The sequence below is a fragment of the Flavobacterium fryxellicola genome (assembly GCF_900143245.1).
Taxonomy (GTDB): Bacteria; Bacteroidota; Bacteroidia; order Flavobacteriales; family Flavobacteriaceae; genus Flavobacterium; species Flavobacterium fryxellicola.
The window spans coordinates 749,729-807,399 of record NZ_FRDK01000001.1; the positions used below are offsets into that span (position 1 = coordinate 749,729).

The window sequence follows — 57,671 nt, forward strand, 5'->3', positions numbered from 1 at the left end:
AAGCCAGAAAATGTGCCATTACAGGAAGCTCGGTCATACAGGAAAACGGGAATTTTTACAATCGATTGGTCTTCGTATTTCCATCAGGTGAAATTCAATTTTATGATAAAAGGCATTTATTTACCTTAGCTGGAGAAGACAAAGTCTATACCAGTGGAAACCAAAAAATAGTGATTGACTACTTGGGTTGGAGAATTTGCCCGTTAATTTGCTACGATTTGCGTTTTCCCGCTTTTTCCAGAAATTTCGAGGATTACGACTTATTAATTTATGTGGCAAGTTGGCCAAAAATAAGAACCAATGCATGGGATGCTTTGCTAAAGGCCCGTGCGATAGAAAACATGAGTTATACGATTGGTGTTAATAGAGTAGGGACGGATGCAAATGGTTATGAATACATAGGACACTCGCAAGCGATCGATTTTCTAGGGAATTATGTTATGGAACCTGTTACAGCCGAAGGTAATTTTTCGGTGCTAGTTGACAAAGAAATTATGTTAGCAACTAGACACAAACTAGGGTTCCTAAACGATAGAGATGATTTTGAAATAAATAGATAGGTACTTCTAGTTTTTCTTTTCGGTTTTCTTTTTTGGTTCGGGAATATAGGGAAGGCTTAAATCGAATATCTGATTTACATCCCAATTAGCACGAACATCAATTTCTTTTGAAAAATAAAGGACCTCCTCAGCCTGTCGTTTCTCAAGGTAATTACCAGTGTCCCATTCTTTATTTTTATTGGTATCATAAACAATACGCAGGGTGTACAGCGCAGGTTCAATTAAATTAAAATCTATCGTGGTGTTGTTTTCTGTGTATTCCGAGTTTAGGACGTCTCCTTTGAGGTTAGTAAGTTCGATAATAAGCGGAAATTGTTTGACATTTTGTAGCGTTACGGTTAGGTTGCCGTAATCGGAAGTGGTTTTGGTTGCTATTTTGTAGTTTAAGGTGTCATTTGTCTTTTCGAAAAAATCAGTTAACGCTCCCGGTAAAATTTCAAAAGTGTAATTTTCAGAAGGTTCTTTTTTAAAATCAATATAGAGTTTCTGATTAAACTCATCGTACTCTGTCGTAAATGGCACCGTAGTTTTTGAATTATTAATTAGCTTCATTTTAGAATTTTCGAAACGAATTAAAGGCGTATTACTTTCTAAGGTAAAGCGTTCTCTGAATTTTAAAGTATTGGTTTGCAAAGCGATAATACTCAGTGTGTCCTTCTTTTGGTCTTTTATTTTAAAATTGAAGTTAGCTTGGTAATTTTCTTTGGCTGCAGCCAAGGTTAGCGAATCTACTTTAATGGGCTTGTACCATATTTGTAGGGAATCTTTTTTGGGGAATTTAGTAATGACCGTCGATAGGATTTCAGTGTTGTTTTTCAGGATTATTTTGGGTTTAGAAATACCTGAATTTATTTTGCCTTCATATCCAAGTAATAATCGGTTTCCAGAAGCTTGAATGGGTTTAAAAGTTTTGAAAGGAAGTGTTTCCTTGAATACTTCTAATTCGTACACCGTATCGTTAGGAATCGTGATGAAGTCCTTGCTAAATCCAATTTTATCTGTTTTTGGGTTGTATTTGTTGTTGCTATTATAGTCTTTCATGGCTACAAGAAGATACTTTCCAGCTTTTAAATTTTCAAGGCGAAACGTTTTTAAGCTATCCAAGGTATTTGTTACATACCTAGGTACATCCTTGTAAACTATAGAATCTTTAAAACTATCATTTACTTCGTATAGCATTACTGATACAAAGGATTCTACTTCTCTATCGAAAGCGCTTTTGATGCTGCCTCCAAGGCTTAAAGAGTCAATAAATGCGCCAGTAGAAAACACATATTTGAATTGACTGTATGGGTTTCCTTCATTATTATCAGCGATACTTTGGCCAAAATTAAAGCTATAGGTCGTGTTGGGTTGCAGGGTGTCTTTTATTTTTATCGAAATCGTTTTGCTTGCGGTTGTTGGAAGAATTAAGGGTTCGTTTTTCATTGGTGGTGAAATAATCAATTGCTTGCTCAGGTTTTTCAATTTAACATTTTCATCAAATATTAATTTAATTTCATTGCCTTTAAAGTTAGTACTGAAGTTTTCTGGAAAACTCATTTTCAATACCGGAGCAATAGTGTCTTTCAGCCCGCCGGTTATTGAGCCTCTTTTGGCGCAACCTACAACTATTAAAAGCAATAACAAGAAAGCGTATTTTAAATTGTTTTTCAACATATCAAATCAAAATTAGAATATACAAAATAACAATTATAATTAATGTGATTGCTGTTTTTTATAAAATTATTATGAAGGATTTTGCGCAACTTACCGCATAAGCCTGTTGTTTTATATAGATAATGTTTAAATTTACAGCATTAAACATTCAGAACTATAAATTGTAGTGGATTTGCATTTTTTAAACTTAAAGTGCCAAAACGTTCAAAACATAAATAATGAGAAAAATAGAACACATAGGGATTGCGGTCAAGGATTTAGAAGTGTCTAATTTAGTATTTGAAAAACTCTTTGGTGCTCCTGCCTATAAGTTTGAAGCAGTTGAAAGTGAAGGTGTAACCACTTCTTTCTTCAGGAATGGGCCTAATAAAATTGAGCTTTTGGCTGCAACCACGCCTGAAAGTCCGATCGCTAAATTTTTAGAGAAAAAAGGAGAAGGAATTCATCACATTGCATTTGATGTTGAGGACATTACCGCAGAGATTGCCCGCTTGAAAGAAGAGGGATTTGTTGTCCTTAATGACGTTCCTAAAAAAGGAGCTGATAACAAGTTAGTTGCGTTTTTACATCCTAAAAGCACTAACGGAGTCTTGATAGAATTGTGTCAAGAAATAAAATAATTTCAGATATTTAGAACGAGTAGTATTCTAATTTTCAGGTGTTTTGTGTAAATTAAATAGTTTTACGAAAAGAATAAGTAAATCTATTTCTAAAAATATTTGGAGCAAACCAAAAATAGTAGTAATATTGCAAACTCTAAACCGGTCCTATAGCTCAGCTGGTTAGAGCACCTGACTCATAATCAGGTGGTCCCTGGTTCGAGCCCAGGTGGGACCACAATAAAAAAAATCTTTCAATTTTTTGAAAGATTTTTTTTGTTTATAACAACTTTAAGTATGTTTTTTGTCTAAAAATGTTCTTTTCTCGAGTGCGATGTTGTTTTTGTTAAAACTAAGTGCTTATTTTACAAAAAATTATAGCTTTCTGAAAATTACACGTTAAGAATGATTTTTTTATTTTATAAATTTTATGAAATTTTTTAAGAGCGTTTTTTTTATTTTAATGATTTTAGTGCTAAGTATTTTTAATGCATTTGCTAGCGGTCCCAATCCACCTAGCCCCGTGGGAAGGAGGAGGCCGCCTCCACCTCCTGGGTTAGCTATTGATGAGAATATTTATACAATGATGTTGATTGCTTTACTTTTTGGAATTTACATCATTTATAGTTTTAAAATAAAACAAAAAACTCCAATGTAAAATTGGAGTTTTTTTGGTAATATGTGTTTTTTATTTGTTAGCGTACAATCGGGAAACGTATTTACCGATAACGTCAAATTCAAGGTTTATTTTTGTGCCTACTTCAAAGTTTTTGAAATTAGTGTGTTCGTAAGTATAAGGGATAATAGCTACACTGAATTGATTTTTCTTAGAGTTTATAACAGTTAAACTAACCCCATTTACGGTTATTGAACCTTTTTCTATTGTTATGTTGTGCAGGTTTTCGTCGTATTCAAAGGTATAAAGCCAGCTTCCATTCGTTTCGGTTGCTGATGTGCAAGTTCCAATTTGATCAACGTGGCCTTGAACAATATGTCCGTCAAGTCGGTCGCCTAGTTTCATGGCTCTTTCCAGATTGATCAGGTCTCCTGTTTTCCAATTTATTAAGTTTGTTTTTTTTATGGTTTCATCAATCGCAGTTACAGAGTAGGTGGTGTCTGTTAGGGCAATAACCGTAAGGCACACGCCATTGTGAGCGACACTTTGATCAATTTTTAGCTCAGCTGTTATGGATGAATTAATGGTGATCTGCAGATTGGTGTTCTCTTTTTTTATTTCTTGGATGGTTCCAAGGGTTTCTATGATTCCTGTAAACATTTCTTGTTTTATTTTACTAAATTTGCACTTCAAAATTAGCAATAAATAACGGTATGTCATGATGAAAAAAGCAGAAAATATAATCGTAGGAATTTCTATAGGAGATTTAAACGGTATTGGAAGCGAAGTTGTTTTAAAAACATTTGAGGATTCTCGTATGTTAGAGTTGTGTACGCCTGTAATTTTTGCCAATGTTAAACTGATGTCCTTTGTGAAAAAAAGTTTTCAATCGACTTCTGTGCTGCATGGTATTGATAAACTTGATCAAATTATTCCGGGAAAAATTAATGTTTTAAATCTGTGGAAAGAAGGATTGGATTTGAATCTAGGCAAAAGCGACCCAAAAGCAGGAGAGTACGCTATAAAATCATTTGTTGCTGCAACAAAAGCTTTGAAGGAAGGACTTGTTGATGTGTTAGTAACGGCGCCGATAAATAAATACAATATCCAATCAGACGAATTTAAGTTTCCAGGACATACGGATTATTTGAATCAAGAACTAGAAGGGAATGCCCTTATGTTGATGGTTCAGGATACGTTGAGGGTAGGATTGTTGACGGATCATATTCCTTTAAATGAAGTGGCTTCTCATCTTACAGAGGAATTGATTAAGAAAAAGATTGAAACCGTTAAGCAGTCATTAATCCAGGATTTTAGTATAAATAAACCTAAAATCGCAGTGTTGGGACTAAATCCTCATTGTGGTGATGGTGGTGTTATTGGTACAGAGGATGATTTGATATTAAAACCTGCTTTGAAAAAAATATTTGATAAAGGAACTTTAGTTTTTGGACCTTTTGCGGCAGATGGTTTTTTTGGTAGTAACCAATACGAAAAATACGATGCCGTACTAGCAACGTACCACGATCAAGGGTTGATTCCTTTTAAGACATTGTCTTTTGGTAAAGGGGTAAATTATACTGCTGGTTTAAGTAAGGTTAGAACGTCGCCGGATCACGGTACGGCCTATGATATAGCGGGTAAGGGTATAGCGGATTTTAACTCCTTTAAAGAGGCGGTATATCTAGCTATAGATATTTACCATTCGCGAAATCAATATGCCGAAATCAGTAAAAAACCACTGAAAACAAAAGAAAAGCAGTTGTGAACAAAAAAAAGTGAATAACATTATTAGATTTGCAATAATTTTATATCTTTGCACTCCCGAAGTTTAGGGGCAAATTGTTGTTGAAATGAAGAACACAAAAGAATATTTAATTCCTTTCATAGGATTAAAGCTAGGGAAACATCATTTTGAATATCAAATCAGTAATGCGTTCTTTGAAATCTTTGATTATAATGAATATCAAGATTCAAATATCAAAGTAAATGTAGTTTTAGAGAAAAAAAGTACGCTATTAGAATTGAGTTTTAAACATAAGGGTGTTGTAAATGTACCTTGTGATCTCACAAGCGAAGATTTTGATTTGCCTGTTAAAGGTGGAATGAAGTTAATCGTTCGTTTTGGAGAAGAATTTAACAATGAAAATGAGGAGTTGTTGATTCTGCCACATGGAGAATTTGAGATGGATATTGCGCAATATATTTATGAAATGATTGTATTGTCAGTCCCTCTAAGACGCGTTCATCCAGGCGTAAAAGACGGGAGTTTAAAAACGGAAGCCTTGACGAAACTCAATGAGCTTATCGTAAAGGAAGAAAAAGAAGAAAATAAAGAAGAAGAAAATATAGACCCACGTTGGGACAAATTAAAGCAACTATTAACGGATAAATAATATAGTAAAATGGCGCATCCTAAGAGAAAAATCTCCAAAACAAGAAGAGATAAAAGAAGAACACATTACAAAGCAACTGTAGCACAAATCGCTACTTGTCCTATCACTGGAGAAGCGCATTTATACCACAGAGCGTATTGGCATGAAGGTAAAATGTACTACAGAGGGCAAGTTGTTATAGATAAATCTGTAGCTGTTGCTTAATACATTTTGGAAATGATATTCGAACTCTCACATCGTGAGAGTTTTTTTGTTGTTTGTAATTTTCGTTAAATAAGAAGTTCCAAATCGAAGAGAATGGAATTTTTTTTGTAATTTTCAAGTCTTTTAAAAAATTTCAAATGGCAACATTTGACTAGAAATAAATGCATACAATGAATACAATCACAGCCGCAATAACCGCTGTTGGAGCCTATGTTCCTGACTTTGTACTAACGAACAAAGCTCTTGAAGCTATGGTTGATACCAATGACGAGTGGATTACCTCTCGCACAGGAATAAAAGAAAGAAGGATTCTCAAAGATGAGGATAAAGGAACTTCTTTTTTGGCTGTAAAAGCGGCACAAGATTTATTGGCTAAAGCTAATATTGATCCTTTGGAAATAGATTTATTGATAATGGCAACTGCAACACCAGATATGCCAGTAGCAGCAACGGGCGTATATGTTGCCACTCAAATTGGAGCTACAAATGCATTTGCTTATGATTTGCAGGCAGCCTGTTCCAGCTTCTTATTTGGTATGTCCACAGCAGCAGCTTACATAGAATCAGGAAGATACAAAAAAGTACTAGTAATAGGCGCAGATAAAATGTCCTCTATCGTAGATTATACGGATCGGTCGACCTGCATTATTTTTGGTGATGGCGCCGGTGCAGTATTATTTGAACCTAATTATGAAGGATTAGGACTGCAAGACGAATACCTGCGTAGTGATGGAATAGGAAGAGATTTTTTGAAAATTGATGCCGGTGGTTCTCTTAATCCAACGACTATTCAAACGGTTAAAGATAATAAACACAATATTATCCAAGATGGAAAAACGGTTTTTAAGTATGCGGTTACTAATATGGCAGATTCAAGTGAATTAATTCTTAAAAGAAATAATTTGACAAATGAAGATGTAGATTGGTTGGTTCCTCATCAGGCCAATAAACGTATTATAGATGCTACGGCCAACAGAATGAATCTCGAAGATGCTAAGGTGCTAATGAACATAGATAAATACGGGAACACCACTTCGGCTACTTTGCCACTAGTGCTAAATGATTTTGAACATTTATTCAAAAAAGGCGATGTCATAATTTTGGCTGCTTTTGGAGGTGGATTCACTTGGGGATCTATTTATCTAAAATGGGCATACGACAAAAAATAAATTTAAACTAAAAACAAATAATTATGGATTTAAAAGAAATTCAAAATCTAATCAAGTTTGTAGCAAATTCAGGGGTTGCAGAAGTTAAGTTAGAGATGGATGATGTCAAAATCACCATCAGAACAACTTTGGAAGGAAATGTAACAGAGACCACGTATGTACAACAAATGCCTGCTCAAGTTGCGCCTCAGCAAGTAGCAGCTGCACCACAGATGGCGCCTGTAGCCGCTGTTCCTGAAGCTCCTGTAGTTGAAAACTCGCATTATATCACTATAAAATCTCCAATCATTGGAACTTTTTATAGAAAACCATCTCCTGATAAGCCAATGTTTGTGGAAGTAGGTAAAACTATTTCTAAAGGGGACGTTCTTTGTGTAATCGAAGCAATGAAATTATTTAACGAAATCGAATCTGAAATTTCTGGTAAAATTGTAAAAATTTTAGTGGATGATATGTCACCAGTTGAATTTGACCAACCATTATTCCTAGTAGATCCATCATAATATCTTTAAATTCCAATAGCCAAAATTTCAGTTCTAAATTGAATTTTGGCTATTGGAATTTTAAATTTAAAATATAAAATAAGATGTTTAAAAAAATATTAATTGCAAATAGAGGGGAAATTGCGCTTCGCGTAATTAGAACGTGCAAGGAGATGGGTATTAAAACGGTAGCTGTTTATTCTACTGCTGATGCTGAAAGTTTACATGTAAAGTTTGCTGACGAAGCAGTTTGTATTGGGCCGCCTCCAAGCAACTTGTCCTATTTGAAGATGTCAAACATAATTGCAGCTGCCGAAATTACAAATGCAGATGCAATACATCCAGGGTATGGATTCCTTTCTGAAAATTCGAAGTTTTCTAAAATTTGTCAGGAACATGGTATCAAATTCATTGGAGCTTCTCCTGAAATGATTGATAGAATGGGAGATAAAGCGTCTGCAAAATCGACGATGATTGAAGCAGGTGTTCCTTGTGTACCTGGTTCAGTGGGGATTTTAGAATCGTACGACCAGGCCTTGCAATTATCAAGAGATTTTGGTTATCCAGTAATGCTTAAAGCTACCGCTGGTGGTGGTGGCAAAGGAATGCGTGCCGTTTGGAAAGAGGAGGATTTATTGAAAGCTTGGGAAAGTGCACGTCAAGAATCTGCAGCTGCTTTTGGTAACGACGGAATGTATTTGGAAAAATTAATTGAAGAGCCTCGTCACATTGAAATTCAGGTAATTGGCGATTCTTATGGAAAAGCATGTCACCTTTCTGAGAGAGACTGTTCCGTACAAAGACGGCACCAAAAATTGACGGAAGAAACACCTTCGCCATTTATGACCGATAAATTGCGGACTGAAATGGGTGCTGCGGCAGTCAAAGCAGCAGAATACATTAAGTATGAAGGAGCAGGAACTGTAGAGTTCTTAGTAGATAAACATCGTAATTTCTACTTTATGGAGATGAATACGCGTATTCAAGTAGAGCATCCTATTACAGAACAAGTTATTGATTATGATCTAATTCGTGAACAAATTCTTGTTGCTGCTGGCGTAGCGATATCAGGAAAGAATTATCTACCGCAATTGCATGCTATAGAATGTCGTATCAATGCGGAAGATCCTTATAATGATTTTCGTCCATCTCCAGGGAAAATCACTACGCTTCACATGCCAGGAGGACACGGTGTTCGTTTAGATACGCACGTGTATTCAGGATATACCATCCCTCCTAATTATGATTCTATGATTGCTAAATTGATTACAACTGCGCAAACGCGCGAAGAAGCAATTAGTAAAATGAGAAGAGCCTTAGATGAATTTGTTATCGAGGGTATTAAAACAACTATTCCTTTTCACAGACAGTTAATGGATGATCCGCGTTATATTGCGGGTGATTATACAACCGCATTTATGGATACTTTCAAAATGAATGATCCAGAATAAAAATACTAGACTGTCTCGTCCTGAATAATCGATACAGATTATCAGACAAGAATAATTAATTAAACACTTGCAAGAACGTTCTTGCAAGTGTTTTTTGTTTTGTAGGTTCGCATTATTATTATATTCTGTTGATGCATTTGGTTTGGTGTTAGCATATAATTAGAGCAATGAGGCCTTTTTTCATTGTCCATGTTTCAAAGATAAAAATAAGAGTAGGCTTTAAAGTTAAGATATTCAAAAAAGTGGGATCTGTGCAAAAAAAAACCGCACTAGAAAGTGCGGTTTGAAGTTATCGTAAAAGAGGTGTTACAAGGTCTCTTTCAGCCATTTGAAAAATTCACCTTGCCAAACTTGAGCATTTTGCGGTTTTAACACCCAGTGATTTTCTTCTGGAAAATACAAAAATCGGCTTTTTAAGCCACGCAGCTGAGCCGCTTGGAACGCTTCTTGTCCTTGTCCTATTGGCACCCGAAAATCTTTGCCACCTTGAATAATTAAAATAGGCTTATTCCACTTTTCTACTAAAGTCATTGGGTTGAACGTGGTGTAGGTTTTCTGCGCCGCCGCATTGTCTTTCTCCCAATACGCGCCACCAAAATCCCAATTACTAAAGAAAACTTCTTCGGTTGTCCCAAACATACTTTGGATGTTAAATACACCATCATGAGCAATAAAGGTTTTGAAGCGGTTGTTGTGGATTCCGGCTAGGTAGAAAACAGAATATCCACCATAGCTAGCGCCAATACAGCCCAAACGGCTTGTATCCACATATTTTTCTTTCGCCACCGCATCAATTGCTGAGAGGTAATCATCCATAACTTGTCCGCCCCAATCTTTACTAATCTGTTCGTTCCATTCCACACCATGACCTGGCATTCCGCGACGGTTTGGAGCTACAACAATATATCCATTAGCGGCCATCAATTGTAAATTCCATCGGTAGGAATAAAATTGTGTTAAGGCAGATTGTGGTCCACCTTGACAATATAAAAGGGTTGGATATTTTTTTGTAGCATCAAAATTTGGCGGAAGAACCACCCAAACCAACATTTTTTTACCATCGGTTGTCGTTACATAGCGTTTTTCGGTTTTGCTTAACGCCAAAGAATTGTACGTTGCTGTATTGACATTAGATAGTTGTTTCCAAGAATTTTTCTTTAGATTATAAGAAAAAATTTCTGCAGCATGATTCATGTCGGTTCTTGTTACGATGATGTTATCGCCGGAAAAACCAATTAAATCATTGACGTCAAACGCGCCATTAGAGATTTGTCTAACGGTACTGGCTCCCGAAGCTTCGGGATTGGTTAGGCTTGGAAAATTAACTTCAAATAGCTGTTTTGTACCATCGATTGGTGCCACAAAATATATTTTATTTCCATCTTTACTCCAAATGAAACTGTCTACCGTTCCGTCCCAAGTAGCCGTCAGGTTCATTTGTAATCCTCGAAAACGTACCATTAGATCGTTTTTGTCCGCTTCGAAACCGTCGCGTTTCATTTGCAACCAAGTCAAATTTCCTGTGGAAGAAAATTGTGGTGCGGTATCGTATCCTAGATTTTCTTCGGTTCTATTGGTGGTTTTTCCTGTTTGTAAATTGTATTCGTAGATATTGGTGTTTGTAGAAATCGCATAATCCGTTCCTGTTTTTTTCTTGCTTATGTAAAGGATACTTTTACTGTCTGGTGACCAAATATAATCTTCATCTCCACCAAAAGGTTTTTGTGGACTGTCAAAATTTTCGCCTTTTAGAATGTCAATTCCCACAGCGCCTTCTTTGTTTTCTTTGTAAAAAACATGATTGAATTTCCCTTCATTCCAAGTGTCCCAATGGCGGTAATTCAATCCGTCATAGATTTTAACATCTGATTTTTCCAGTTCCGGATAGAAGTCTTTTCCTAAAACTTTTTCCAGTTTCACCTCTTCATTGTAAACCAAGTATTTCCCGTCAGGTGAAGTATTTTTATCCTTGAGTAGGTCTTTAGTATCTTTTACTTCGGTTGGGTTTCCTCCAATTACGGGTAAAGTGTAAAATTTAGTTTCCGATGTATTTGCCGCAACAGAAGGGGTGGTTACTTTATAAACTACATTTTTGCCATCCTTAGAAATGCCTAAAGGAGTCACTCTTCCTAGTTTCCAAAGCAGTTCTGAGGTCATTACATTTTGTGCCATAGCGGTTAAACTCATCATTAATAAGGGTATAAATAGTATTTTTTTCATTTTAATAATTGATTTTTTACGAGCGATAAAATTAGCCAATTTAATCTGATGTTGTGTCGGTTTTAACACTTGCTTTTTAGCCCCGATAGCAGTGGAAATCCTTTTATTTTTTTTCTTTAAAAAATAAAAGATTGCAACGGATAGCGGGATTAGCTCCAAAAAATTATTATTTTTATAAAAAATATTCAACCATGGATTTGAGTTATTGGGAGTTAAAAAACTGGTTTACTGATGTAGACTATACTATTGTAGGAAGCGGTATTGTGGGCTTGCATGCTGCATTACGCTTGCGCGAAAGATTCCCGGACAGCAAAATCCTAGTCTTGGAAAAAGGAATGTTGCCACAAGGTGCGAGTACTAAAAATGCCGGATTCGCTTGTTTTGGAAGTCTGTCGGAAATTATGGATGACTTAAAATCCCATTCGGAGGAGGAAGTGTTGAATCTGGTTCAGAAACGATGGAAAGGTTTGCAATTGCTGCGAAAAAGGCTTGGTGATGACACTATAGATTTTAAGCCGTATGGCGGATATGAGTTATTTTTAAGAGACAATACAAGCAACTACGATGATTGTCTTCGAAAATTACCCTTTATCAATGAAATTTTAAGACCCCTTTTCAAAGCGGCTGTTTTTGCTAAGGAAATCGATCGTTTTGGGTTTAACGGAGTACAAGAATATTTAGTTTTCAATCCTTTTGAAGCGCAGATTGATACTGGAAATATGATGCAGGCGTTGTTAAAAGCAGCAGTTGCTGAAAATATCTTAATTTTAAATCAGCAAACAGTTACCTCCTATGTAGACAAAGGCAATCGTGTTGAAGTAGCGCTGGGTGATTTTAGTTACATTTCCAAGAAAATATTTTTTGCGACGAATGGCTTTGCAAATGAATTAACTAATGGTGCAGTTAAGCCAGCAAGAGCGCAGGTTTTGATTACAGAGCCCATTAAGAATTTAGATGTACGTGGAACATTTCATTTGGATCGAGGGTATTATTATTTTAGAAATATTGGGGATCGGATTTTATTGGGTGGAGGAAGAAACCTAGACTTTGAGACGGAAAACACGACCGCATTTGGACAAACAGAAATCGTCCAAAAAAAATTGGAACAGTTATTAAAAGAAGTAATTTTGCCGAATCAGGATTTTCAAATTGCACACCGTTGGAGCGGAATCATGGGTATTGGCAACAGTAAAAACCCCATTGTTTTACAAGTATCTGATACGGTATATTGTGGTGTGCGATTGGGCGGAATGGGCGTGGCAATAGGTAGTTTAATTGGAACAGAATTAGCAGATTTAGTATAATGGCAACAAAAATAATAGCAAAAAAAGCAAGACAACCCGTTAAAAAAGACACTACTTCTTTTATGAGCAAACTAACCCGTTTTTTATTCAAAGTCTTGTTATGGTTCTTTGGACTTTCTTTGTTTTTCGTGGTGTTTTTTAAATTTGTTCCAGTTCTATTTACACCATTAATGGTGATTCGGGCAATCGAAAATAAGGTTGCTGGAAAAGAAGTTTTTTTTAGCCACGACTGGGAACCAATTGACAATATTTCCATGAACCTTCAAAAAGCAGTAATCGCCAGTGAAGATGGGACTTTCTTGAAACACAATGGCTTTGATTTTGTTGCAATGCAAAAAGCGTACAAAAGCAACGAACGAGGGCGAAGAATAAAGGGAGGAAGTACCATATCGCAGCAAACCGCTAAGAATGTATTTCTTTGGCAAGGCCGAAGCTATTTGAGAAAAGGTCTTGAAGCCTATTTCACTGTTTTGATTGAAATCATTTGGGGTAAAGAGCGCATTATGGAGGTGTATTTAAACAGTATCGAAATGGGAAATGGCGTGTATGGAGCGCAAGCGGCTGCAGAACATTGGTATCGTAAAGGAGCCACCAGTCTTACTCCGATGCAAGCAGCAGGAATTGCGTCGATTTTACCCAATCCACGAAAATATTCGGCGACTAGTTCTTCCTCCTACATCAACCGACGAAAAGATAAAATTGTTCGTGTAATGCGTCAAGTTGGTAAAATTGAATATTAAAACACATCAAAAAATCAGATTGGACTGCTATTTATAGCAACTGCTTTGGCTATTAAACAAGAAGAAAAGGTGTCGTAATACATAGTAATTTTTGCACTTTATTTTATAGCGCTCCTTCTTATGGAATTGGTCAAGATTCTTTTATGATTTTATGTAAATATTTTTTTCTAAACAGAAAGGCTATTCACGCGGAGCTTTTTTTTGGTTAGAAATAGAGTGATGAGACTACAGACGGTAGCAATTGTCAGTTCATTTAGCAAAATACAAGTTACTATAGTTTAATAATCCTTTTGAGAAGTATCAAATGCCAATAGCAAACATACCCGAAATTTATAGTCAAGAGAAGGAAGTTAGCGGGGATCTATTGGTTTATGATTTTAAAATGACTAATGATGTTGTAAAAAGCAAGGTCAATTTAAGTATGAACATGTTTAGCTTTTTGCAGGTGGGTAAAAAACAGGTTCACTTTGCGGATACGTCAATTGCTGTAAACAGTAAACAGTCTTTGCTTCTTAAAAAAGGAAATTGGCTTTGGACCGAATTATTGGACACGGAAGCTATTTATTATTGCAAGCTCTTCTTTTTTTCGGAGGAAAAGCTGCTTGAATTTCTACAAAAACACACTAAAAGTGGTTCTCCTCATAGAGACGAAATTCCTTATTTCGTAATTGAAAATGATGACTACATCATAACATTCTTAAATTCACTATCAGTTTTAAATACGGCGCCCTCTGATTATACGGAACGGTTGCTTCTCGTAAAATTTGAAGAAATCATGCTGTATCTTTTATCTAAATATGAACAAAAATTTGAATTCTATTTGTATTCATTAATTTCAAAAGAGGTTTCTCCCTTTAAAAAAGTGGTGGAAAGCAATGTGCATTCGAACCTAAAACTGGAAGAAATCGCTTTTTTGTGCAACATGAGTTTGTCTACTTTTAAACGTCATTTTACATTAGAATACAATGAGGCGCCAGGGAAATGGTTGCAAGACAAGCGCTTGCAAAGAGCAAAAGACTTGTTGCAAGAAGGCCTGCTAAAACCCTCTGATATTTATGTAGAGGTAGGCTATAATAATCTTTCCAACTTTAGTATCGCCTTTAAAAACAAATTCGGAATTAGTCCAAAGGAAATTTATTGAAACGGATTTAATTTTTAATTATCTATAAAACAATTAATTATATAGTTTTTGTTTAACGTATTATAATTTTAAAATAAAAACTGAGCTTTTTTCATAAGTTTTTGAACCGTATCAATAACCTGTTACGTTTACCTCCACCGTACATTTGTAGTGTAATTAAAACAAAGCGTTTTTAAAAAAAATAATTACACCTTGATAATTTAAATAATAAAAAATGGCAAATGTAACTAAACCTGTTTTCAAAGAAAGATACAATAATTTTATTGACGGTAAATTTGTTGCTCCAGTTAAAGGGCAATATTTTGACAACCCTTCTCCAGTTGATGGGAAAGTGTTTACTCAAGCTGCTCGTTCTACTCAAGAAGATATTGACCTTGCATTGGATGCAGCGCACAAAGCGTTCCCATCTTGGAGTACAACTTCAGTAACAGAACGTAGCAATATGTTGTTGAAAATTGCGCAAGTAATGGAAGATAACCTAGAATACTTAGCGACTTTAGAAACGATTGATAATGGTAAACCAATCCGTGAATCACGTGCGGCTGATATCCCTTACTGTATTGATCACTTTCGTTATTTCGCAGGTGTGCTCCGTGCAGATGAAGGAAGTGTTTCAGAGCATGATAAAAATACCTTAAGCATTGTTTTGCATGAGCCTATTGGCGTTGTAGGTGAAATTATTCCTTGGAATTTTCCAATGTTAATGTTGGCTTGGAAAATTGCTCCCGCTTTAGCAGCAGGTTGTACGGCAGTTGTGAAACCAGCGGAACAAACCCCTACAAGTGTAATGATGTTGATGGAATTGATAGGTGATATTTTGCCTGCAGGAGTTTTAAACATTGTAACTGGTTTTGGTTCAGAAGCGGGTCAAGCTTTAGCAACTTCAAAACGTATTGCTAAACTTTCATTTACTGGCTCTACTGAAACAGGCCGTAAAGTATACCATAACGCAGCCGAAAATATTATTCCGGTAACTATGGAATTAGGGGGGAAATCTCCAAATATTTTCTTTCCATCTGTAGCTGCTCAAGATGATAAATTCTTTAGCAAAGCAATAGAAGGTGCGTTAATGTTTGCACTGAACCAAGGAGAAATTTGCACTACTCCCTCCCGTATTTTAGTTCACGAAAGTATTGCTGATCTTTTCATCGAAAGAATGCAAGCGCGTTTAAAACTAATAAAAGCAGGAAATCCACTAGATCCAGAAACAATGATTGGATCTCAAGTTTCAAAAGCACAATGTGATAAAATCGTCAACTATATCAATATTGGTAAAGAAGAAGGTGCAGTTGTATTAGCTGGAGGAGAAGCGGGTAATTATGAAGGCGATCTTGCTGGAGGATACTATGTTCAACCAACAGTTTTAAAAGGAACAAACAATATGCGTGTCTTCCAAGAAGAAATTTTTGGACCAGTTGTCGCTTTGACAACATTTAAAACTACTGAAGAGGCAATTGCAATCGCAAACGACACTCCTTACGGCTTAGGTGCTGGTGTTTGGTCACGTGACGCTCACGAATTATTCCAGGTTCCACGTGCTATTCAGGCGGGTAGAGTTTGGGTAAACCAATACAATACGTATCCTGCGCACGCTCCTTTTGGTGGGGTTAAAGAATCCGGATTTGGTCGTGAAAACCACAAAATGGCTTTAGATCATTACCGTGTTGTGAAAAACATGTTAATCTCTTACGATAAAGAGCCCGTTGGATTCTTTTAAGTAAAGGCACTGTTTACTGCACAAACAAAAAGGCTGTCTCTATTTATTCTGAGACAGCCTTTTTTGATTTATTTGATAAAAATAGCTCTATCAAAGTGCTGCTCATGCAGAGGTGCTTAAGTCATTAACTTAAATTAAAAAACCGTAAATCTTTAATAATTAGATTTACGGTTTTATATTGTGGAGAATACCGGATTCGAACCGGTCACCTCTTGCCTGCCAGGCAAGCACTCTAGCCAAATGAGCTAATCCCCCATACGTGAACGCAAATATAACATATAAATTTCCCAAAATGCAAATTTCAAAAATACAAATCCATTCTGTATGAAAAAAAGTCAAATCCTCCGTTACTTTTTCTAACTTTACATCAAAATCCCCAGCATGGTATCAGAAAACCCAATAGGCTCGCTCTTCACAACATTCGATAATAAAATTGCAACGGTAACTTTTGGTCATCCTGCGAGTAATTCTTTTCCAAGAGAATTACTGGACAGACTCACGGCCGAGTTTCATAATTTAAGTGCTAACCCAACTATTGCAGTCATTGTGATTCAAAGTGAAGGGACAGGAGCTTTTTGTGCGGGTGCCTCCTTTGAGGAACTTTTGGCAGTTTCTAACGAAGTCGAGGGAACCCAATTTTTCTCTGGATTTGCCCATTTAATCAATGCTATGCGGTCTTGTTCTAAACTTATTGTTGGCCGAATTCATGGAAAGGCCGTAGGTGGCGGCGTAGGAATTGCTTGTGCTTGCGATTATACTTTGGCTACAAAAAACGCTTCGATAAAACTGTCGGAATTAGCAATTGGTATTGGTCCCTTTGTCATAGAACCCGTAGTCTCACGAAAAATTGGAAAGACAGCAATGTCCGAAATGACTTTGGCAGCAGAAGAATGGAAATCAGCTGATTGGGCCGTTGCCAAAGGATTATACGCTAGTACTTTTGAGTCTATTGAGGCTCTTGATATTGCAATCACTAATTTCAGCGCAAAGTTGTCTAGTTATAACCCTGATGCCTTAAATGAAATGAAGAACGTTTTATGGGATGGAACCCAAAATTGGGAAGCACTTTTGGTTGAACGCGCTGCAATTTCTGGAAGACTAGTGTTGTCTGATTTTACTAAAAAAGCATTATCGCAATTCAAAAAATAATTCATCATGACAATTCTAACGCTTGTTCAACAAGTAAATATTGAAGAAAAATTAAAAAACGCTACAGACAATAGTTACCAAATTGGTATTATTATTGGGTCTTTTATTCCTTTTGTTGTTTTAATTGGTCTAGCATATTGGATGTATACTAGTGCAAAAAAAAGAGACAAAGAACTTTAATTATTTACTAAATTTGCATCAAAATTAAACTCTAATGAGCAATATCAGAATTACAAAACAATTTAGTTTCGAAACTGGACATGCCTTATATGGTTATGACGGGAAATGTAAAAATGTTCACGGGCATAGTTATAAATTATCAGTAACCGTAATTGGATCTCCAATAACAGATCGTTCCAATGTAAAATATGGAATGGTAATAGACTTCACGGATTTAAAGAAGATTGTAAAAGAAGAAATTGTAGATCAATTTGACCATGCCACTGTATTTAATGGCACCACGCCACATATCGAATTGGCAAATGAATTAATAACGCGCGGGCATCACGTTATTTTAGTAGATTACCAGCCTACTAGTGAAAACATGGTTATTGATTTTGCACAACGAATTTCGAATCGTCTGCCAGAAGGAATCGCTCTATTTTCCTTGAAATTACAAGAAACGGAATCCTCTTTTGCAGAATGGTTTGCGAGCGATAACCTCAAATCTATACTGTAATTTCATGCAATTACCCAACAACAAAAAAATATATTTCGCTTCTGATCAGCATTTTGGCGCCCCTACACCTGAGTTGAGTTTTCCTCGAGAACAAAAATTTGTGGCTTGGCTTGATGCAGTAAAAGTTGATGCCGAAGCGATATTTTTATTGGGCGATTTATTTGATTTTTGGTTCGAATATAAAACAGTAGTCCCCAAAGGTTTTATTCGGGTTCTAGGCAAAATTGCTGAAATCCGAGACAGTGGAATTCCTATTTATTTTTTTGTTGGTAATCACGATTTATGGATGGAAGATTACTTTCAGAAAGAGTTGAATATCCCCGTTTTTCATAATAATCAAGAATATATTTTTGGAGATAAAACGTTCCTTATTGGTCATGGAGACGGAAAAGGTCCTGGCGATATAGGATACAAGCGTATGAAAAAGGTGTTTACAAATCCGTTTTTTAAATGGCTTTTTAGATGGCTTCATCCGGACATCGGCGTGAAACTAGCACAATACCTTTCGGTGAAAAACAAATTGATTTCTGGCGATGAGGATGTGACTTTTCTTGGCGAAGACAACGAATGGCTCATTCTTTATTCCAAAAGAAAGCTAGAAACCAAGCATTACAATTACCTTATTTTTGGTCACCGTCATTTACCTATGAAAGTTACTGTGGGAGAAAATGCCGAGTATGTGAATCTAGGGGACTGGATTACGTATTTTACCTATGGTGTTTTTGATGGTGAGAATTTTGAGGTTAAAAAGTACGATTTCTAATTCATTCCCTGCCCATACAAATACTCATCTAAATTTATTTTAAACAAGGTTCCTTCAATCAAGTCTTTTACCGCATTGAGTTCGTCCATAGAAACGGCTAAATCAATTTGGAGACAAGGTGTTTTTAATAAAAATTTGTGGCATTTATTTTTTAGTTCGCAATCGTCGCATGAGCTGTTTTGTTGGTAGCTGTCTTCGATGCAACGCTTAAACAGTTGCAGTTCCTGCTTAGTAAAATAGAATCCCGTTTCTCTAAAAACGAGCTGAACTTTATCCAGGACGATATCATTTTCTTTTCTCCAGTAAAACGCTGTTCCTAAATTGTTATGATAGATCTGTTTTATTTCTTGCATGTCTAATTTATTTTGAAACAAATATAAGGATTATTTATATTTGTTCTAAATAATAAAATATAAAAAAGGCATAAAAAAGAAAAAAGTAAATTTTTTATAAATTTGTGTCTCCAAGTACTGCATAGCTTTCGCTGGAATCGCATTTACTCGCTCTTTTCATGTTCCTCTACCTCTTTTTGTAAATCCAGCTTTCTAAACGTAGGCGATAGCGCACCAGTAAGAATCACAGTTAGCAATGTCATGCTTCCGCCAAAAACCACTGCCGTTACCGTGCCCATCAATTTTGCCGTTAAGCCGCTTTCAAAAGCGCCCAACTCATTCGAGGAACCAACAAATATAGAATTCACTGCTGCCACTCTGCCGCGCATGTGATCAGGAGTTTTTAGTTGCAAAATAGTTTGGCGTATCACTACCGAAATTCCGTCAAAAACCCCGCTTAAAAACAAAGCTGCTACAGACAACCAAAAAATAGACGAAAGACCGAAAACGATAATGCAAATTCCAAACGCAAAAATGGCTGATAGGAGTTTCATGCCAGCATTTTTAGTAAAAGGAATGTAAGCGGAAATAATCAGCATCAAAAAAGCACCAACAGCCGGAGCGGCTCTCAAAACACCAAATCCTTCTGGTCCCACCTTCAAAGTATCTTGTGCAAATATAGGCAGTAACGCAACAGCTCCGCCAAAAAGAACCGCTATCATATCCAATGATAAAGCCCCAAGAATCGTTTTATTGTAGAAAACAAATTTCACACCTTCTTTCAAACTTTCCATTATAGGCTCACCAATTTTTGGATTCAAAATGGGCTTTGTCGCAATTTGGGTTAAGGCAGTTAAAGCAAGAAGAGAACATACTAAAACAACAGACATTGACCAATGAACTCCAATCCAATTGATCGAAAAACCAGCTACCGCAGGTCCTAAAACTGAACTTATTTGCCAAACAGAACTACTCCAAGTGGCAGCATTTGGATATATTTTTTTAGGAACAATCAATGCCAAAAGTGAAAATATAGTAGGTCCAAGAAAAGCACGAACCAATCCTCCTAAAAACACAAAAAAGTAAATAGAATATAAAATAGTTTTGGTAGAGAAATCTTTTATAAAAGGCGGCCACGTAAATAAAAACAATCCCAAACTGATTATTGAAAATCCTAAAATACATTTGAATAGCAATCCTTTTTTCTCTTTTTGATCGACAATATGTCCGGCAAATAGCGCCATCGATATAGCCGGAACGACTTCCATTAATCCTATCATTCCTAGTGATAATGGATTTTTGGTCAAGCTGTACACTTCCCATTCAATAACGATAAATTGCATCGACCAGCCAAAAACCATCGCGAAACGCAATAATAAAAAAATATTGAATTCTTTATAACGAAGGGCAGCGTACGGATCGTTTTTTTTCATAGTATCCAAATCAGTGTTCAATATCTCGCAATCGCAGCTGCAAACTTACTTTGCCTTTCCATTCATTTTCATCAATGCAATACACCGCTTGAAAGGGTTTTTGGTGCGCTGTCAGTTCTATTTTGCTTCCTAAATTAAAGCCTATAGCTGCAATACCCTCAGAGTTGTTTTGTTTGACAAAAAGCTTTAAATGTTCTTCTTCCTGTCCCATTGGTTTTCCGTAACCCGTGTCTTTGATGTTTTTAGTGAGGAAAATGGGGGTCATATTTTGTGGGCCAAAAGGTTCAAATTGTTTTAGGATTCGAATTAATTTGGGAGTAATAGCAGCAAAATCAATCTCAGCATCAACTGCGATTTCCGGCGTTAACAGATCGGGATGAATGGTTTTTTTGACCTCATTTTCGAAAGCATCTTTGAAAATTTGATACTTTTCCGCCGCTAAAGTCATCCCCGCAGCGTACATGTGACCACCAAATTGTTCCAGATGTTCCGTACACGCTTCGAGTGCATTGTACACATCAAATCCTTTTACAGAGCGTGCCGATGCAGCATATTTATCACCGCTTTTAGTAAACACAAGCGTTGGTCGATAATAGGTTTCGATCAAGCGGGAAGCAACTATGCCAATCACTCCTTTGTGCCAATCTTCTTGGAATACTACGGAAGTAAATCGCTCTTTTTCATTGTTTTCCGCTATTTGTTGTAACGCTTCTTTGGTGATTAATTTATCTAAATCCTTTCGCTCGGAATTATAAGCTTCAATTTCAGACGCAAATTGTTGGGCTTGTTCAAAATTAAATTCGGTTAATAATTCCACTGCATGATTGCCATGTTTGATGCGTCCAGCAGCGTTAATTCTAGGAGCAATGATGAAAACAACATCGGTAATATCTAAGGTTTGTTTTTTTATTTGGTGGATGATGGCTTTAATTCCAGGTCTTGGATCCGTATTGATGACTTGCAGTCCAAAATACGCTAGTACTCGATTTTCTCCGGTCATTGGCACGATATCAGCAGCAATGGCAGCTGATACCAAATCCAGGTACGGAATCAAATCTTCAATCGTTTGGTTGCGGTTGATGCCTAAAGCCTGAATTAATTTAAAACCTATTCCACAACCACACAATTCATCATAAGGATAGTTACAATCGTCTCTTTTTGGGTCAAGAATAGCGATGGCTTCCGGTAAAAATTGGCCTGGTCTATGGTGGTCACAAATAATGAAATCAATATTTCGTGCTTTGGCGTAGGCCACATGATCGATAGATTTTATACCACAGTCCAATGCGATAATGAGTGAAAATCCATTGTCGTCAGCAAAGTCAATTCCTTTGAATGAAATACCATAACCTTCACCATAACGATCTGGTATATATGTTGCCACATGTGGATAATAGGTTTTTAAATAAGAAGAAACAAGGGAAACAGCTGTTGTTCCATCCACATCATAATCGCCAAACACAAGAATATTTTCCTCGTTTTTAATCGCTTTTTCGATTCGTTCAACTGCTTTATCCATGTCTTTCATCAGATATGGATCGTGTAAATGGTCTAGCGACGGGCGAAAAAATGCCTTCGCTTCGTCGAAAGTTTCAATGCCGCGTTGGACTAACAAAGTGGCTACAAAATCTTCCACATTCAAAGCTTTTGCTAAATGTTTCACTTTATCTTCGGAAGGTTTTGGTTTGAGGTTCCAACGCATGTTGATTAAGGATTTAGTATTATTATTAAGAGTTTTTTACTGACCTGCAAAGGGCTTCAATTATATGCTTCTTGTTTTTAAACTCTAAAAACAAAAGTTTTTAAAGCTGATTTTGTTCAATTAATATAAAAAGCCAAACAACCAAACTGGAATGATGTTACCAATTCCCATTTCAATATTGTCTTTAGCAATATAACTATTTTTGACGTTATGAATTTGTACTTGCGTTTTGTTTTTTCCTCCAATTTCAAATGTATATTTTTCATCAATCAAAAAAGCGCCTTGATCTGCCAGATGAATTACAGCTAAATTTTTGAATTGATTTACAAAAAAAGTTTCTCTTAAATTACCCACATTAGTATTTGCCTTTGCCAAAGCGTACATTAGATTGGTGTTGTTCAGAAATAGTTTTTCGGGTTTTGTTAATACGCCAATTCCTTTGGTGGGGCGATATAATTCGTTTACTAATCCCGCTCTTTCTAATTGTTTTATGGCTTGAATTAATCCCGCTCTTGAAGCTCCAATTCTTTCGCTCAATTTAGTGATATTTGGAGTAAAAGGAGCACTTGTAGCAATGGCAAATAATAGTTTTTTAAGTTTGGTAATCAAATCGTAACTAATATGGTCCACTGCATTTATATCGATTTCAATTATCAAATTGATGGTATTTATTAATTTCTGATGATACAATTTGACATTTTCCTTGAAGTAAGGATATGCTCCAAACTCGAGGTATTTTAAAAATAACGGAATCGGTTTTATTTGTTGCAAAAGTAAAGTAGCAATTTCAGTATGATTTTCTAATACATCTTCTAAAGTGTGCCATTTTAAATTGAGTCCTGTTTCAAAAACAATAAATTCCCTAAACGACATTTCTTTTAAATAATAGCTCACGGCACGTCTGCTTAAATCCGATTCTGATTTGTATATTTCTAACATCGACGATGAGGTGAAAATCACTTTCAATTCGGGAACATCGTCATAGATCAGTTTTAATTCTCTCGACCAATTCGCGTATTTATGAACTTCGTCCAGCAACAAATGGGTTCCTCCAATTTTAGAAAAATCTTTAGCCAAACCGATCAATGTATTTTCTATAAAAAATAAATTATCTAAACTTACAAACAAACTCGTTTTTAGATTCAGATGCTGTTTAGCGTATTGCAACAACATAGTCGTTTTGCCTGATCCTCTCGCTCCCTTTATAGCTATTAACTGGTTGTTCCAGTCAATTTCATTAATCAAATACCGTTGAAAATCTAATGATGTTTTGGATATTTTTTGTTGAAATTCTACTAATAGATCTTCCATTTTGTTGATTTTTGATAAAAAATATATTTAAAAACGTTATATAGAAATAACGATTTTGTATTTTTTTGTTATCTATAGGTAACGATTTTTAAATTAATTGTTCTTTTAAAGTAACAAAATTTTTATTTTAGAGTTAAAGCAGTTCCGTAAAATGCAATTTCATCCCAGCCAGTTTTCATAAAATTACGAATGTTTTGATGATCCGTTCCTTCTGGATCTCCTAAAACATCTTCAAAATAATAGGCCCCAAAACAAGCTAATGTAGCGGTTTCAGAGAGGTTCTGAAGTTCGGCGAAAGCCAATAACTTACAAGAACCTGAGTTTTCGCCAGCAATATTGTGTTGCAAACCGTTCTCAAATGCCGTTGGGGCAAAGTCATAGTGCGCTTCAATTACCGCAATGGTTTCTGCAAAGGTGATGGCTTTAGGCGTTTGATTTAATTTTTCTAAAAAAGTGGTGATGGTCATAGTGATAATAGTATTAAAATTCTAGTGCAATCGTTTTTGCAGCAGCAATCGCTCCGTCCATATAGCCGGGATTTTGCGTCGCGGTTTCTGCCCCGGAAATATATAATTTTCCGTTTTGAAATGGTCTTTTATATAAGGAATGTCCGTTATTTTGGTGTGCCAATACGAGTTGCTCGTAAGGTTGAAATGTTAGTGGCTCTTCCCGCCACACGTTTTCAACGTAGGCAATATAATCTTTAGCTTCTAAGCCGAATAATGCTGTCAATTGTGCTATAACCTTTTCTTTTCGTTGTTCCAGAGATAATACCGAGGTTCCTCCGTTTAAAAACCCTTTTAAGGCAAACCCGAAATTATCAGCCGTACTGTGGTCGTACATTTCCTGAATAATGCTGGCTTGGCTGAATAGGGTTCCAGAGTACTTCTTCTCTTTCCAAAAGGGAGTTTTGTATTCTACAGCGAATTTAATGGATTCGCCCATCCAAGTATGCGTCTTCTTGGCTAATTGTGTGAAATTTTCGGGTAAATTAGGCTCGAATATCACTGAGTTTACTAATAAATTAGGTGGAATCGTACTAATGACTTTATCTGCGGAATAGCTGTTTCCGACCGAGTCCGTAACGATTAAATGGTGGTTCTCCTCCTTTATTAATGTGATTTTGGTATTTGTTTTAATGTTTTTAATGCCAATTTCAGAAATTAATTTTTTAATTAAGGTTGCTGTTCCGCCTACGATACGAAAAGAAGGTTCTTCAGAATCCGAAATTTCAAATTTTTGTGGTGGCACAAAAGACATGGTTTCAAATAACGAAATGCCTTGTGTGTGTTGTTTAAAATAGGGGATTTCTAACGCTCTGAGTACTTCCAAAATGTGGCTATGTTGGTTTCCAAACCAAGTAGCACCCATTTCCATGGTGACACCTGTTGTGCCAGTTATAGTTTTTATGCGACCTCCAATTCTAGTATTGGCCTCTAATAATAGAACTTCAATTCCTTTTTTTTGAAGTAAAAAAGCAGTGTAAAGTCCGCAAAGTCCAGCTCCAATTAGAATAACTTTTTCATTTTTCATGATTCTTCTTCCTCCGAAAATTTCCTTTTTTTCGGCTCTTTGATTATTGTTTTTCCACCTATCACAACCACAATTTCACCTCGTGGAGCTATTTTTTCGAAATGAGTCAATACTTCTCGTACTGTGCCTCGAACATTTTCTTCATGTAGTTTCGATAATTCTCTGCATACACAAATAGGTCTGTCTTCTCCAAAATAAGTGATGAATTCCGCTAACGTTTTTAGTAATTTATGTGGAGAGACATATAAAATCATGGTGCGTGTTTCTTCAGCTAAAGCCAAATAACGGGTTTGTTTGCCTTTTTTGTCAGGCAAAAATCCTTCGAAAACAAATTTGTCATTTGGCAAACCACTGTTGACTAAAGCGGGTACAAATGCCGTGGCTCCAGGCAAACATTCTACTTCAACTCCGTTTTCAACACAAGCACGCGTTAATAAAAAACCGGGATCTGAAATTGCAGGAGTTCCTGCATCTGAAATTAAGGCGATATTTTCTCCAGCTTTCAACCTCGAAATTAGATTTTCGATTGTTTTGTGTTCGTTATGCATGTGGTGGCTGTACATGTGCGTGCCAATATCGAAATGCTTTAATAATTTTCCGCTCGTACGCGTGTCCTCGGCGAGAATCAAATCGACTTCTTTAAGAATCCGAATCGCCCGGAAAGTCATGTCTTCGAGGTTGCCAATAGGCGTAGGAACGATATATAATTTTGACATAGATAAATAATTAAGTACAAATTTCCAATGAAATCAGAAACTGTTGAAATGCGTATTTAATAAAGGGTAAGGAAGGTTATAGGAATTTTTTCTCAATAATATCCATGAAACGTTCTTCATACTCTTGTTTGCCTTGCCAGTTGTTGTAATCCGGTTTTACCATTTCTTGAACAAAATCCCTAGTTTCATAGAAGGTGTCAAACGTAATTAATTGACTTAAAACCCGATTGTAATCTTCGCTACTGTTTCCAAAAAGATGTTTTATAAAAGCAAGACGGTCATTTAGATCAATAGTAATTCCTTTGCCTAATTTATCGTTCAAAGAAACTATTTTAGGTTCTGTTTTTTCGACTATTTCGGGTTGGTTCGGGTCTAGTTTGAGTGCTTCAGTGGTGGCTTCGTCTTTTGGAACTTCACTGACTACTGCAGTTGGAATAGTATCTACTTGTTGTTTCTTTACAAAAAGAGTATCGTGATAATTGCCTCCCAATAAATCTTCAAAAGAGATTTGTACGGCTTCTGTTTTCTTTGGTATTTCCAGTTCAGTTTGTACTTCTTTTTCCTGTGATACCTCAAAAGCAGGTTCAAAAGCAGTTTCACTTTCCTGAGTTTCTTCTTCTATTTCTTGTTCTGTATCAGATTCCACTTCCTTTTCTTCACTAGTTTCTTCTTCACTAGTTTTCGATACTTCTTCTTCTACTTCTTCGTTCTCATCAACTACCGCTTCTGTTTGCTCCACAATCGTTTCAATATTTTCCTCAGCAATTGGTTCTGCTACAGGAATTTGTTGAGGCTCCATTTCTTCTGCTTCAACGGCACTTTCTTCTACTGTTGCAACTGGTTTTGATGCTGCTACAGGAGTTGTTTCTTCGACTTGTTTCTCCGTACTTTCAGCAGGTTCTTCACTAGCAGTTTCTTCTGTTACAGCGGCTGCTTCTGGTTGAACTAATTCGTTTTTATGAAATACAGATTCAATTTCTTTACTGATTTCTGAAATGCCAATTGTTGGTTTTGCATCGCTAAAATGCTCTTCTACAAATCGTAAGACAGAAAGTTTTTCGTATAATTTCTGTGTTTCCAAATATAATTGATTGATATCAGATTTATTTTTTAACTGTAATATTCTGTGTGCAATGCTGATTAAATCGGCTTCCAATTTTTTTTTCATAACTGTTGAAATTATAGGGTGTTAGGCAGGTCTTATTTGATGCGTTTTTGTATTCTGTTTTATATCTTGATCGAAAAAGAGATTATTTAAGTAAAAGATTTTTATTTTTTTAAATAAGTGCTGGCAAATCCCCGATTTGATATAAATTTTATACTTTTGAAACGACGTAAAAGTATAAAATTTTTAAGTCGGTTCGCTTATTACAAAGTAATAAAAACTATTCATTTTTTAAGTTAGAAAAATACAAAATGTTTCTCGAAAATACAGTAAATCATAAAGAACAATTTGGTTGGATTGAAGTCATTTGTGGCTCCATGTTCTCGGGTAAAACCGAAGAATTGATCCGTCGCTTGAAAAGAGCGCAATTTGCCAAGCAAAAGGTTGAAATCTTTAAACCAGCAATCGATACGCGCTATGATGAGGAAATGGTGGTGTCGCATGATGCTAATGAAATCCGTTCAACACCCGTTCCTGCTGCGGCGAATATTGCTATTTTAGCGCAAGGTTGCGATGTGGTTGGGATTGATGAGGCACAGTTTTTTGATGATGAAATCGTGAGAGTATGTAATGATCTTGCCAACCAAGGGATTCGCGTCATTGTTGCTGGTTTGGATATGGATTTTAAAGGAAATCCTTTTGGTCCCATGCCGGCTCTTATGGCGACTGCAGAATATGTGACTAAAGTTCACGCCGTATGCACGCGTACTGGAAATTTAGCGAATTATAGTTTCCGTAAAACGGATAATGATAAACTCGTGATGCTTGGCGAAACCGAAGAATACGAGCCGTTGAGTCGTGCCGCCTATTATCACGCGATGCGGAAAGATCAGGAAAAGTAAACTCTTTTCTTCTCCGTACGTTTCGGTATACTCTAAATCGGCCGGATCCGAAAGGGTATTGAAGTAAGAAGCTCTAAAAATAAAAAACCCTTCCAAAGTTTTACACGCTGGAAGGGTTTGTTTTTTTAATTAAAGATAGTCTCTAATTTAAAATCTAATTCTGGAAATAATTTACTTTGAATAATATCTTCCTCAATCAAGGGGTGCATTCCTATAAACTGATTTTCTTTCAGGACATAGATGAAAAGCGTTTTATCAGCGGGATTTACTATCCAATATTCTAAAACACCTGCTTCCTCGTACAAATCAAATTTATACTTCATTTCTTTATTGGAATTCCCTGGAGACAAGATTTCTATAACCAAATCTGGTGCGCCAATAGCGCCTCGCTCGTCAATTTTAGAATCATCACAAATAATACACAAATCAGGCTGTACCACCGTATAAATTTCTTTGTCTGATGTCGATTTCTTTTTGTCTATTAATCGAACATCAAAAGGAGCTGCGAAAAGATTACAAGGATGCGGTTTGAAAAAATTATATAAAACACCTGCTAGCTCCATGGAAATTCTTTGATGTGTAGTACTTGGTGCGGGACTCATTTTAAAAATCTTTCCCCTTAGTAATTCCAGTTTTTCCTGAAACTGCCAAGTCAGGTAATCAGCATAAGAATAGGTTTTGGTTAAATCTAGTTGATTGATATCCGTAATCATAAAACTTCTTTTTACAAAATTACTAAAAAAACTTCTTTTTAATGTACTGAAAAACAATAGATATTGATTTTGTAAGGTTCAAATTTGAAATGAGTTTCGGAGTAAGCGTTCATCATCATTTATCAATACTAAATCTCAAATCGTTAATCAGCAATCTCAAATCAACAATCTTAGATCTTTTTCCTCATTCTCGCTACGGGAATATCGAGTTGTTCTCTGTATTTTGCGATCGTTCTTCTCGCTATTGGATATCCTTTTTCTTTAAGAATTTCAGCTAATTGATCATCTGGCAGTGGTTTTTTCTTGTCTTCTTCTTCAATTGTGTTCTGAAGAATTTTCTTGATTTCTAGTGTGGATACATCTTCACCTTGATCGTTTTTCATAGATTCCGAGAAGAACTCCTTAATTAATTTAGTACCATAAGGTGTTTCTACATATTTACTGTTGGCCACGCGAGAAATGGTCGAAATATCAAGACCTACCATATCAGCAATATCCTTCAAGATCATTGGTTTCAACTTCGTCTCATCGCCATCTAGGAAAAACTCTTCCTGATAATGCATAATCGCATTCATGGTGACAAACAGTGTTTCTTGACGCTGGCGAATCGCATCAATAAACCATTTAGCCGAATCTAATTTTTGCTTGATAAATTGTACAGCATCTTTTTGCTGTGATGATTTATCGCGCGAATCCTTGTAGGTTTGCATCATTTCCTGATAATCTTTAGAAACGTGCAGGGAAGGAGCATTTCGCCCGTTTAGGGTGAGTTCCAGTTCGCCATCTACAATTCTAATGGCAAAATCAGGAACTACATTTTCAGTTACCTTGTTGTTTCCTGTGAAAGAACCACCTGGTTTTGGATTTAATTTCTCTATTTCGTGAATGGCTTTTTTAAGTTGCTCATTCGAAACATTGTATTTCTGAATTAACTTATCATAATGTTTTTTGGTAAACGCATCAAACTGATTTTCGATAATATCAGTGGCTAATTCCACAGATTCTGTGGGTGTTTTGTGTTTCAATTGCAACAACAAACATTCCTGTAAATCTTGCGCGCCTACGCCGGATGGTTCTAGTTCGTGAATGACTTGTAGCATTTTTTGCACCATCTTTTCATCGGTGTAAATGCCTTGGGTAAACGCCATATCATCCACCATATCGGCCACGCTGCGACGAATATAACCCATGTCATCAATGCTACCCACAAGGAATTCAGCAATGTCACGCTCTTCATCATTTAAGATGAAAGTGTTCAATTGATTGATTAAGTCTTGGTGAAAACTCACCGGCGCTGCAAACGGCGTTTCGCGATCGTCATCATCATCACTGTAATTATTCGCTTGCGTTTTATAATCAGGCGTTTCGTCGTTGCTTAAATATTCGTCGATGTTAATGTCTTCGGCTTCAATTCGCTCTGATTCGGCATCATCGTAATCATCGTAATCCTCGTTTTCGAACTCGTCTTTTTCAAATTCATCTTCTTCCTTTCCTGTTTCTAAGGCTGGATTTTCGTTCATTTCTTCGAGTAAACGTTGCTCAAAAGCTTGCGTAGGCAACTGAATTAACTTCATCAGCTGAATTTGCTGTGGAGATAATTTCTGAGATAATTTTAAATTTAAGAATTGCTTTAGCATTTTTATTGTTTAAAGTTGAGGTTTAAGGTTTAAGGTTGAACTTTCAAACAACTTTAAACCTTAAACATAAAACAAATTTTTAAAATTCCGCATTCATTGGCGTTCTCGGGAACGGAATTACGTCACGTATGTTTGTCATTCCAGTAACAAAAAGTACCAATCTTTCAAATCCTAGTCCAAAACCAGAGTGCACCGCTGAACCAAATCTTCTGGTGTCTAAATACCACCATAATTCTTCTTCGTCAATTCCTAAGGCTTTCATTTTTTCGACCAAAACATCAAAACGTTCCTCTCTTTGTGAACCCCCTACGATTTCTCCAATTCCTGGGAAAAGAATATCCATGGCGCGAACCGTTTTTCCGTCTTCGTTCAAACGCATGTAAAATGCTTTGATATTGGCTGGATAATCAAACAATATTACCGGACATTTAAAATGTTTTTCTACCAAATAGCGCTCGTGCTCACTTTGTAAATCAGCACCCCATTCGTTAATGATATAGTTGAATTTTTTCTTTTTGTTAGGCGTACATTCTCTCAAAATATCAATTGCTTCGGTGTAGGATACACGTTTGAAATTGTTTTCCAAAACAAAGTTTAGTTTGTCAAGTAAAGCCATTTCGCTTCTTTCAGCAACTGGTTTTGATTTTTCTTCGTCTAACAAACGCGTCTCTAGGAACTTCAAATCTTCTGGACATTTATCCAATGTATATTTGATTACGTATTGAATAAAATCTTCTGCCAAGTCCATATTGTCATTTAAATCATTAAACGCAACCTCTGGCTCAATCATCCAAAACTCCGCAAGGTGGCGCGAAGTATTTGAGTTTTCCGCTCTAAAAGTTGGTCCAAAAGTATAAATCTGACCCAAAGCCATCGCAAAAGTTTCTCCTTCTAATTGCCCTGAAACCGTCAAGTTGGTCTCTTTACCAAAGAAATCTTCCTTATAATCTACTTTTCCGTCTTCGGTTCTTGGCGTTCCGTCAAATGGTAAAGCAGTAACTTTAAACATTTCACCTGCACCTTCCGCATCAGATCCGGTGATGATTGGCGTATTCACATACACAAAACCTTTCTCTTGAAAATAACTATGAACCGCATACGATAATACCGACCGCACTCTCATAATCGCTCCAAACATATTGGTACGCACTCTTAAATGCGCATTTTCACGCAAGAAATCAAGACTCGGTTTATTCTTGGGTTGGATTGGGAATTTCTCTGCATCAGAGTCTCCAAGGATTTCTAATTTAGCCACCTGGATCTCAAATTTTTGACCTGCACCTTTACTTTCCACCAAAGTTCCTGTTACAGAAATGGCTGCTCCAGTCGTAATTCTTTTCAAAGTTTCGTCTGGCGTATTCTCAAAATCCACCACACATTGTATGTTATCAATGGTCGAGCCATCGTTTAAGGCAATAAATTGATTGTTTCTAAAAGTTCTCACCCATCCTTTTGCATTTACTTCATGAAGCGTCGTGGCACTGTTAAGTAAGTCTTTAACTTTTGTATGTCTCATTTTATGTATATAGTTGATATTAAAAATTGTCTCGTAACCGAAATGCAAATATAAATGATTTGTTTGTAATTGTCATTGCGAGAAAGGAAGCATTCCAAAGGTCCTTTTGTTTTTTGGAGCTATTTCCCGCTATGCATTACAATCTTATTGTTTTTTGAAAGCAAAAACAATAAGGATTTTCATTGCTATCGGGGCTAGGAAGTAGTGGCTAAAAGAATATTTTGCTCTTATTTTGTCATTCTGCGGAACGAAGAATCTCTATTCGGTGCACAATTGTAAAGATTTTTTATCGGTAAGAATGATGATTTATTTTAAGCTCTATTTTAGACCTTTTCTGTGTTTATTTTGTCATTCTGAGGAACGAATAATCTCTGTTCAGTGAGCAACATGTGAGGATTCTGCCTTTGTCAGAATTACAAATTGTGGTTGAAAAAAACTGTTCTAATTTTAGGTGTAAGCGCTTTGAAAGATCAATCTAACATGTGAGATTATAAAAGGTGAGGAGACCTTTTTACGCCTCCTCAAAGTTGAAAACTTTGCAGAGCAATAATTTTGCGGATATAGAAAATAATTAATTGTTTGATCCGCACTTGGCAGTGAAATGTTGGACATTTAACTTTTTAAACATTAATTCAAAGTCTTCAATTTTAGTATTATATTCCGTCTTTCCATATTTCAAAAAAACGGTTATTTTTAAATCGCTTTTTATGGTCAATTTTTTTGTGTAAGGTTTGCATCCTCGTCCATAAAATTTCATAAAAACGGTATTTTTAATAATGCTCGCGGAATTTATATAGAAAAGGTTACTCCATCAAAATCGCTACAACAGTGTACATTGATCTTATTGTTTCCGGAATATATTTCTGTAAAAGTACGAATTAAGGTGTCTTTGGTCTTTTTTTCAACAATTAATAATTCTATTAAGAAATTTTTGTTTGTGGTTTCGATTTGCGCAGCCATTGAAAAATAAAAAAGTAGTGCTGATAGGTAGATAAATTTGTTCATTTGAAATGCACTATTTGAAATTATTATCGCTTATTTGTATTTGGAAAAATTACCTTGTCAGGATTTTTCTTAAGTTCATTCATTACGGCTTCAAATAGGTGCTTCTTGACTTTACCTGAATTTTTTGGTTCAACAAGGTATCGCACGATGACTTCTATCCACGTGTTGGCATTAGCTTTTAAAACAACAGAAGGATATTCAGTTACATTGAGTTCGTCCACAGGAGTGTCTGCTAATATTTTTTTAAATCGCTTTACCCGTCTAACCATGGCTTCACCAATTTCCTCTGTAACCACACGTATTATGGTATCTTCAGTAAATTTAAAATCGCTATCATATGAAATAAATATGCTCAGTTCGTTCCAGATGAAAGGAAATAGCGGCCATGAGTAATTATAGACAAATTCACTAAATACTTTTGAGTTGGCAAATCGGATAATGCGCCCACTAGGATGGTCGCTTGACAAATAATCACCGTTGAACTCCCATAATGTTGTATCAACGTAGCTTACATTGATGACATCGCCATATACCGCCCCTATTCGGATGCGGTCGCCAACTTCATACGGCTTACGGACCAGAATGTATAACCAACCAAAAAAGCTGACAATCAAATTTTGTAAAGCGAATCCAAGTATAAGAGTTACAATACCAAACGAAACCATTGCGGCATACCAATTGGCAAACAGCAGCGAGAGAATAATTACGAGTATAAACAAGGCGGCAAGCAAGTCAGCAATACGATTGAAATTAAAAATGGTGGTTTTATTTTCTATTTTTCTGCCAAATATTTTTTTCAAAAGTCGGGTCGCCAACAGCACCAAAGAAATCAGCATAACGGCAAGTACAACTTTTTGCGCTAGTGGGATATAAATACTCGAAATAGGCAAACGTTTCCAACCTATTAGATAATAAAGAGCGCCGAATATCACAAAAATAACTGCTGTTACGCTTATAAAAGGCACCTCTTTTTTTAATGTAACAGTATTTTCCTCTTGTATAACAGTAGAGTTTTCACTCAAGGCTCTTTGTACTTTTTCATCTTGTTTAATATCTTCTATTTCTTTATCTTCTTTTGGATCTGAAGTTTTCATGTTCTTATATTTTGATGTCATAAATTTAATCTGCTTAAAAAAAAACTAGTTTAAGTCCTGCCACTTGATTTTATTCAGGGTGCGTGGTTGTTTTCAGCTTATAGTTAGTGCACAAATCACTTCACTTATAATAATCACTGTTTAGCTATATAGAACGCTCAGCTTTGGCTTAAAGCCTCAATCAATAAGACCGTAATCTGTGCTAAACCATGTAAAATGGTGATTTCTCATTGTACACAAAATATCAACTTACTTACGGGAATTAGTTCAAATAGCTGGAGCAAGTTAAATATGCTTCCCGCAAAGAGGAATTTAGTATTTATTCCGACACTAATTTATTTGATCTTTCCAGTAAGTCATCAAGATCATTTGGTTCTTTTATGGACTGTTTTCCAACATTTACAATCATTTTTGCATGTCGTTTTATAGCGTTTTTAGCACTTTCGTTTTTAGTAAAGTGATTAATGGTTATTAGACCTTCCATTAGTCTAATAATAACGGAGGGACTTCCTGCTGAAAATTGACGTATTTGGTTGAATGCAGCATTCAAAACTCCTTCAAAATTCAGGGTCACTGCAATTACTCTTAAGTTTTTTTCGGTATCAAATCTATATTTTGAGGGGAATTTGACTTGAGCTAGAGAAGACATTATAGCTGTTAAGTTGTCAATACAAGCTATTGCGGTATATGGGTCATTGACACCTGGAGATAATGCTCTTGCTGCGATTTCGACCATTTGATGGATGGAGAATTCTAAGTCTTGTTGTGAAGTTCTTGTTCTTCCGATAATAAATTGATCTTGCACTTTTGAAAGCAAATTTGGGTCGATGTTACCGCTGTGATATACTTTTCCTATCTCAATATTTTCTACTAAATAATCTCCGGGTTTGACGTATAACTCCATCAGTGCATCATCAACAATCATTAGGTCAAGCAATGATTCGCTGTCGATATACTGAATGTAACCACTTTTTAGAGATTTCATAACAGTAATGGTTTGATATTGAGACTTAATATGGTTGGGTTGACAAGAGTGTTCATCATCTAATTCGTCCCCTAATTGCTCAGGGAACAAATTCTTTATATGTGATGCAATAAAAGTATGAATATCCGAAATAACTTTATCGGCTTGAATACTGATGGCTATTTGATGAATAAATACGATTAACAAGATGATGTTCACTACGGCTAAAATTATTGCCATAAGAATTGAAATTGCCGGAATAAAATTAAATCTATCGGTTTCTTTAATGGCATTTAATACTAGTAAACAAAAAAGATAAGTAGACACGTAGGTACCCAACACCACTTGATTGAGTCTTACGGCCATAAAGTTCTTAATTAATCTTGGGCCAAATTGGGAAGAGGCTAAGGTTAATGCCACCAGAGTTACTGAAAACACAGTACCGGCAACACCAATCATGGCACCTGAGATAGTTGATAATATACTTCGGGCCGAATCTGCACTACTTACAAAAAAGAATCGTTGCAGACCATCATATGGTATAGTTATCGTTCCGTCCAAGTAAACAAAGCCTATGGCTATGGGCACCGAGATGATAATGATTACTATAGGGATAAACCAAAAGGAAGATTTTAGTTCATTCCAAAAGAATAGAATTTTTTTCATATCTAAATATAAATGTTATGCCTCAAGAACCGTTGTTAGAAGAATTATGTGGTACACCATCGTAACATGATTCCTCATTTTTGACTATGAGATTGTTAATTTACAAAAAAATCGTCACTGTAATATTTCCTTTGGTTTTAATTTAGAACACCTTGCGATTTTTAAATTAATGCTTCTAAATCAGCTTCTCGATTTAGTAAATGTAGTCGATTTTTCGGATAATAAAAATGGGTTTTGTTAATGGGTTTTGAACAAATGTAAAATTTAAAGTTGTCAACGGGTCAAAATAGTTGACTGATTTTGTATTATAGATCGTATGCATTTAGATGTAAAAATATTTATAAAACTAAAGTGCAAATTCTTGAAGTCAACAGCTTTTAACAAACTTAGATACAGCTGTAAATTTTTTTAGGGTTCTTTATCAAAGTACAAAATGAATTTTATAAAAATTTAAAACTTAAAAAACTGCACAACACTTTGTATTTTTGCACTATGAACGACAATTTTATAAAAGAATATTTTGGAATCGGAATTCAAAATGGTAAAACTCCTGAGAACTTAGGTGTTTTATGGCGTACTGCGCAAAATTTAGGAGCGAGTTATATTTTTACTATTGGAAATCGCTATGCTAAGCAAGCATGTGACACGCACAATGCCGTAGATTCAATACCTTATTTTCATTATGAGTCGTTTGAAGATTTCTATAAAAACCTGCCCAAAGGCGCTCGCTTGGTGGGTGTTGAATTGGATGAAAATGCCACTGATCTGGAAACTTTTGAACATCCAAGACGTTGCGTTTATTTATTAGGTGCGGAGGATAATGGTCTTACCAAAAAAGCCATTGAAAAATGTCATTATTTAGTAAAATTCAAATCCGAAAAAAGCTTAAATGTATCGGTTGCAGGAAGTATTGTGCTGTATGATAGAGGTCTTAACAAGCCCAGATCATAAAGGAAAGTCATAATTTATCTTATTTTATTGTTTTTTATCACGATTTCATAAGCAAGAAATGATCTTGAAAATCAATCCATAGTTCAATCCTTTTTTTTATGATGATGTATAAAACAAAAAAATTGTTTGACTATCACAAAGGAAGACAAAAAAATCCCGCCTAAAAAAAAGACGGGATATAAGGTATAGATTATTTTGATTGCTTATTTATTCTGTTAGTCGTCGACTTCATTTGGATTGTTTAAAATATCGATTTTTGGTTCGATGAATTCTTGCTTGTTAGTCAATGATTTGTTGAGTGTTAGAACCAAACAAGGTAATAACATCAAGTTAGACAACATTCCAAAAGCAAGTGTAATGGCAATCAACCCTCCTAAAGCGACAGTTCCACCAAAATCAGATAATAGAAACACGGAGAAGCCAACAAATAATACCACTGAGGTGTAAAACATGCTGATACCAGATTCTTTTATTGTAGCAAAAACGGATTTTTTAATTTTCCAATTGTTGTGTTTTAATTCTTGACGGTATTGAGCCAAAAAGTGAATGGTGTCATCTACCGATAATCCAAATGCGATACTGAATACTAAAATAGTGGAAGGTTTTAATGGAATTCCGAAAAAACCCATCAATCCAGCGGTGATTACGAGCGGCAGTAAATTTGGAATCAAGGACACCACTACCATTTTGAAAGAACGAAACATAAAAACCATTAATAACGAAATCAAGAATACCGCAAACAGTAAGGAGCTGACTAAGTTGTCTAATAAATACTGCGTTCCTTTTTCAAATACCAGTGCCTTTCCGGTCATGACCACATTGTAGCGGTCTTTCGGGAAAACTTCATTGGCTTTGGTCCAAAGCTTATCTTCAATTTTAGCCATGTTTCCCGTACCAATATCTCTCATAAATGTGGTAATTCTAGCGACTTGTCCCGTGCTGTCTACATAGCTCTTCATTAAGTTATCCTTAGTGTTTTTAGTGGCATTTTTAGCATAGCCCAAAATAAAACCTTGCTCTTGCGAGCTAGGCAAATCATAATATTCAGGATTGCCGTTGTAGTAGGCTTGTTTAGAATATTTAACTAAATTTAATATTGAAATAGGTTTAGAAAGTTCTGGAATTTCTTCTATGGTTTGTTGCAATTCGTCCATTTTACTCAAAGTAGACAGTTTCATAACCCCTTTTTTTCTTTTGGTGTCCACCGTAATTTCAAGAGGCATGATTCCTTCAAATTCTTTTTCGAAAAATAAAATATCTTTGTAAAAACTGGTATTTTTAGGCATGTCTTCAATCAAACTTCCAGATGTTTTAATTTTAAGAGCACCTATAATGCTTACTAAAAATACAATCAAGGCAATGCTATAAACATAACGTCTGTTGTGTTTTACTGTTTTTTCAATCCAATTAATAAATACGCGGGTATAATTGCGGTTGAGGTGTTCTAAATGCTTTTGTTTGGGAACGGGTTGATAACTGTAATAAATAGGAATTACAATCAAGCATAAGAAAAATAGCGATACAATGCTCAGTGAAGATATAATTCCAAATTCCTTCAAAAGTTGACTACTGGTAATAATAAAAGTGGCAAATCCAGCTGCTGTGGTTAAATTGGTCATCAAAGTGGCGGTCCCTACTTTGGTAATGACACGCTGTAATGCTTTTGCTTTATTCCTGTGTGCGCTGTATTCTTGCTGGTATTTATTAGTCAAGAAAATACAGTTGGGGATTCCAATTACGATAACCAGCGTTGGCACTAGTGCTGTAAGTACTGTGATGTGATAATTGAACAATCCTAATAATCCAAAAGTCCACATCACCCCAATAATCACAATTAAAATAGCGATTATAGTAGCTCTAAATGAACGGAAAAAGAAGAAAAATATCAACGAGGTGAGCAATAGCGAAGCGCCAATAAATAAACTAATTTCGTTTAAAATGCTCATGGCATTCAACGTACGGATGTAAGGCATTCCAGAAACACGCAAGTCTATCCCAGTTTCTTTTTCGAAAGCATTGATCTTTGGAATAAAATCATTTACAATATATTCTTTTCGGCCTGCTGTATTGACAATTTGTTTGTCTAAATAGATTGCGGAACGAATGCTCCCGCTTTTTTTATTAAAAAGTAACCCTTCATAAAAAGGCATGTTTTGGAACAAATCTTTTTTAATGCTATTTATATATTCCTGACTGTTAGTTTTATTTATATCTACAAAAGGGATAAGTTCAAAAGTCTGCAAAGAGTCATTTTTCTTGAGCTGTTTTAAATCATTGATAGACACGACTAAATCGACTTCCTTTTGCGCTTTTATAGCAGTCATTAATTTGTTCCAAGCAGCAAAGGCTTTGGGTGAAAAAAAAGTATCGTCTTTTACCCCAACAACAATCAAGTTTCCTTCTTCTCCAAATTTATTTAGAAAGGCATTGTACTCCATGTTGACACTATTGTCATCAGGTAATAAATTAGCTTCGGTGAATGAAAACTGAATATTTTTCCACTGTAAGGCTAATAGCGCTGTTATCACAACAATAATGGATAACATTAAAATTCTATTTCTAAGGACAATTCGAGCTATTAATTCCCAAAATCCCAAACTAAACCACTTGTTCATATTTGCTATATAAAGGCTGCAAAGGTAGTTAAAACCGCTATAAATCATTGGTTTTAGTGTACTAATTTTGTTGGTTTTTGGTCTGGCGGTTTGATTTTTATTTTATTTGTAATTAGAAAAAAATTAAAATATAAATGATACATTTGATTCTGCGTCTTCAGTTACTATAGTTGAGGATAATCACCTAAAATAGGATATGAAGAATTATAAAAACACCATTTTTTATTTGGTTATAACAGGCGGTTTCACAGCTTTAATGTATTGGATTATAACCAAAGGAAAACATTTAGAAGTAGCCAAAACAATAGAGACGCCGGAGAGCGGAAATGGTTCTTGGGGAGATTTTCTGAGTTCGATGCAGTATAATTTTCAGGATCCTTTGGCTATTCAACTGGCCCAAATTATAACTATTATTCTTGTTGCGCGTGTCTTTGGCTGGATCTTCAAGAAAATTGGACAGCCCTCAGTAATTGGGGAAATTATTGCCGGAATTGTTCTTGGACCCTCGTTATTGGGGATGTATTTTCCAGAATTTTCTGCAGCCTTATTTCCAGTTGAATCATTGGGTAATCTGAAGTTTTTAAGTCAGATTGGGTTGATTTTATTTATGTTCGTCATCGGAATGGAACTCGATTTAAAAGTGCTGAAGAACAAAGCAAATGAAGCGGTGGTAATCAGTCATGCTAGTATTGTTATTCCTTTTGCGCTAGGGATTGGATTAGCCTATTTTGTATACAATCGATTTGCTCCGGAAGGGGTAAAGTTTTTGTCTTTCAGTTTATTTATGGGAATTGCTTTGAGTATCACTGCTTTTCCGGTATTGGCCAGAATTGTACAAGAACGGGGGATTCACAAAACGAAATTAGGAGCTATTGTTATTACGTGTGCCGCGGCAGATGATATTACGGCTTGGTGTATTTTAGCCGTGGTTATTGCCATTGTAAAAGCGGGAACGTTTGTTAGTTCGTTGTATATTATCCTGCTGGCCGTCATTTATGTGCTTGCTATGATTTACATTGTAAAGCCATTTTTAAAAAGAATTGGAGATTTGTATGGTTCAAAAGACACCATAATTAAACCAGTTGTAGCTATCTTTTTTCTCGTTTTAATCATTTCGTCTTATGCCACTGAGGTGATTGGCATTCATGCCTTATTTGGTGCTTTTATGGCGGGAGCGATTATGCCAGATGTTCCAAAATTCAGAACCATCTTCATAGAAAAAGTAGAGGATGTGGCGTTGATACTTTTACTTCCTTTATTTTTTGTATTCACGGGTTTAAAAACGGAGATTGGACTTATAAATGATCCGTATTTATGGAAAGTTACGGGTTTTATTATACTGGTCGCTGTAGTAGGGAAGTTTTTGGGAAGTGCTTTGGCAGCTAAATTTGTGGGGCAAAGTTGGCGCGATAGTTTGACAATTGGCGCTTTGATGAATACCCGAGGTTTGATGGAATTGATTGTACTAAACATTGGATTAGAGCTTAAAGTCTTAACGCCCGAAGTGTTTACTATGATGGTAATTATGGCTTTGGTTACTACTTTTATGACTGGACCAGCTTTAGACTTAATCAATTATATCTTTAAAACAAAAGATGGTGTTGAAATTCTGGAGCCAACAAACCATAATAAATACCGCGTTTTAATCTCGTTTGGAAACAATGAAAAAGGGAAATCGTTGTTGCGCTTGGCCAACAGTCTAATTAAAAAGCAAAAAAATAGCTCCAGTATTACGGTAATGCATTTGTCTTTGAGTGATGAGATGCACACTTTTAATATGGATGATAAAGAGAAAAATAGTTTTTATCCAATTGTGGAAGAGTCGCAACTGCTGAAACAAGATATCACGACCATCTTCAAGGCAACGATGGATATTGAAACCGAAATTGCTGACGTAGCCAATCAAGGAGATTATGATTTATTATTGATAGGTTTGGGAAAATCTATTTTTGAAGGTACGATCCTGGGTAAAGTAATTGGGTTTACTACCCGAATTATCAATCCAGATCGTTTAATTGATAAGTTTACAGGGAAAGAAGGCTTGTTTGAAAATTCCCCTTTTGATGAAAGAACCAGACAAATTATTTCTAAAACGAAGATGCCTATTGGTATTTTAATTGATAAAGATTTACAGCAAGTAAATCATGTTTTTATTCCAATATTTAGTCCAGAGGATTCGTTCGTGATCGATTATATTCAAAAATTAGTATACAATAACAATTCTAAAATTGTTATTTTGGATGTGAATGGACATCTCACAACTAATTTTGTAATCAAGAGTGCTATTGATTCATTGGAACAAAAATATCCAAATAACATTAGTTTGATAACGGATAAAACTATTAAAAAGGAATTTTTAGACCAACAGGATTTAATGTTAATTAGTCTTGAAAGTTGGAAACAGTTAGTTGATTCCAGAAGTATTTGGCTCAGCGATGTTCCTTCAGTATTAATTTTGAAACAATAACATGAACTGGATTTTATTAATTATCGGAGGCCTTTTCGAAGTCGGTTTTGCTACTTGTTTGGGCAAAGCCAAAGAAAGCACCGGAATGACAGCAACCTTATGGTTGGGCGGATTTTTGGTTTGTTTGACAATTAGTATGGTCTTGCTTTACAAAGCGACGCAAACCTTGCCTATTGGAACCGCTTATGCAGTTTGGACGGGTATTGGAGCTGTGGGAACCGTATTAGTTGGAATTTTCATATTCAAAGAACCCGCTGATTTCTGGCGACTGTTTTTTATTACCACATTGATTAGTTCTATTATTGGATTGAAATTTGTGTCCAGTCATTAATTGGATTCGCTAACAATACTAGGAAGTCATTTGTTGTTTATTACCTGCTTTTTTGAACCGCAGTCACTTTATTGAGGTGCTTCAATTTATGTATTAGTATTTTATTTTAGCACTGATTAACGGCACGAAACTATGTGAAAAGATTCGTAAAACACGGTCTTATTACCAATAAACAATTTCAAACTTTACAAATATGATTTTAACAACAACCAACTCTGTAGAAGATTATAGAATACTTGAGTACAACGGAATAGTTTCCGGAACTGCTGTAAACATGCAAAAAATGGGTTTGACTTTTAATATGCAAAAATACTATGCAGAAATTAGCGAAAGTATAGCTGATGTAAAAGATCAAGCATTTGCTAATTTAAAAGTTAATGCCGAGAAAATGAATGCTAATGCTGTGGTAGGAATTCAAGTAGATGTGGAACTAAAAAGCGGTGAAGGGCTAATAGCAGTAATCATTACTGGAACTGCAGTGAGTATAGTAAAACGGTAAGTAGTATAAAAGATACTGTTTACTGTTTGGTTACTAAGTACACGGAGCTACTTAACATCAGATGGTATATTTAATGTATCGGTTGGTCATAGTTGGCTTAAGAGTATTGCTCAAGCCCAGAAATAGTTCTATTCAAAATCTCATGAAATCATAAAAAACCCGTCCTGTTACAATAACAGAACGGGTTTTAAATATAAGTTGAACTGGAATTACACCTTCATGATTTCGGCTTCTTTAACAGCTGGTGTTAGTTCACAGATCTTGCGGACAATCTATAACTAAAGAAACTTTATTTTTTTTACACTAACATAAAGTAAAATTATATTAATTCATAAAAAGTATCACGAGCGGGACGCTAGTACCAGCATTAGAGAGAATTTTTAAGCTTATAATAGTTAGTACCAAATCATTGAAAGTGAATAATGTATTTTTAGTTCAATGTGTTCGTTTCCCATTTTAAATATGTACCATCCTTTAATTTATGAATTATATATGTTGGAGAAGTTGTTTTGTAGTTATTTTCTCTAAATTGTTTAACCATAATGTAGTCAATACAATCTAAGGATTTTAATTTCTCTGGTTTTATATCAAAAACATAAAAACCAATCGAAAAACGTGGCAAACCAGCACTGTTTTCCTCAATGAGATTTTTATAATGTTCATTCATAGCTTTATCTCTGGATTTCTTTGTTTGATATTCTATTATATGTATATTAAAAAAGGCAGTAGTGGTGTCTTTATCAATATAATATTCTTTTAAGGCTTTATCATTAATATCTAAAAAAATCGTTATTTTCTGTTGATTTGATTTTTGTGCAAAAGAAATGCAGCAGAAGCTTAATAATAGAAGGGCTGTTTTTACTGACATGGTGTGTTGTTTTCTATAAAATCAAAATAAATTTTTAAAATTCTCACTCTTTCTGCTTGAGGAGTAGCTACGCATGCTGATGTGGGTTGTGGAGGCATTCCTGTATTGTAATTTATATCCTCCCGTTCTACAAAGTCTCATGACTTCGTAATTATTTAAACGATTCCTGATAAGTAAACATACTAAAAGTCTCCCTACTTTTTCTAAAAACATATTATAAAATCTTAGGATTTACTTTTCAATACATAGATCTTACAATAGGTCAAACAAAAAACACTACAAAACAACCAAACATTTATTTTGTAGCGTTTTATAGCCATTACAAATCAGATTTTTTAAAGGTATCTAAGGGAAAAGTCGTGAAACCTTCATTGCATTAACATTTTTCAAGAACTTTTAAATTCGTAAAGTAATGAGATATCGCTAAGACGGTACAATAATGTCTTTATTCTTAGGATAGCATAAGTTTATGTGTTAATAACGTTCAAGTAAAATTAATAGGTTATATGAATTACTTCCCATTTTAAATAGCATCCTTCCTCGGACTTGTATATAAAATACATAGGATAGCCTTGAGGAAATAATTTATCTCGAAATTGTTTCAAGGTCAAAATATCAATACCTTCTAATGAATTTATTTTCATTGGTTTATTAAAACTAATAAAGCTTCCAGAAAAACTGGGTATTCCCGCACTATTACGTTCTCGTGGGTCATTATAATAATCATTCGTTGCTTTATCTCTTGCTACTTTTGTTTGGTATTTTTCGACATAAATACTGAAGCGGGCCTCTGTTGAATCCCTATTAACGTATATTTTGTTTATTGCTTTATCTTTTAAATCAAAAAAAACATTAATTTCCTTTTTTTCTACCCCGTTTTGTGATGAACATGAAACAGTAAATAATAATAGTAATATACTTTTTATTTTTTTTAGTGCTATTGACATTTCGGATTGTTTTTTATAAAGTTTTTATAAATTTCTAAAATTCTCACTCTTTCTGCTTGAGGAGTAGCTACCCATGCTGATGTGGGTTGTGGAGGCATTCCTGTATTGTAATTTATATCCCCCCGTTCTACAAAGTCTCATGACTTCGTAATTATTTAAACGATTCCTGATAGGTAAACATACTAAAAGTCTTCCTACTTTTTCTAAAAACATATTATAAAATCTTAGGATTTACTTTTCAATACATAGATCTTACAATAGGTCAAACAAAAAACACTACAAAACAACCAAACATTTATTTTGTAGCGTTTTATAGCCATTACAAAGCAGATTTTAGAGGTATCTAAGGGAAAAGTCGTGAAACCTTCATTGCTTTTACGTTTTTCAACGACTTTCAAATTCGTAAAGTCATGAGATTTTGCGAAGCTCAAAACAATAACTTATTCACTCTTCTTATAGCAAGGGATTTTTCGGAGCTTTTTATTAATTGCATTCTACTGTTCTTAATAAATAATCAGCGTAATAGTATCTATTTTTATATAATATTAAGAAGAGGTAGTGTTTTTCAGGACTATCACTTATGATTATTTGCTCTAATTGAATATTGTTCTTAATATTTTTCAACGTTTTATTTTTTAATTTGAAATTGGAATTAACAGCTGTATTGAAATAGATTTTCCTTTTCCCAATTAGAATATTAAATCCAGATATTTCTTTTATCCCATGATGCGTCCTATAGATTACGGCATCAAATTTATTATTGAATTCAAAAATGATAGTATCATTTGGTTTTTTTTGTGAAAAAACGTGACCAAATAAGAGCAATAAAAATAGTGTAACTAAATTTTTCATGATTTAAATTTTTTATTGACAATTTTGTTTTGCACTAAGATACCATGTATTATATAAGTCAGTTGTTTTCTTTCTGTCAAGATCACTCAATTGTGTTCATGCTATCGTACCCTTCAAGCCAATCCAAGCAATTGCCTGATATTGCTCATTAGTAAGAGTATCGTCGTATTCTTTTAACAAATTAACAACAATACCTCTATAGTGTGCAGCCATTTGTTCATGTTGCATGTTATTTACGCCAAATCTTCTATAGTAATCATATAAGCCGGGATAACTATTTTCTGTTAACATAGTGTTTAACTTAAGTACATCTATTTCTCCTGCTGGCGCGAGTGCCTTCCTCGTGAACACAATTTATATCGCAACATACTTCAAAAGAAAGCTAAATACTAGCACAAACCTCAATACTATTATTCATTAAGAATTATCACGAACGGGACGCTCGCGCCAGCAGGGGTATTGGAAAAACTATTTACATCAAGGCATTTCATTATTCCGACACCGGACAAACATTCATCGAATTAACTTCATATAACATAACATTGCCTTTTTTCTTTTCGGTAAAATCAATAATATAAAACACTTTCAATTGTGTAAACAACTGACATATAATATCATTCTGTTCATGTTTTTTTAAAAAATTTATTCCAATGATATGTTTTTTATTTTTTCTTAAAAATGATTTACTGACTTTCCTCACCTCAGAAACAATATTTGCATCCTTTTTTTCCCAATTTTTAAACTCTGGGTGTTGAAAGTAAAGCCTGAACTTTCCGGGTAAAACAAAATTGTAAGCCCTCTCATCAAAATTATTTGGTTGAATTCTAGTATCAATAGAGTATTTTTTTTCGTTATTTTTTCCTTTGAATTCAATATAAATAGTGTCAGACTCTATGAGAGAATTATAGTTTTGGCTAAACACATTTATAGAAAAGAGTAGCAATTGCAATAAGTAAAGTCTCATGATATGATGATTTGGTTTATGAGCAAGTTTTTTCTGCAGTCAATGTTTTGCTTTAGCAACAAATAGCACTATTTTTACTCTCCCATGATAAATGAACTTGATATTGATACTTCATAAATGGGGATTCGTCTATTTTTTGCCTCCGACTTGTCAATTATGTAAATTACTTTACATTCTCTAAAAGCTTCGTAAGTGCTATTGAATACACCATATTTTTTAAAGAAATCCACTGAGATAGTCTTTTTTTTATTTCTCCTTAAGTAAGATTTTTTAACCAATCTATAATCTGATTTAATGCCCATCTCTCTTCTTTCAGAAGAGGGATAATCACTTACCCAAAATTGTAAATATTCAAGCGTATTTTTTTCTTCGAATTTGATAATATACCATCTTCGAAAACCTTTGTTATTTGCGGGCAGAACTGTCTTAACTTGTAAGGAATTTTCTTTGAAGTATACAAAAATAGTATCCAAGTTTTTGATATCGGAAATGTTCTGACAATAAATATTACCTGTGACAAATAATAGGATTAGGTATAAATTTTTCATATTTTTATCTGTCTAATTCTAAGTTTCCTGCGGTTATATATTGATTTAAGAGCGAACGTGCATCACTGTCTTTGGGAAAATCCTCTTTAAAACAGTTAGCTTCATCTAATCCGCTTAAACTTAAATAACGAAAATAAGCACTCCAATTAAATAGAATAGAAGTCAATGGATTTGTTGTAGGATACATTGTATATCCTTCTAGAATGTCTCTTTTTGTTTTAGTAGTTACTAAATCTCTAACTTCGCCAAGAACTTTTTGCATAGTAGGTATCATTTTATCATACATGAAATTGTGTTGTTCATCAGCAGAAGGATATTTATTATTTAAAGTTTCAACAAAGGTAGCCCCCACAGTAGGATTAGCAGCTTTTGAAAAAAGGTAAGCATGAATGCACTCATGTAATATTGTTTTTGTATTTTCAATATTGGTTTGGGATCTTGTTGTTCCTGAAATTAATATTTGTTTACTAATTTTTATTGTCAAATTTTTTGTAATTGGATCTTCACTTGTAGTGGCGTTAACTTCTGGTTTACTAGAATTATTATCTTCATATACTCGATCGGCTATTTCAAATTTAACATTAAATCGTTTACTATCGTGGAAAATATCTAAAAACAGTTTTTTAAATTCGGGAGAAGTTTTTAATGCATCATATAACTTATTAAACTTTTTATCGGCTTCGGCGACATCTTTTATTGATGATTTGTCAATATTAAATGGTGATTTAAAGGAAGATTCTAGATCAATTTTTAATGAAGAGTCACCACGTAATGGTGTTATTATCTGTAGGGCAAATTCTTTACTTTCATCGCTCCATTCATTGTCTATTTGATATTGGATGATTTGATTGTATGAATTAGGGTTGTCAATAGCCCATTGTTGCTGTTGTAATGAAAGAGTGTTGTAGAAAATACCTGTATTTTTTATGTCGAAACTATTTTCAGCATTTAATACAGGAGTTGTAATATATTGTTGGTAATTTTCAGTATTGGTATCGTCTGTTGGATAATCACTATTGTCGTAGCCACCACTACCTCCTGTACCGTAGGGATCGCCAAAACCTCCATCACTTCCTGTTGAGCCACTTGTTCCACCACTACCAGTGCTACCACATGCATCAGGTGTTAATACTTTAACTGGTCTCAAATAGAGGGTTGAAACTTGACACGACGCACCAGGTAAATGATGTTGTGTACTACCTTGATAGGGCGCTGAACACCATAATTGATCAACATATACGAAACATTCTGATTCTGTGGTTCGGTTCTGTGGTTTGTTATTATTAAATTTAGCCGCTTTTTCTAAACGATTCATTTGAATTTCACTTTCAAAATTCAATAATTGATCTTCTGATAATATAATATTATTAGGTGTATATTTTAAAATGTATGCTTTTGGATTAGTATTAATTTCTTCTTGTATAACTAAATTATCAAAACTTAAATTATCAGTAGCATTATTTCTTTTTATTGCCATTGTATAAGAAATAATATTATTTAATTTTATTTTTTTTACATTGTCGTTAGTGATGATAAAATCGTTTTGTTTTTTGAATGCATTTTTTTTTGTAATCAAATTTCCACCTACTTTTTCAACTAAGTCTTTAAATTTAGAATCTTTTACCAAAAGTTCTTCAAATTTCATTTCAGTGATAGTTGCTTTGCCATTTGAAGCATCAATATTTTCCTCATATAAATCTTCACTACAACTAAGTAAAATTAAAACTAAGCCAAGAAGAACTGACCTACATGAATAGTTTTTCAGTTGTTTGTTTGTTTGTTTGTTTGTTTGTTTGTTTTCATTTTTTTTGGTTAATTAATGTTTTAATAAAAATAGGATTTATTTTATAAGTTACAATACCCACTTTTAGTGATATTTACACAAAAACAAAAAACCCGCCCTGTTACAATAACGGGACGGGTTTCAAATATAAGTTAAGATGATTTTACACCTTCATAATTTCAGCTTCTTTTACTACCAAGAGTTCATCTATTTTACGGATAAATGTATTGGTTAGATTTTGCACTTCATCTTCGGCAGTTGTAGCAAGCATACATCTCTTGCACACAATCTAAATGACATTTGATTTAAAAAAACTTTAAATAGCGACAGCAACTAAAACTATAGTAGTTCGCAGCAAGGATCACCATTGCGATGCTTATTTCAGCGGGGCGAATGGTTATGTTTTCCCATAAATCTTTTCTCTTTCGCCTCCAAGTGAAGTCCACTCATTAAAACTTAATTCTATTGGTTGAAACTCTATACCAGTACAACCGACCTCTTCAATTTCTTCTTTTAGTTTTTCAGATACTATGTATTGTCCAGCAGTTTTTATAAAGAAAAAATCTTCCTTTACATCTGAATTTAAACAAATATTTTCTATTGAAACTATTTCCATTTTTTGTTTATGGAATTCAGTTAGCTTTAAAAATTCTTCCATTGAACTAACTTCAACTATTTTCAGTTCTGTACCTCCCTGCTTTTTTTTTATTCTTACAATAATTTTACTCTTAGAGAAGTTAATGTATTCCATATTGAATTCGTAGGTGTGCAATACCCAAAATTTCTCAAATTCATTACCGTCTCTGAAGACTGAACTTTTAAAAAATTGCATTCCAGTTGCTCGTTTACTTTCTAATATTGATTTTAACTTATCACTAATTAGCAATTTTGATGTAAATCTCATACTTGAACTATCGATTAAATCAGTTAATTTTGCTTTAGCATATATAATAGCATTAGCCACAATTGGTTGTACAGTTATTTTTACAAAATGAAATCGGTCAATAAAAAGGGGATCATTCCATACATGACAGTTATATTTTACTTCCTTTACTTGAGGATAATGACCAATTACTTTTTTGTTTAATGAGTTTCTGATATAATAATATTTCATAATTAAAAATCTAATTGATTTATAGGGGTATTAGGATTATTTTGTATAGCAGTTCTTACATCTTGTAATAAATCTACAAGAAAGTCATAACATTCATTAGGAGTTGCACGCTCGCGCCCAATGTCATTAGGTTAAGAGTTTATTTGTCATTCCGACGAAGGAGGAATCTCTGTTTGTTGCGCGCGTTTGTTTAGATTCCTCCTTCGTCGGAATGACAAAATCATGGGGTTTATTCCTTAACTTAATGACATTGCGGTCGCGCCAGTTGAATGGGTTTATTTAATTTTGCGGATAATCAAAACTTCTTTGGATTTATTTTTATAAACATCTAAATAGAGCTTAACTCTTTTATTCTCTATATTATAATATATTTTGGAGTTAAAATAGTCGTAATTAAAAACTTCATCATTTATGAGCAACCCAATAATATTTTTTGAATTGTCATAATAATATAAATTGGTTGTTAAATTACTTTTATTAATCCCGGTCATTGCGGCAATTAAATTTTTGTCTTTGTTTGTTTTCCCAATACTGTTTAAGACAACATTAATTGTTCTTTTTTCGCTTATTCGCTTATTTTGAGCATTACAGCTATTGAAAAACAAAATAATTATGATTAAAAATATTTTTTTCATTACGGTTTAGGTTTACTTTTTCTAATTTGAGTTATTATGTAATCATGTGCTACAGAATTAACGTATTCAACACATTGCGATTTCCCACTAATTTTACCCGTTTGAGGATTATAATATAATAGGTTCAAGGAACTGGTTCCTTGACTAGTTGTGCCTGAAGCGTTATCATAAAATTGAAAATAATTACCGTTGCTATTACTACCCATTCCTACTAGCACTACGAAATGATCCGTTGATTTATCAGGATTGCCAGGGTGCCCTGGATTGTCATCAATCCCAACAATGACTGGTATATTATTACTTAAAGCATATTTTAGATAACTTAGACCTTTTTTTAAATTGGTGTTATTAACTCCGTTTTGTTCATCGTAAATTTGCAATGTTTGGTCTGCTGACCCATAATTTGATATTTGGTAACCATTTTTAGCAATTTGTGCTTTTGCATAATCCATACAATTTCTTTTAATCCCGGGAGTACCCCATCCAACAAATTGACTTGTGCGTATGACTCTATTAATAGTTGTCCAAGTTTGTTGTGGATTAAAATCACTGTACACACTGGTGTCATTACCTCCTTCTTGATTGTTATCGAGATCTTCAGCACTATTTCTGTCTAAGGCTGTTCTATTGTGAAATATATTCTCCCAAGTTGCACTAGGATTTTCAATCATAAAATTTATTGTTCCATTAACAAATTCAATTTGTTCAAAACTAGTAATGGTTTCTAAAATGCTTATTTGAATTTGGGGGTCTAGATTTGACAACCATTCACCATGATAGAGTAAAAATTGAAATACACTAAACTTAAAATTTGCAACTTGACTAGGTGTATAGTCATTGTTGTAATATTGATTAAATATTGTTGGGATATTATTAAAAGCATACGTTAGCGCAATTTGATTCGATGAGGTTAAGCCTCCATTTGTGCCAATCCAATAATTGGTGTAAGCCATTAGCCACTCTGTATTGTCAATAACTCCCTTGATTTCATTACTCGAATTGTATAAAGTAGTAATGAATTGATTAATTTGTAACATGTTTTGTACAGCGGGATCACTCAAATCGCTACCTTCAAAATAATTTGGTAAAAAAATATTTAAATCAGTAGTTTCTCCACCTGCAGTGCTTCCGCCAGTAGTAGTACCTGTATATTCAGAATAAGGATTACTACTAGAGGTATTAGAGAAATCCCATTGTGAGGCTAGTGGAATAAAATCTGTAGGGCCACCACCTGTAGAACAAGCACTATCTATTACTTTGAAAACATTAATTGTAGCTCTTGTCCCATCACTGTTATAACAACGCGGACTGGTATCAAGGTTACCTTCGCAGGCATCAACCTCTTCATAATATCCTACCTGTAAACAACCACCACTAGTTGTTCTGTGGGTTTTTAACTGATTTTCTATTTTTACAGTTGATGTACTTTTTATGGCACGAATAAAATCATTACTATTGTTAATTTGGTTTACCTGTTTATTTAAATAGTAGGTCACTAAATAACTTTGAGGTTCTTCATTTTTTTTAAATTCAACAATAATATTTTGTTGAAAAGTAGCTGTTGGAACTTGAAATATACGAAAAGAGAATGTTTCGTCATCATTTGCTCTTTTTACATATTGAATATTTTGTAGATCTATATCGTAATTAAATGTTGAGTTTGATGTTTTATTTTTATCACTCGCTACAACATTTTTGAGTTTTGCTGATTCAATAAATGCTTGATTGTTTATTTTTTTTAATTCTAAAAAATTTATTTTTTTGAAACTATAATCTCTCGATTTGGTTAGAGATTCATTTTGTAGCACCACCTCTTCGGGACTACACGATTGAAAAATTGACAAGACAAATACCATAATTACAGCAAATAATGTCTGCCTTTTGTATCGTGTTTGTTTGTTTGTTTGTTTGTTTGTTTGTTTGTTTGTTTGTTTTCATTTTTTTTGGTTAATTAATATTTTATAAAAATAGGATTTATTTTATAAGTTACAATACCCACTTTTAGTGATATTTACAAAAAAACAAAAAACCCGCCCTGTTACAATAACGGGACGGGTTTCAAATATAAGTTAAGATGATTTTAAACCTTCATGATTTCGGCTTCTTTTACTACCAAAAGTTCATCTATTTTACGGATAAATGTATTGGTTAGATTTTGCACTTCATCTTCGGCAGATTTGCAAATGTCCTCTGAAGTCCCGTCTTTTTCTAATTTTTTGATTTCAGTATTGGCATCTTTACGAGCATTTCGAATACCTACTTTAGCGTCTTCGGCTTCAACTTTGGCTTGTTTTGCTAGATCGCGTCTTCTTTCCTCTGTCAATGCGGGAACGCTAATGATAATTACATCACCATTGTTCATTGGATTAAAACCAATGTTTGCAATCATAATTGCTTTTTCAATGACTTGCAGCATGTTTTTTTCAAAAGGCTGTAAAGTAATGGTTCTAGCATCTGGAACACTAATTTTTGAAACTTGAGATAGCGGTGTTGCAGATCCATAATAATCTACAAAAACACTTCCAAGCATGGCTGGAGATGCTTTTCCGGCACGAATATTCAAAAATTCTTTTTCTAAATGCGCAATAGAACCCGTCATAGATTCTTTAGTACTGTCTAATATAAATTCAATTTCTTCGGTCATAATTTCTTAATATTCAGTGTTCGGTATTCAGTGTTCAGTTTTACTGTATTGTGAACACTGAAAAGTTTATTTATACGTTTACTACAGTTCCTATGTTTTCTCCTGCACAAATTTTCAATAGATTCCCTACTTTGTTCATGTCGAAAACTACGATTGGTAATTTGTTTTCCTGGCTCAAGGTAAATGCAGTGGTGTCCATTACATTCAATCCTTTTTTAAGCACATCATCAAAGGTGATCGTATCAAATTTAATTGCAGCGGCATTTTTCTCTGGATCACAATCATACACTCCATCCACACGAGTTCCTTTTAGGATTACATTAGCATTGATTTCTATACCGCGTAAAACAGCAGCGGTATCCGTTGTAAAATAGGGATTTCCTGTACCTGCGCCAAAAATCACAATTCTTCCTTTTTCAAGATGACGATCTGCTCTTCTTTTGATATAAGGCTCTGCGATGGACTCCATTTTTAATGCGGTTTGCAAACGGGTTTTCATCCCTTTTTCTTCCAGTGCTCCTTGTAATGCCATTCCATTGATAACAGTGGCCAGCATTCCCATGTAATCGCCTTGCACACGATCCATTCCTGCACTAGCTCCGGCAACTCCTCTAAAAATATTTCCACCACCTATAACAATGGCAATTTCTACTCCTTTGTCATGAATTTGCTTGATTTCGTCAGCATATTCAGCCAATCTTTTTGGGTCGATTCCATATTGCAAGTCGCCCATTAAAGCTTCGCCACTTAGTTTCAGAAGAATTCTTTTGTATTTCATGTGTGTGTTGAGTTGATTGGTGCAAATATAGAATATTCTTTTTTTCTAATATAATGTTGCTTAAATTTTATAAAGTAAGTTTTTCGTGTGATTTTTTTGCGGCTTCATAGCCAATGTTGAAAACGGCATTCATTTTTACTTTGCTAGTCTCAAAGGTGCTGTATAAACACAAATCCTTTGGCTCAATAACCCAATCACAAATGTTAAATTTATGCCTATTTGAATTTGCCGAAAGAATATCAAAAGCTCGAGTAGTAACTGCCTTGATGGAACTGAGATCTTTGGCTTCAATTTTTTGAATTGGACTCACATAAACCCCTATTACCGTTTCACATTGTCCTTGTAAAATATCAGTAGGAAAATGATTTAGGATGCCACCATCACTATAAATAGTACCCTCTATTTCATACGGAGATAAAATTCCAGGAAAGGCTGATGAGGCTAAAATTGCGTCAACAATTTTTGTGCTTGGACTGAATATTTTTAGTTTCCCTCGAATCATATCCGTAGCCGTTATTTGAATAGGAATTTTTAAATCGCCTAAAACGGCATCCTTGAAAATACTGTGAAAATAACTGCGAAAGGATTCAGAATCAATTAATCCTGCTTTTTTGAACGTTAAATGTTTCCAGTGAAAAAGATAAATGGATTTGAAAAATTCTAAAATCTCTTCAGGGCTTTGTCCCCAAGCATATAATGCACCAACAATCGATCCAGCACTCGTGCCTGCTATCTGCGAAGGCTTAATATTTTGTTCTTCTAAAAATTTTATAACTCCAGCGTGTGCTAAGCCTTTAGAGCCTCCACCGGAAAGTACCAATCCTATCGATTTTGTTTTTAAATCCATTGCAACTATTTGTTATAAAATTACTCTTTTTGACCAATTCAATGTGATATTTGTCATGTTTAAAATTCAAATTTATGGTAACTTTGTTAAAAACAAATTATTCATTATGAAAATTCCAATAGCTAAAGCATTGTTTAATAGTCATTCCTATTTAGAATATAGAAAATTAATTACCGATTTATTACTTGAAAAAAAAGCAACCGGAAACGAACAATCAACGGATTTAACCCATTATAGTGAGTTGAATGAAACCCGAATGAACCGTTTAGACAAAACCATAAAAATAACAGAAGAAACTACTTCTAAACTAAAGGCGTTAAATGGAGAATACATTTGGCTGATAATTTCTGAAGGTTGGTGCGGTGATGCTGCACAATTGCTGCCCATCATGAATAAGATGGCGGTGGAATCTGGCAAAATAGAATTGAGAATCGTGTTGCGTGATGAAAACGAAGAGCTGATGAATTTGTTTTTAACTAATAACAAAAAAGCAATTCCAATACTAATATTTTTAGACAAAGAAACAGGAAGTGCTTTAGGAAAGTGGGGTCCAAGACCGCAAGCGGCAGTAGAATTGGTTGCGGATTATAAAAAGGAATTTGGAGTTATCGATGAAACACTAAAAACTAATTTGCAACTTTGGTATTTGCATGATAAAGGCATAACTACTCAAAAAGAGTTGGTGGGTGCAATGCTAGAATTAGATGCATAAAATGAAGGCTAAATTTATTACCAAAGCTTAACAAGCACCATTTCTATTTGAAGGGAGAACCAATAAGCTTCTTCACACCCAAATCCATTAGCTATTTTCTCGAAATTAAGTTTTTATATAGAGAAAAATTTCGTAAATTGCTCTTTGCCAACCAAGTCTATTATTTGATTTACTTTTTTATGGATGTTTAACTATTGTATAACAATTAAAAAAACATCATTATGAAAAATTTATTGGAAAGAGTTTATGATTATTTATCGTACTTGCTATTTGGAGGTAAAGACGTAGCTAATTATTAACAAAAGACAGTAGCCGGTTAAACGAAAAAAGTATGGTTTAAAACTACTGTAATTTTTTAGAAAAAGCACATCGCAAGTTCAATCAAAGGATTTGTCATGTGTTTTTGCTTTGTGATAACTATTTGACCTTAAAAAGTGATTAGAGAAAGACCTAAACTAATGCTTCCATTCTCTTTTAGATTACCAAAAGGAATCTTAAATTGATTTAGTTCAACGAATATAATGAGGTCATCTGGAGTTTGTACACCCAAACTTAATTTTTTATAATCACCTGATAAAGCACCGCGACCCAGAGCAATTGCCTTCCCTGAACCCAATTGTAACGCAAGTCTGGTATTAGCTCCTATTTTTGGACTTAATTTTAAATTAATAAAAACAGGAACTATAACTAGTTTGTCGTGCCATTTCCAATCTATTCCGGAATGAATGCCTAAAGCAATCCACTGGTTGTAATGCAATCCATAACCTATTGTACTGCTCAGTCCATCAGGAAGGAACCACGACTTATTTGTATTGCCATTGGGGTCTATTTCTCCGCGATCTGGGTTTCCTTTTAGTGGTATGGCTACATCAAATTGTATGTATGTACGATTATTATTTTGCGAAAAACCACAGCAAGTGATCAGGAAAACGAAAAGAATTGAAATCCTCAAATTAGTTGTTGCTTTCCGTTAGACTTGCTTCAAATTGAACAACATCTACACCATTGTTTACATCATAGTCACCAATTTTAGTTCGGCGTAAAACAGTTAGGTGCGAGCCGGAATGCATTGCTTTACCAAAATCATAAGCCAAAGAACGAATGTAAGTTCCCTTGCTGCATACCACTCTAAAATCAATAGTTGGAAGTGCTATCTTAGTAATTTCAAATTCATGTATTGTAGTTTTTCTGCTGGCAATTTCAATCGTTTCTCCTGCCCGAGCATGTTCATACAAGCGTACACCATCTTTTTTTATAGCAGAATAAATCGGCGGTTTCTGATCAATTTCGCCCAGAAACTGCTTTACAGTTTCATGAATTAGATTTTCGTCGATATGTTCCGTTGGATAGGTTTGATCAATTTCGGTTTCTAAATCATAGGAAGGCGTAGTCGCTCCAATAAAGAATGTTCCGGTATATTCTTTCGCTTGTCCCTGAAGTTCCGTAATTCTTTTGGTAAATTTTCCGGTGCAAACTAACAGCAATCCAGTAGCCAAGGGATCTAAAGTTCCGGCATGGCCAATCTTAAATTTCTTTGGAAGTCCCAGTTTATTGATTAGGGCATATTTCAATTTATTTACCGCCTGAAAAGAACTCCAATGTAAAGGTTTGTCAATGAGTAAAATTTGTCCGTTTTGGTAGTCTTCGGCTGTTTTCAAAGGGAATTATTTAAAATATGAAAAGTAAATCAACAAAAATATTCCTACTATTATGCGGTACCAACCCCAAGGTTTAAAACCGTATTTTTTAATGATTTCGATAAAAAATTTAATCGCTATAACAGCAACTATAAAAGCAACAACGTTTCCCAATAAGAACAATTGTATGTTTTCATTTGATTTTAGAATCAATTCATACCCCTTCATCTGTGAGGTTTCGTAGGTTTTCAAGAATACGGAATAACAGGTCACGGCCATCATGGTAGGAACTGCTAAAAAGAAAGAGAATTCTGCGGCTACATGGCGCGTTAATCCTTGTTGCATTCCTCCAATAATCGAAGCCGCAGAGCGACTTGTTCCTGGCATCATCGCCAAGCATTGCCAAAAACCAATGATTACTGCTTTCTTTACAGTGATGTCTTCTTCTTTGATAACAGTTGGGTTTTGAAACCGACTGTCGATAAAAAGCAAAATAACCCCACCCAGTATTAATACAATCGCAATCGGAATTGGATCACCAAGGATTGCTTCAATTTTATCATCAAATAACTTTCCTAAAACCAACGCTGGAATTACAGCAAATACAAGTTTAATGTAAAAGTTGAATTTGGAGAAATCGAAAAATTTTTTCCAATACAAAGCCACAACAGCCAAAATGGCTCCAAATTGAATAGAAACTTGAAATAGTTTTACAAAATCATCTTCTTGAATTCCAAAATAAGAACTCATAAAAACCATGTGAGCAGTTGAAGAAATAGGAAGATATTCCGTTAATCCTTCGATAATGGCAATTAAAAAAGCCTGTATTATATTCATTTATGCTTTTTTTGGATTTTTAAGAATCGCGTAAATGGTAATTCCAAAACCAATTAAAACGGTAGTAGGCGCCAATCGAATTCTTCGGAAGTTGAAGATTTCCTCACTAAATACAGTAGGATCGTCACTTCCGCCTCCCGACATTAGAATAAATCCTAAGGCAA

The 57,671-nt window shown here is 34.7% G+C and carries 57 protein-coding genes, 2 tRNA genes and 1 pseudogene (2 of these 60 running past the window's edge); 23 read left to right on the plus strand and 37 right to left on the minus strand.

Annotation, left to right across the window (positions count from 1 at the left end; all coding sequences use genetic code 11):
- Positions 1 to 560 carry the 3' portion of an amidohydrolase gene (locus BUA03_RS03325; RefSeq protein WP_066075372.1) on the plus strand. 208 nt of this gene lie to the left of the window's left edge, so the window shows 560 of its 768 coding nt (coding positions 209-768); its start codon lies beyond the left edge, outside the window; its stop codon occupies positions 558 to 560.
- A gap of 6 nt (positions 561 to 566) precedes the next feature.
- Here the strand turns inward: BUA03_RS03325 and BUA03_RS03330 are convergent, their stop codons facing one another.
- A complete protein-coding gene (locus BUA03_RS03330; protein WP_066075369.1) occupies positions 567 to 2,219 on the minus strand; it encodes an Ig-like domain-containing domain in 1,653 nt (550 codons plus the stop codon).
- 218 nt (positions 2,220 to 2,437) lie between these two features.
- Between BUA03_RS03330 and mce the strand changes: the two genes are divergently transcribed.
- Together mce and BUA03_RS03340 are read left to right on the plus strand one after the other, a co-directional pair.
- Positions 2,438 to 2,839 carry a methylmalonyl-CoA epimerase gene (mce, locus tag BUA03_RS03335; protein WP_066075367.1) on the plus strand — a complete coding sequence of 134 codons (402 nt, stop codon included), beginning with the start codon at positions 2,438 to 2,440 and terminating at the stop codon, positions 2,837 to 2,839.
- 143 nt (positions 2,840 to 2,982) lie between these two features.
- Positions 2,983 to 3,056, plus strand: a tRNA-Ile gene (locus tag BUA03_RS03340).
- Positions 3,057 to 3,506: 450 nt separating this feature from the next.
- Here the strand turns inward: BUA03_RS03340 and BUA03_RS03350 are convergent.
- Positions 3,507 to 4,094, minus strand: a complete 588-nt coding sequence (locus tag BUA03_RS03350) for a riboflavin synthase (protein ID WP_066076005.1) — start codon at positions 4,092 to 4,094, stop codon at positions 3,507 to 3,509.
- A 58-nt stretch (positions 4,095 to 4,152) separates the two neighbouring features.
- On the opposite strand from BUA03_RS03350, the gene pdxA reads away from it, so the two are divergent.
- From pdxA to accC, 6 genes are all read left to right on the plus strand, one after another.
- Positions 4,153 to 5,202, plus strand: coding sequence for a 4-hydroxythreonine-4-phosphate dehydrogenase PdxA (gene pdxA / locus BUA03_RS03355; RefSeq protein ID WP_066075362.1), 1,050 nt, complete (start codon positions 4,153 to 4,155; stop codon positions 5,200 to 5,202).
- An 85-nt stretch (positions 5,203 to 5,287) separates the two neighbouring features.
- Positions 5,288 to 5,830 carry a YceD family protein gene (locus BUA03_RS03360; protein ID WP_066075360.1) on the plus strand — a complete coding sequence of 181 codons (543 nt, stop codon included), beginning with the start codon at positions 5,288 to 5,290 and terminating at the stop codon, positions 5,828 to 5,830.
- Between the two features lie 9 nt (positions 5,831 to 5,839).
- Positions 5,840 to 6,034 carry a 50S ribosomal protein L32 gene (gene rpmF, locus BUA03_RS03365; RefSeq protein ID WP_007137315.1) on the plus strand — a complete coding sequence of 65 codons (195 nt, stop codon included), beginning with the start codon at positions 5,840 to 5,842 and terminating at the stop codon, positions 6,032 to 6,034.
- Positions 6,035 to 6,204: 170 nt separating this feature from the next.
- Positions 6,205 to 7,203: a beta-ketoacyl-ACP synthase III gene (locus BUA03_RS03370; protein WP_066075357.1), complete on the plus strand. Its 999-nt coding sequence runs from the start codon at positions 6,205 to 6,207 to the stop codon at positions 7,201 to 7,203.
- A 23-nt stretch (positions 7,204 to 7,226) separates the two neighbouring features.
- Complete coding sequence (accB, locus tag BUA03_RS03375; RefSeq protein WP_066075354.1) at positions 7,227 to 7,706, plus strand: acetyl-CoA carboxylase biotin carboxyl carrier protein; 480 nt, start codon at positions 7,227 to 7,229, stop codon at positions 7,704 to 7,706.
- A gap of 83 nt (positions 7,707 to 7,789) precedes the next feature.
- Positions 7,790 to 9,136: an acetyl-CoA carboxylase biotin carboxylase subunit gene (accC, locus tag BUA03_RS03380; protein ID WP_066075352.1), complete on the plus strand. Its 1,347-nt coding sequence runs from the start codon at positions 7,790 to 7,792 to the stop codon at positions 9,134 to 9,136.
- 306 nt (positions 9,137 to 9,442) lie between these two features.
- Here the strand turns inward: accC and BUA03_RS03385 are convergent, their stop codons facing one another.
- Entirely contained in the window at positions 9,443 to 11,356 is a 1,914-nt protein-coding gene (locus BUA03_RS03385) for a S9 family peptidase (RefSeq protein ID WP_066076002.1), read from the minus strand.
- A 191-nt stretch (positions 11,357 to 11,547) separates the two neighbouring features.
- On the opposite strand from BUA03_RS03385, the gene BUA03_RS03390 reads away from it, so the two are divergent.
- The 4 genes from BUA03_RS03390 (at position 11,548) to BUA03_RS03405 (ending at position 16,258) form a co-directional block, all read left to right on the plus strand.
- Positions 11,548 to 12,660 (plus strand): NAD(P)/FAD-dependent oxidoreductase, encoded by a 1,113-nt coding sequence (locus BUA03_RS03390; RefSeq protein ID WP_066075999.1) that lies wholly within the window; start codon positions 11,548 to 11,550, stop codon positions 12,658 to 12,660.
- Entirely contained in the window at positions 12,660 to 13,400 is a 741-nt protein-coding gene (gene mtgA / locus BUA03_RS03395; RefSeq protein WP_066075350.1) for a monofunctional biosynthetic peptidoglycan transglycosylase, read from the plus strand. The genes BUA03_RS03390 and mtgA overlap by 1 nt, the downstream gene beginning before the upstream one ends.
- Positions 13,401 to 13,704: 304 nt before the next feature.
- Positions 13,705 to 14,541, plus strand: a complete 837-nt coding sequence (locus BUA03_RS03400) for a helix-turn-helix domain-containing protein (protein WP_066075348.1) — start codon at positions 13,705 to 13,707, stop codon at positions 14,539 to 14,541.
- Between the two features lie 214 nt (positions 14,542 to 14,755).
- Positions 14,756 to 16,258: an aldehyde dehydrogenase family protein gene (locus BUA03_RS03405; RefSeq protein WP_066075346.1), complete on the plus strand. Its 1,503-nt coding sequence runs from the start codon at positions 14,756 to 14,758 to the stop codon at positions 16,256 to 16,258.
- A gap of 181 nt (positions 16,259 to 16,439) precedes the next feature.
- Here the strand turns inward: BUA03_RS03405 and BUA03_RS03410 are convergent.
- Positions 16,440 to 16,513 (minus strand) — tRNA-Ala (locus BUA03_RS03410).
- 126 nt (positions 16,514 to 16,639) lie between these two features.
- Between BUA03_RS03410 and BUA03_RS03415 the strand changes: the two genes are divergently transcribed.
- Genes BUA03_RS03415 through BUA03_RS03425 form a run of 4 tightly spaced genes read left to right on the plus strand, consistent with a single transcriptional unit; the run spans position 16,640 to position 18,849 of the window.
- Positions 16,640 to 17,407: an enoyl-CoA hydratase/isomerase family protein gene (locus tag BUA03_RS03415; RefSeq protein ID WP_066075344.1), complete on the plus strand. Its 768-nt coding sequence runs from the start codon at positions 16,640 to 16,642 to the stop codon at positions 17,405 to 17,407.
- 6 nt (positions 17,408 to 17,413) lie between these two features.
- Positions 17,414 to 17,587 (plus strand): hypothetical protein, encoded by a 174-nt coding sequence (locus tag BUA03_RS16615; RefSeq protein ID WP_169807426.1) that lies wholly within the window; start codon positions 17,414 to 17,416, stop codon positions 17,585 to 17,587.
- A gap of 34 nt (positions 17,588 to 17,621) precedes the next feature.
- Positions 17,622 to 18,086: a 6-pyruvoyl trahydropterin synthase family protein gene (locus tag BUA03_RS03420; protein WP_066075342.1), complete on the plus strand. Its 465-nt coding sequence runs from the start codon at positions 17,622 to 17,624 to the stop codon at positions 18,084 to 18,086.
- Between the two features lie 4 nt (positions 18,087 to 18,090).
- Positions 18,091 to 18,849, plus strand: a complete 759-nt coding sequence (locus BUA03_RS03425; protein WP_066075340.1) for a UDP-2,3-diacylglucosamine diphosphatase — start codon at positions 18,091 to 18,093, stop codon at positions 18,847 to 18,849.
- Here BUA03_RS03425 and BUA03_RS03430 read toward each other — a convergent pair.
- The 8 genes from BUA03_RS03430 to BUA03_RS03465 all read right to left on the minus strand — a co-directional run bounded on the left by BUA03_RS03430 (position 18,846) and on the right by BUA03_RS03465 (position 27,044).
- Positions 18,846 to 19,202, minus strand: a complete 357-nt coding sequence (locus BUA03_RS03430; protein WP_066075338.1) for a hypothetical protein — start codon at positions 19,200 to 19,202, stop codon at positions 18,846 to 18,848. The two genes, BUA03_RS03425 and BUA03_RS03430, sit on opposite strands and share 4 nt — an antisense overlap.
- A gap of 143 nt (positions 19,203 to 19,345) precedes the next feature.
- Positions 19,346 to 20,614 (minus strand): MFS transporter, encoded by a 1,269-nt coding sequence (locus BUA03_RS03435; protein ID WP_066075996.1) that lies wholly within the window; start codon positions 20,612 to 20,614, stop codon positions 19,346 to 19,348.
- A gap of 10 nt (positions 20,615 to 20,624) precedes the next feature.
- On the minus strand, positions 20,625 to 22,316 hold the full coding sequence (gene recJ, locus BUA03_RS03440; RefSeq protein WP_066075336.1) for a single-stranded-DNA-specific exonuclease RecJ: 1,692 nt from the start codon (positions 22,314 to 22,316) through the stop codon (positions 20,625 to 20,627).
- 120 nt (positions 22,317 to 22,436) lie between these two features.
- A complete protein-coding gene (locus BUA03_RS03445) occupies positions 22,437 to 23,627 on the minus strand; it encodes an ATP-binding protein (protein ID WP_066075334.1) in 1,191 nt (396 codons plus the stop codon).
- Between the two features lie 122 nt (positions 23,628 to 23,749).
- Positions 23,750 to 24,094: a HopJ type III effector protein gene (locus BUA03_RS03450; protein ID WP_066075332.1), complete on the minus strand. Its 345-nt coding sequence runs from the start codon at positions 24,092 to 24,094 to the stop codon at positions 23,750 to 23,752.
- Between the two features lie 13 nt (positions 24,095 to 24,107).
- Positions 24,108 to 25,160, minus strand: coding sequence for a flavin monoamine oxidase family protein (locus BUA03_RS03455; RefSeq protein WP_066075330.1), 1,053 nt, complete (start codon positions 25,158 to 25,160; stop codon positions 24,108 to 24,110).
- Complete coding sequence (gene rsmI / locus BUA03_RS03460; RefSeq protein ID WP_066075328.1) at positions 25,157 to 25,876, minus strand: 16S rRNA (cytidine(1402)-2'-O)-methyltransferase; 720 nt, start codon at positions 25,874 to 25,876, stop codon at positions 25,157 to 25,159. Before rsmI ends, BUA03_RS03455 begins: the two co-directional genes overlap by 4 nt.
- Positions 25,877 to 25,952: 76 nt before the next feature.
- Positions 25,953 to 27,044, minus strand: coding sequence for a hypothetical protein (locus BUA03_RS03465; protein WP_066075326.1), 1,092 nt, complete (start codon positions 27,042 to 27,044; stop codon positions 25,953 to 25,955).
- Positions 27,045 to 27,292: 248 nt separating this feature from the next.
- On the opposite strand from BUA03_RS03465, the gene BUA03_RS03470 reads away from it, so the two are divergent.
- Entirely contained in the window at positions 27,293 to 27,883 is a 591-nt protein-coding gene (locus BUA03_RS03470; RefSeq protein WP_066075324.1) for a thymidine kinase, read from the plus strand.
- A 125-nt stretch (positions 27,884 to 28,008) separates the two neighbouring features.
- Here BUA03_RS03470 and BUA03_RS03475 read toward each other — a convergent pair whose 3' ends face one another.
- From BUA03_RS03475 to BUA03_RS03500, 6 genes are all read right to left on the minus strand, one after another.
- Positions 28,009 to 28,596 (minus strand): Uma2 family endonuclease, encoded by a 588-nt coding sequence (locus tag BUA03_RS03475; protein ID WP_066075322.1) that lies wholly within the window; start codon positions 28,594 to 28,596, stop codon positions 28,009 to 28,011.
- A 170-nt stretch (positions 28,597 to 28,766) separates the two neighbouring features.
- A complete protein-coding gene (rpoN, locus tag BUA03_RS03480) occupies positions 28,767 to 30,233 on the minus strand; it encodes an RNA polymerase factor sigma-54 (protein WP_066075320.1) in 1,467 nt (488 codons plus the stop codon).
- 79 nt (positions 30,234 to 30,312) lie between these two features.
- Positions 30,313 to 31,749 (minus strand): asparagine--tRNA ligase, encoded by a 1,437-nt coding sequence (gene asnS / locus BUA03_RS03485; RefSeq protein ID WP_066075319.1) that lies wholly within the window; start codon positions 31,747 to 31,749, stop codon positions 30,313 to 30,315.
- 789 nt (positions 31,750 to 32,538) lie between these two features.
- The gene (locus BUA03_RS16445) at positions 32,539 to 32,754 is read right to left on the minus strand and encodes a hypothetical protein (RefSeq protein ID WP_139255601.1); all 216 of its coding nucleotides are present in this window, start codon (positions 32,752 to 32,754) and stop codon (positions 32,539 to 32,541) included.
- A 23-nt stretch (positions 32,755 to 32,777) separates the two neighbouring features.
- Entirely contained in the window at positions 32,778 to 33,848 is a 1,071-nt protein-coding gene (locus BUA03_RS03495; protein WP_066075315.1) for a mechanosensitive ion channel family protein, read from the minus strand.
- Positions 33,849 to 34,167: 319 nt separating this feature from the next.
- Positions 34,168 to 35,478: a DUF2254 domain-containing protein gene (locus BUA03_RS03500; RefSeq protein WP_066075313.1), complete on the minus strand. Its 1,311-nt coding sequence runs from the start codon at positions 35,476 to 35,478 to the stop codon at positions 34,168 to 34,170.
- A 492-nt stretch (positions 35,479 to 35,970) separates the two neighbouring features.
- Between BUA03_RS03500 and BUA03_RS03505 the strand changes: the two genes are divergently transcribed.
- A complete protein-coding gene (locus BUA03_RS03505) occupies positions 35,971 to 36,429 on the plus strand; it encodes an RNA methyltransferase (protein WP_066075311.1) in 459 nt (152 codons plus the stop codon).
- 215 nt (positions 36,430 to 36,644) lie between these two features.
- Here the strand turns inward: BUA03_RS03505 and BUA03_RS03510 are convergent, their stop codons facing one another.
- On the minus strand, positions 36,645 to 39,044 hold the full coding sequence (locus tag BUA03_RS03510; protein WP_072675705.1) for an efflux RND transporter permease subunit: 2,400 nt from the start codon (positions 39,042 to 39,044) through the stop codon (positions 36,645 to 36,647).
- Between the two features lie 196 nt (positions 39,045 to 39,240).
- Between BUA03_RS03510 and BUA03_RS03515 the strand changes: the two genes are divergently transcribed.
- From BUA03_RS03515 to BUA03_RS03525, 3 genes are all read left to right on the plus strand, one after another.
- Positions 39,241 to 41,511 (plus strand): cation:proton antiporter, encoded by a 2,271-nt coding sequence (locus tag BUA03_RS03515; protein ID WP_066075308.1) that lies wholly within the window; start codon positions 39,241 to 39,243, stop codon positions 41,509 to 41,511.
- Between the two features lies 1 nt (position 41,512).
- Positions 41,513 to 41,842, plus strand: coding sequence for a DMT family transporter (locus tag BUA03_RS03520; RefSeq protein WP_066075306.1), 330 nt, complete (start codon positions 41,513 to 41,515; stop codon positions 41,840 to 41,842).
- Between the two features lie 193 nt (positions 41,843 to 42,035).
- Entirely contained in the window at positions 42,036 to 42,341 is a 306-nt protein-coding gene (locus tag BUA03_RS03525; RefSeq protein WP_066075304.1) for a YbjQ family protein, read from the plus strand.
- Positions 42,342 to 42,771: 430 nt separating this feature from the next.
- Here the strand turns inward: BUA03_RS03525 and BUA03_RS03530 are convergent, their stop codons facing one another.
- The 14 genes and pseudogenes from BUA03_RS03530 to BUA03_RS03590 form a co-directional block, all read right to left on the minus strand.
- Positions 42,772 to 43,209: a hypothetical protein gene (locus BUA03_RS03530; protein ID WP_066075301.1), complete on the minus strand. Its 438-nt coding sequence runs from the start codon at positions 43,207 to 43,209 to the stop codon at positions 42,772 to 42,774.
- Positions 43,210 to 43,703: 494 nt separating this feature from the next.
- Positions 43,704 to 44,156 carry a hypothetical protein gene (locus BUA03_RS03535; RefSeq protein ID WP_066075299.1) on the minus strand — a complete coding sequence of 151 codons (453 nt, stop codon included), beginning with the start codon at positions 44,154 to 44,156 and terminating at the stop codon, positions 43,704 to 43,706.
- Between the two features lie 483 nt (positions 44,157 to 44,639).
- Positions 44,640 to 45,008: a hypothetical protein gene (locus BUA03_RS03540; protein WP_066075297.1), complete on the minus strand. Its 369-nt coding sequence runs from the start codon at positions 45,006 to 45,008 to the stop codon at positions 44,640 to 44,642.
- A 96-nt stretch (positions 45,009 to 45,104) separates the two neighbouring features.
- Positions 45,105 to 45,359, minus strand: coding sequence for a hypothetical protein (locus tag BUA03_RS03545; RefSeq protein WP_066075295.1), 255 nt, complete (start codon positions 45,357 to 45,359; stop codon positions 45,105 to 45,107).
- 139 nt (positions 45,360 to 45,498) lie between these two features.
- Positions 45,499 to 45,972 (minus strand): hypothetical protein, encoded by a 474-nt coding sequence (locus tag BUA03_RS03550; RefSeq protein WP_066075293.1) that lies wholly within the window; start codon positions 45,970 to 45,972, stop codon positions 45,499 to 45,501.
- Positions 45,973 to 46,046: 74 nt separating this feature from the next.
- Positions 46,047 to 46,520, minus strand: a complete 474-nt coding sequence (locus tag BUA03_RS03555) for a hypothetical protein (RefSeq protein WP_066075290.1) — start codon at positions 46,518 to 46,520, stop codon at positions 46,047 to 46,049.
- Positions 46,521 to 46,524: 4 nt separating this feature from the next.
- On the minus strand, positions 46,525 to 48,165 hold the full coding sequence (locus BUA03_RS03560) for a SprT family zinc-dependent metalloprotease (protein WP_066075287.1): 1,641 nt from the start codon (positions 48,163 to 48,165) through the stop codon (positions 46,525 to 46,527).
- 301 nt (positions 48,166 to 48,466) lie between these two features.
- A pseudogene (locus BUA03_RS16835) lies at positions 48,467 to 48,559 on the minus strand (ribosome recycling factor); the annotation flags it as partial.
- A 141-nt stretch (positions 48,560 to 48,700) separates the two neighbouring features.
- Positions 48,701 to 49,417: an imm11 family protein gene (locus tag BUA03_RS03565; protein WP_066075285.1), complete on the minus strand. Its 717-nt coding sequence runs from the start codon at positions 49,415 to 49,417 to the stop codon at positions 48,701 to 48,703.
- Between the two features lie 275 nt (positions 49,418 to 49,692).
- Positions 49,693 to 50,052, minus strand: a complete 360-nt coding sequence (locus tag BUA03_RS03570; RefSeq protein WP_066075284.1) for a restriction endonuclease subunit S domain-containing protein — start codon at positions 50,050 to 50,052, stop codon at positions 49,693 to 49,695.
- Positions 50,052 to 51,896: a cysteine peptidase family C39 domain-containing protein gene (locus tag BUA03_RS03575; RefSeq protein WP_139255602.1), complete on the minus strand. Its 1,845-nt coding sequence runs from the start codon at positions 51,894 to 51,896 to the stop codon at positions 50,052 to 50,054. Before BUA03_RS03575 ends, BUA03_RS03570 begins: the two co-directional genes overlap by 1 nt.
- Before the next feature lie 236 nt (positions 51,897 to 52,132).
- A complete protein-coding gene (gene frr, locus BUA03_RS03580) occupies positions 52,133 to 52,696 on the minus strand; it encodes a ribosome recycling factor (RefSeq protein ID WP_066075279.1) in 564 nt (187 codons plus the stop codon).
- Between the two features lie 70 nt (positions 52,697 to 52,766).
- A complete protein-coding gene (gene pyrH / locus BUA03_RS03585) occupies positions 52,767 to 53,474 on the minus strand; it encodes a UMP kinase (RefSeq protein ID WP_066075277.1) in 708 nt (235 codons plus the stop codon).
- Between the two features lie 67 nt (positions 53,475 to 53,541).
- Complete coding sequence (locus tag BUA03_RS03590) at positions 53,542 to 54,321, minus strand: patatin-like phospholipase family protein (protein ID WP_066075275.1); 780 nt, start codon at positions 54,319 to 54,321, stop codon at positions 53,542 to 53,544.
- Positions 54,322 to 54,427: 106 nt separating this feature from the next.
- Here BUA03_RS03590 and BUA03_RS03595 point away from each other — a divergent pair, with 106 nt between their 5' ends.
- A complete protein-coding gene (locus tag BUA03_RS03595) occupies positions 54,428 to 55,033 on the plus strand; it encodes a thioredoxin family protein (RefSeq protein WP_066075993.1) in 606 nt (201 codons plus the stop codon).
- Positions 55,034 to 55,460: 427 nt separating this feature from the next.
- Here BUA03_RS03595 and BUA03_RS03600 read toward each other — a convergent pair whose 3' ends face one another.
- The 4 genes in view from BUA03_RS03600 to BUA03_RS03615 are tightly spaced (at most 6 nt apart) and all read right to left on the minus strand, a layout consistent with a single transcriptional unit that may run on beyond the window.
- Positions 55,461 to 55,985, minus strand: a complete 525-nt coding sequence (locus tag BUA03_RS03600) for a hypothetical protein (protein WP_245792555.1) — start codon at positions 55,983 to 55,985, stop codon at positions 55,461 to 55,463.
- Between the two features lies 1 nt (position 55,986).
- Positions 55,987 to 56,691 carry a tRNA pseudouridine(55) synthase TruB gene (gene truB / locus BUA03_RS03605; protein ID WP_066075273.1) on the minus strand — a complete coding sequence of 235 codons (705 nt, stop codon included), beginning with the start codon at positions 56,689 to 56,691 and terminating at the stop codon, positions 55,987 to 55,989.
- A 6-nt stretch (positions 56,692 to 56,697) separates the two neighbouring features.
- A complete protein-coding gene (locus tag BUA03_RS03610; RefSeq protein ID WP_066075271.1) occupies positions 56,698 to 57,507 on the minus strand; it encodes an undecaprenyl-diphosphate phosphatase in 810 nt (269 codons plus the stop codon).
- Positions 57,508 to 57,671, minus strand: partial view of a DUF3098 domain-containing protein gene (locus BUA03_RS03615; RefSeq protein ID WP_066075268.1) — the 3' portion only. The gene runs 79 nt beyond the window's last position; only the last 164 of its 243 coding nucleotides appear in the window; its start codon lies beyond the right edge, outside the window; the stop codon is at positions 57,508 to 57,510. It abuts the gene before it with no gap.

What these genes read in the sequence shown, in the direction of transcription:
- BUA03_RS03330 (WP_066075369.1), bottom strand. Translation starts at nt 2,219, where the DNA reads ATGTTGAAAAACAATTTAAAATACGCTTTCTTGTTATTGCTTTTAATA.
- mce (WP_066075367.1), top strand. Translation starts at nt 2,438, where the DNA reads ATGAGAAAAATAGAACACATAGGGATTGCGGTCAAGGATTTAGAAGTG.
- BUA03_RS03350 (WP_066076005.1), bottom strand. Translation starts at nt 4,094, where the DNA reads ATGTTTACAGGAATCATAGAAACCCTTGGAACCATCCAAGAAATAAAA.
- pdxA (WP_066075362.1), top strand. Translation starts at nt 4,153, where the DNA reads ATGATGAAAAAAGCAGAAAATATAATCGTAGGAATTTCTATAGGAGAT.
- BUA03_RS03360 (WP_066075360.1), top strand. Translation starts at nt 5,288, where the DNA reads ATGAAGAACACAAAAGAATATTTAATTCCTTTCATAGGATTAAAGCTA.
- rpmF (WP_007137315.1), top strand. Translation starts at nt 5,840, where the DNA reads ATGGCGCATCCTAAGAGAAAAATCTCCAAAACAAGAAGAGATAAAAGA.
- BUA03_RS03370 (WP_066075357.1), top strand. Translation starts at nt 6,205, where the DNA reads ATGAATACAATCACAGCCGCAATAACCGCTGTTGGAGCCTATGTTCCT.
- accB (WP_066075354.1), top strand. Translation starts at nt 7,227, where the DNA reads ATGGATTTAAAAGAAATTCAAAATCTAATCAAGTTTGTAGCAAATTCA.
- accC (WP_066075352.1), top strand. Translation starts at nt 7,790, where the DNA reads ATGTTTAAAAAAATATTAATTGCAAATAGAGGGGAAATTGCGCTTCGC.
- BUA03_RS03385 (WP_066076002.1), bottom strand. Translation starts at nt 11,356, where the DNA reads ATGAAAAAAATACTATTTATACCCTTATTAATGATGAGTTTAACCGCT.
- BUA03_RS03390 (WP_066075999.1), top strand. Translation starts at nt 11,548, where the DNA reads ATGGATTTGAGTTATTGGGAGTTAAAAAACTGGTTTACTGATGTAGAC.
- mtgA (WP_066075350.1), top strand. Translation starts at nt 12,660, where the DNA reads ATGGCAACAAAAATAATAGCAAAAAAAGCAAGACAACCCGTTAAAAAA.
- BUA03_RS03400 (WP_066075348.1), top strand. Translation starts at nt 13,705, where the DNA reads ATGCCAATAGCAAACATACCCGAAATTTATAGTCAAGAGAAGGAAGTT.
- BUA03_RS03405 (WP_066075346.1), top strand. Translation starts at nt 14,756, where the DNA reads ATGGCAAATGTAACTAAACCTGTTTTCAAAGAAAGATACAATAATTTT.
- BUA03_RS03415 (WP_066075344.1), top strand. Translation starts at nt 16,640, where the DNA reads ATGGTATCAGAAAACCCAATAGGCTCGCTCTTCACAACATTCGATAAT.
- BUA03_RS16615 (WP_169807426.1), top strand. Translation starts at nt 17,414, where the DNA reads ATGACAATTCTAACGCTTGTTCAACAAGTAAATATTGAAGAAAAATTA.
- BUA03_RS03420 (WP_066075342.1), top strand. Translation starts at nt 17,622, where the DNA reads ATGAGCAATATCAGAATTACAAAACAATTTAGTTTCGAAACTGGACAT.
- BUA03_RS03425 (WP_066075340.1), top strand. Translation starts at nt 18,091, where the DNA reads ATGCAATTACCCAACAACAAAAAAATATATTTCGCTTCTGATCAGCAT.
- BUA03_RS03430 (WP_066075338.1), bottom strand. Translation starts at nt 19,202, where the DNA reads ATGCAAGAAATAAAACAGATCTATCATAACAATTTAGGAACAGCGTTT.
- BUA03_RS03435 (WP_066075996.1), bottom strand. Translation starts at nt 20,614, where the DNA reads ATGAAAAAAAACGATCCGTACGCTGCCCTTCGTTATAAAGAATTCAAT.
- recJ (WP_066075336.1), bottom strand. Translation starts at nt 22,316, where the DNA reads ATGCGTTGGAACCTCAAACCAAAACCTTCCGAAGATAAAGTGAAACAT.
- BUA03_RS03445 (WP_066075334.1), bottom strand. Translation starts at nt 23,627, where the DNA reads ATGGAAGATCTATTAGTAGAATTTCAACAAAAAATATCCAAAACATCA.
- BUA03_RS03450 (WP_066075332.1), bottom strand. Translation starts at nt 24,094, where the DNA reads ATGACCATCACCACTTTTTTAGAAAAATTAAATCAAACGCCTAAAGCC.
- BUA03_RS03455 (WP_066075330.1), bottom strand. Translation starts at nt 25,160, where the DNA reads ATGAAAAATGAAAAAGTTATTCTAATTGGAGCTGGACTTTGCGGACTT.
- rsmI (WP_066075328.1), bottom strand. Translation starts at nt 25,876, where the DNA reads ATGTCAAAATTATATATCGTTCCTACGCCTATTGGCAACCTCGAAGAC.
- BUA03_RS03465 (WP_066075326.1), bottom strand. Translation starts at nt 27,044, where the DNA reads ATGAAAAAAAAATTGGAAGCCGATTTAATCAGCATTGCACACAGAATA.
- BUA03_RS03470 (WP_066075324.1), top strand. Translation starts at nt 27,293, where the DNA reads ATGTTTCTCGAAAATACAGTAAATCATAAAGAACAATTTGGTTGGATT.
- BUA03_RS03475 (WP_066075322.1), bottom strand. Translation starts at nt 28,596, where the DNA reads ATGATTACGGATATCAATCAACTAGATTTAACCAAAACCTATTCTTAT.
- rpoN (WP_066075320.1), bottom strand. Translation starts at nt 30,233, where the DNA reads ATGCTAAAGCAATTCTTAAATTTAAAATTATCTCAGAAATTATCTCCA.
- asnS (WP_066075319.1), bottom strand. Translation starts at nt 31,749, where the DNA reads ATGAGACATACAAAAGTTAAAGACTTACTTAACAGTGCCACGACGCTT.
- BUA03_RS16445 (WP_139255601.1), bottom strand. Translation starts at nt 32,754, where the DNA reads ATGAACAAATTTATCTACCTATCAGCACTACTTTTTTATTTTTCAATG.
- BUA03_RS03495 (WP_066075315.1), bottom strand. Translation starts at nt 33,848, where the DNA reads ATGAAAACTTCAGATCCAAAAGAAGATAAAGAAATAGAAGATATTAAA.
- BUA03_RS03500 (WP_066075313.1), bottom strand. Translation starts at nt 35,478, where the DNA reads ATGAAAAAAATTCTATTCTTTTGGAATGAACTAAAATCTTCCTTTTGG.
- BUA03_RS03505 (WP_066075311.1), top strand. Translation starts at nt 35,971, where the DNA reads ATGAACGACAATTTTATAAAAGAATATTTTGGAATCGGAATTCAAAAT.
- BUA03_RS03510 (WP_072675705.1), bottom strand. Translation starts at nt 39,044, where the DNA reads ATGAACAAGTGGTTTAGTTTGGGATTTTGGGAATTAATAGCTCGAATT.
- BUA03_RS03515 (WP_066075308.1), top strand. Translation starts at nt 39,241, where the DNA reads ATGAAGAATTATAAAAACACCATTTTTTATTTGGTTATAACAGGCGGT.
- BUA03_RS03520 (WP_066075306.1), top strand. Translation starts at nt 41,513, where the DNA reads ATGAACTGGATTTTATTAATTATCGGAGGCCTTTTCGAAGTCGGTTTT.
- BUA03_RS03525 (WP_066075304.1), top strand. Translation starts at nt 42,036, where the DNA reads ATGATTTTAACAACAACCAACTCTGTAGAAGATTATAGAATACTTGAG.
- BUA03_RS03530 (WP_066075301.1), bottom strand. Translation starts at nt 43,209, where the DNA reads ATGTCAGTAAAAACAGCCCTTCTATTATTAAGCTTCTGCTGCATTTCT.
- BUA03_RS03535 (WP_066075299.1), bottom strand. Translation starts at nt 44,156, where the DNA reads ATGTCAATAGCACTAAAAAAAATAAAAAGTATATTACTATTATTATTT.
- BUA03_RS03540 (WP_066075297.1), bottom strand. Translation starts at nt 45,008, where the DNA reads ATGAAAAATTTAGTTACACTATTTTTATTGCTCTTATTTGGTCACGTT.
- BUA03_RS03550 (WP_066075293.1), bottom strand. Translation starts at nt 45,972, where the DNA reads ATGAGACTTTACTTATTGCAATTGCTACTCTTTTCTATAAATGTGTTT.
- BUA03_RS03555 (WP_066075290.1), bottom strand. Translation starts at nt 46,520, where the DNA reads ATGAAAAATTTATACCTAATCCTATTATTTGTCACAGGTAATATTTAT.
- BUA03_RS03560 (WP_066075287.1), bottom strand. Translation starts at nt 48,165, where the DNA reads ATGAAATTTGAAGAACTTTTGGTAAAAGATTCTAAATTTAAAGACTTA.
- BUA03_RS03565 (WP_066075285.1), bottom strand. Translation starts at nt 49,417, where the DNA reads ATGAAATATTATTATATCAGAAACTCATTAAACAAAAAAGTAATTGGT.
- BUA03_RS03570 (WP_066075284.1), bottom strand. Translation starts at nt 50,052, where the DNA reads ATGAAAAAAATATTTTTAATCATAATTATTTTGTTTTTCAATAGCTGT.
- frr (WP_066075279.1), bottom strand. Translation starts at nt 52,696, where the DNA reads ATGACCGAAGAAATTGAATTTATATTAGACAGTACTAAAGAATCTATG.
- pyrH (WP_066075277.1), bottom strand. Translation starts at nt 53,474, where the DNA reads ATGAAATACAAAAGAATTCTTCTGAAACTAAGTGGCGAAGCTTTAATG.
- BUA03_RS03590 (WP_066075275.1), bottom strand. Translation starts at nt 54,321, where the DNA reads ATGGATTTAAAAACAAAATCGATAGGATTGGTACTTTCCGGTGGAGGC.
- BUA03_RS03595 (WP_066075993.1), top strand. Translation starts at nt 54,428, where the DNA reads ATGAAAATTCCAATAGCTAAAGCATTGTTTAATAGTCATTCCTATTTA.
- BUA03_RS03610 (WP_066075271.1), bottom strand. Translation starts at nt 57,507, where the DNA reads ATGAATATAATACAGGCTTTTTTAATTGCCATTATCGAAGGATTAACG.